Origin of the sequence: Homoserinimonas aerilata (assembly GCF_006716125.1) — a bacterium.
GTDB classification, from domain to species: domain Bacteria; phylum Actinomycetota; class Actinomycetes; order Actinomycetales; family Microbacteriaceae; genus Homoserinimonas; species Homoserinimonas aerilata.
On the sequence record NZ_VFOM01000004.1, the window covers coordinates 1 to 57,671 of the forward strand.

Below are 57,671 nucleotides of genomic sequence, written 5' to 3' on the forward strand. Positions count from 1 at the left end.
TTGACTTGCGGGTGCGACCCTCGGACTGGCCCCACGGGCTGACGGGGTGACGACCACCGGACGTCTTGCCCTCACCACCACCGTGCGGGTGGTCGACCGGGTTCATGGCGACACCACGGACTGTCGGGCGAACGCCCTTCCAGCGCATACGGCCGGCCTTGCCCCAGTTGATGTTCGACTGCTCGGCGTTGCCGACCTCGCCGATCGTGGCGCGGCAGCGAGCATCCACGTTGCGGATCTCGCCGGACGGCATACGCAGCTGGGCGTAGGGGCCATCCTTCGCGACGAGACGCACCGAAGAACCAGCGGAGCGGGCGATCTTGGCGCCGCCGCCCGGCTTGAGCTCGATCGCGTGAATGACGGTACCGACCGGGATGTTGCGCAGCGGCAGGTTGTTGCCCGGCTTGATGTCCGCGCCAGCACCCGACTCGACGATGTCGCCCTGCTTGAGCTTCTCCGGCGCGATGATGTAACGCTTCGTGCCGTCAAGGTAGTGCAGCAGCGCGATACGGGCGGTGCGGTTGGGGTCGTACTCGATGTGAGCGACCTTGGCGTTGACGCCGTCCTTGTCATTGCGACGGAAGTCGATCACGCGGTACTGGCGCTTGTGGCCACCACCGATGTGACGCGTCGTGATGCGACCGGAGTTGTTGCGGCCACCCGTCTTGGGCAGGGGGCGCAGCAGCGACTTCTCGGGAGTCGACCGCGTGATCTCGGCGAAATCTGCCACCGAGGAACCGCGACGACCCGGGGTCGTGGGCTTGTACTTACGAATTGCCATGGGTTATTCCTCTGCTCCCTAGCCGACAGCCGTGAAGATGTCGATGGAACCGGCCTTGAGCGTCACGATGGCGCGCTTGGTGTTCTTGCGCTTACCAGTACCGAACTTGGTACGACGGGTCTTGCCCTGCTTGTTGAGAGTGTTGATCGACGCGACCTGCACGCTGAAGATCTTCTCAATGGCGAGCTTGATCTCGGTCTTGTTCGAACGGGGGTCCACCTCGAAGGTGTACTTGCCCTGATCGATCAGGCTGTAGCTCTTCTCGGAGACGACCGGGGCGATGATGACGTCGCGCGGGTCCTTGTACGTGGCGCTCATGCGGTCACCTTCGCTTCCTTGTCAGATGCTGCGCTCTCGCCCTTGGGGGCGACGAACGCGTCGAACGCACCCTTGGTGAAGACGAGGTCGTCGCTCACGACCACGTCGTAGGCGTTCAGCTGGTCGTGGGTGATCACGTGAATCGTGGAAAGGTTTCGCACGCTCTTGTAGCTCACCTCGTCGTCACGCTGGAGAACGATCAGGATGTTCTTGCTCTCGGCGATGTTGCCGAGCAGCTCGGCAACAGCCTTCGTTGAGGGCACATCTCCCAGGGAGAGCGACTCGACGACATGGATGCGTCCGCCGCGTGCCCGGTCGGAGAGCGTGCCGCGGAGAGCGGCAGCGATCATCTTCTTGGGGGTGCGCTGGGCGTAGTCGCGCGGCACGGGTCCGTGGACGATGCCACCACCCTTGTGCTGCGGCATACGGACCGAACCCTGACGGGCGCGGCCGGTGCCCTTCTGCTTGAACGGCTTGCGGCCCGAGCCTGAAACCTCGCCGCGACCCTTGGTCTTGTGCGTGCCCTGGCGAGCCGCGGCGCGCTGCGCCACGACAACCTGGTGGATCAGGGGGACGTTGGTCTGGACGTCGAAGATCTCGGCGGGAAGGTCGACCGAGCCGACCTTCTTGCCCTTGACGTCGACGACATCGATTGCGGTAGCCATGGAACTAGGCTCCCTTCACTGCGTTGCGAACGAACACGATGCGGCCACGAGCACCGGGAACCGCGCCCTTGACGAGCAGCAGACCCTTCTCGAGGTCGACAGCGTGGACCGTGAGGCCCTGGACGGTGACGCGGTCGCCACCCATACGACCGGCCATGCGCATGCCCTTGAAGACACGGCTGGGGGTCGACGAGGCGCCGATCGAACCCGGCTTGCGGTGGTTGCGGTGCGCACCGTGCGACGCCGAGACACCGGCGAAGTTGTGGCGCTTCATGACACCGGCGAAACCCTTGCCCTTGCTGGTGCCGACGACGTCGACCTTCTTGCCGGCCTCGAAGATGTCAACCGCGATCTCCTGGCCGAGCGAGTAGTCGCCGGCGTCGGAGGTGCGAACCTCGGTGAGGTGACGGCGCGGCGTGACGCCGGCCTTGTCGAAGTGACCGGTCGCAGGCTTGTTCGCCTTGCGCGGGTCGATCTGGCCGTAAGCGATCTGGACGGCACTGTAGCCGTCGACCTCAGGAGTACGAACCTGGGTGACGACGTTGGGGGTGATCTCGATGACGGTGACGGGGATCAGCTTGTTGTTGGCGTCCCAGACCTGAGTCATGCCGAGCTTCTTGCCCAGCAGACCCTTGCGAGTCGTAAGTTTAGACATGGGTTCCCTCAGAACTGTTCAGGCTCGACTAGAGCTTGATCTCGATGTTGACGTCGGCCGGCAGGTCGAGACGCATGAGCGAGTCGACAGCCTTCGGAGTCGGGTCAATGATGTCGATCAGGCGCTTGTGGGTGCGCTTCTCGAAGTGCTCGCGGCTGTCCTTGTACTTGTGAGGAGAGCGGATCACGACGACCACGTTCTTCTCCGTAGGAAGGGGCACCGGACCGACCACCGTCGCGCCCGCACGGGTCACCGTGTCGACGATCTTGCGCGCCGAGCTGTCGATGACCTCGTGGTCGTACGACTTAAGTCGAATGCGGATCTTCTGTCCCGCCATGTCTGACTCTCTCTCTTTAGTACCAAATGCGTTCTCACGCACACGCTGCGGAGCACTTCTGCTGTCGCACCACTGTTTTTATGTCAAACGCCAGGTCTTGTGACCCGACACCGTACCGACCCCCGCGCTCGGGCGCGTCACGCCCTTCCGAGGAAGAGCGGGCACACGTCTGACCGCGTTTTATCGAGTGTCGATTAAGCTTTGTCCTGCTACCCGCGGCCTAGACGCTCACCCGGGCCTGAACCCGAGCGTCAAATCTATGCACTGCCTGGCAGTGATTCCGGCCTCGGTCACGGGGACCAGGCGGAAATGTTGAACTAGACGAGTTTGCCACATTCCTGACGCTGCTGCAACCCGGGCGTGTCGCGCTCGGCGTGTCGCGCAAAAAGGGCGGTTCTGACGCGCTGTGCGCCCCCGTTTGGGGCGTGCGCGCCCGCCCGCTCGAGCAGGGGCGCGCACACGCGGAAAAAGCGGAGGGGCTAGTCGGTGCCGACGCGCTTGTCGGCCTCGGCGCGGGCGTCGCCCACCTGTCCGGCGAACTTGCCGCCCGTCACCTTGTTGACGACATCCTCCGCACCGTCGAGGACCTTGTCGCTGATGTCCTCAGCCTGCTCGCTCTTCAGCGCATCCTTCACCTTGTCGTCGGCGAGGAACTCCTGCGCCTTCTTGGTGATGTCATCGAATCCGGCCATTGTCGACTCCTTAGTCTGGGGAACCATCGGAAGCCCACCCTACGTCGCAGCCGATCGCTCCACCAGAGGTGGCCCCGAGCATCCGGGAACGACGAAGGGGCCGAGCCTTTCGGCTCGACCCCTTCGTGTTGGTGGGTTTGGTTTCGATACGCTCGCTACTCAACCCGCCAGGTTGTTGCTGTTACTACTTGAGAACCTTGACAACCTTGCCGGCGCCAACGGTGCGGCCACCCTCACGGATAGCGAAGCCGAGGCCCTCTTCCATGGCGATGGGCTGAATGAGCTCAACCGTCATCTCGGTGGTGTCACCAGGCATGACCATCTCGGTGCCCTCGGGCAGCGTGATGACGCCGGTGACGTCGGTGGTGCGGAAGTAGAACTGCGGGCGGTAGTTCGCGTAGAACGGGTTGTGGCGGCCACCCTCATCCTTGGAAAGGATGTAGGCGGTTCCCTCGAAGTTCGTGTGAGGGGTGACCGAACCCGGCTGTACGACGACCTGGCCGCGCTCGACATCCTCGCGCTTGGTGCCGCGGAGGAGCAGACCACAGTTCTCGCCGGCCCAAGCCTCGTCGAGCTGCTTGTGGAACATCTCGATACCCGTGACCGTGGTCTTCTGCGTCGGGCGGATGCCGACGATCTCGACCTCGGAGTTGATCTTCAGCGTGCCACGCTCGGCGCGGCCCGTGACGACGGTTCCACGACCGGTGATCGTGAAGACGTCCTCGACCGGCATGAGGAAGGGCTTGTCCTTGTCGCGCACGGGGTCGGGGATGTTGTCGTCAGCGGCCTGCATGAGGTCGAGAACCGACTGAACCCACTTCTCGTCGCCCTCGAGAGCCTTGAGGCCCGAGACGCGAACGACAGGCGCGTTGTCGCCGTCGAACTCCTGGCTGGAGAGCAACTCGCGAACCTCGAGCTCGACGAGCTCCAGGATCTCCTCGTCGTCGACCATGTCGGACTTGTTCAGCGCGACCATCAGGTAGGGGACACCAACCTGGCGGGCGAGCAGAACGTGCTCACGGGTCTGAGCCATCGGGCCGTCGGTCGCCGCAACCACGAGGATCGCGCCGTCCATCTGAGCAGCACCGGTGATCATGTTCTTGATGTAGTCGGCGTGACCAGGGGCGTCGACGTGAGCGTAGTGGCGCTTCGGCGTCTCGTACTCGACGTGAGAGATGTTGATCGTGATACCACGCTGGCGCTCTTCAGGCGCCGAGTCGATCGTCGCGAAGTCACGCTGCACGTTGGTGGCCGACGGGTACTTGTCCGCGAGCACCTTCGAGATGGCTGCGGTAAGCGTGGTCTTGCCGTGGTCAACGTGACCGATGGTTCCGATGTTTACGTGCGGCTTGGTCCGCTCGAACTTGGCCTTAGCCACTGGGTCCTCCTCAGGACTCTGGTGTAGGCATCCGAATCAGTGGATTCCGATCGGATGCGCTACGGGGTGGAGTGTGTATTTATGTTACTCGGGACGGGATGTCCCTGCGAATTCGGGCTAGTCGCCCTTGTTCTTCTGGACGATCTCGTCGGCAACAGCCTTCGGGACCTCCGCATAGCTGTCGAATGTCATCGAGTACACCGCACGGCCAGAGGTCTTGGACCTCAGGTCGCCAACATACCCGAACATTTCTGACAGCGGTACCTTCGCCGAGATGACCTTCACGCCCGTCGCGTCTTCCATGGCCTGGATCTGGCCACGACGGGAGTTGATGTCACCGATGACGTCACCCATGTATTCCTCAGGGGTGCGGACCTCGACGGCCATGAGCGGCTCCAGCAGCACGGGGTTCGCCTTGCGAGCGGCCTCCTTGTATGCCATGGATCCGGCGATCTTGAACGCCATCTCCGAGGAGTCGACGTCATGGTAGGCGCCGTCAAGCAGAATCGCCTTCACACCGACAGTCGGGAAGCCGGCGAGCACGCCCACCTGCATGGCCTCCTTGATTCCGGCGTTCACCGAAGGAATGTACTCGCGCGGGATGCGACCGCCCGAAACCTTGTCCTCGAACTCGTAGGACACCTCCGCGGTGACCTCCATCGGCTCGAGAGCGATCTGCACCTTGGCGAACTGACCGGATCCACCGGTCTGCTTCTTGTGGGTGTAGTCGTACTTCTCGACCACGCGACGGATCGTCTCGCGGTACGCAACCTGGGGCTTGCCCACGTTGGCCTCAACATGGAACTCGCGCTTCATGCGGTCAACGAGGATGTCGAGGTGAAGCTCACCCATTCCCTTGATGACGGTCTGGCCGGTGTCGATGTTCTGCTCGGTGCGGAACGTGGGATCCTCTTCGGCCAGCTTCTGGATGGCTGTTCCCAGCTTCTCCTGGTCGGCCTTGGTCTTCGGCTCGATGGCGACCTCGATGACCGGGTCGGGGAACGTCATCGACTCGAGAACAACCTGGTTGTTCGCGTCGCTGAGGGTGTCGCCCGTGGTGGTGTCCTTGAGGCCGATGACCGCGTAGATGTGCCCAGCGGTGACGCTGTCAACAGGGTTCTCCTTGTTGGCGTACATCTGGAACATCTTGCCGATGCGTTCCTTCTTGCCCTTGGTGGAGTTGATGATCGCTCCACCACTCTCAAGGAACCCCGAGTAGACGCGGATGAACGTGAGACGCCCGAAGAACGGGTGCACGGCAACCTTGAACGCGAGAGCCGCAAAGGGCTCCTTCGAGTCCGGCTTGCGCAGGATGACCTTCTCCTCGTCGCGCGGGTCGCGAGCCTCAGTGGCACCGACGTCGAGCGGGTTGGGGAGATAGTCGATGACTGCGTCGAGCATCGGCTGAACGCCGCGGTTCTTGAACGCCGAGCCACAGAGCACGGGGTAGATCTCGCTGGCCACGGTGAGCTTGCGAATGGCGCCCTTGATCTCGGCGACAGTCAGCTCTTCGCCACCGAAGTACTTCTCCATGAGCGCGTCGTCGGTCTCGGCGACGGTCTCGAGCAGAGCGGTGCGGTACTCCGCAGCCTTCTCCTTGAGATCCTCCGGGATCTCCTCGATGGCGTACTTGGCGCCCATCTCGACGTCACCCTTCGAGTCGCCACGCCACGTGAGCGCGCGCATCTCAACGAGGTCGACAACACCCTCGAAGCCGGACTCCTCACCGATGGGCAGCTGAAGAACCAGCGGCTTGGCGCCGAGGCGCTTCACGATGGTGTCGACCGTGAAGTAGAAGTCGGCGCCCATCTTGTCCATCTTGTTGACGAAGCAGATGCGCGGGACGTTGTACTTGTCGGCCTGACGCCAGACAGTCTCCGACTGGGGCTCAACGCCCTCCTTGCCGTCGAACACCGCAACGGCACCGTCGAGGACGCGGAGCGAACGCTCCACCTCAACGGTGAAGTCGACGTGGCCGGGGGTGTCGATGATGTTGATCTGGTTGTTGTTCCAGAAACACGTGACAGCAGCGGAGGTGATCGTGATGCCACGCTCCTGCTCCTGCTCCATCCAGTCAGTCGTCGAGGCACCATCGTGGGTCTCGCCGATCTTGCGGTTGACGCCCGTGTAGAACAGGATGCGCTCAGTCGTTGTGGTCTTGCCGGCATCGATGTGAGCCATGATGCCGATGTTGCGGACCTTGTTCAGGTCGGTGAGCACTTCCTGTGCCACGGTGGTCCTCCGAAAGTTGGGGATGAATGTGATGTCACAGTGCGGGCGGGCCGGTTAGGACCCGCCCGCACTGCAGGTGCCCACTACCAGCGGTAGTGAGCGAATGCCTTGTTGGCTTCGGCCATCTTGTGAGTGTCTTCACGACGCTTCACAGCGGCACCGAGACCGTTCGACGCGTCGAGGATCTCGTTGGTGAGACGCTCGGTCATCGTCTTCTCGCGACGGCCCTTGGCGTACGTGGTCAGCCAGCGCAGCGCGAGAGTGTTCGCACGGTGCGGCTTGACCTCGACGGGAACCTGGTAGGTGGAGCCACCGACGCGGCGACTCTTGACCTCAAGGGTGGGGCGCACGTTGTCGAGCGCCTTCTTGAGCGTGACAACAGCATCCGCACCGTTCTTGGCGGCGACAGCCTCGAGCGCGTCGTAGACGATGCGCTCTGCGAGGGCCTTCTTGCCGTCGAGCAGGATCTTGTTGACGAGCTGGCTGACGATGGGGGCGCCGTAGACCGGGTCGATCGCTACGGGGCGCTTAGGAGCTGGTCCCTTGCGAGGCATTACTTCTTCTCCATCTTCGCGCCGTAGCGGCTGCGAGCCTGCTTGCGGTTCTTGACGGCCTGTGTGTCGAGCGCGCCGCGAACGATCTTGTAGCGGACACCGGGGAGGTCCTTGACACGACCACCACGGACGAGCACCATCGAGTGCTCCTGGAGGTTGTGACCCTCACCCGGGATGTACGCGGTGACCTCGGTGCCGTTGGAGAGCTTGACACGGGCGACCTTGCGAAGAGCCGAGTTCGGCTTCTTCGGGGTGGTCGTGTAGACACGCGTGCACACGCCGCGCTGCTGGGGGTTGGCCTTAAGGGCGGGCGCCTTGGTCTTGACGACCTTGGGCGAGCGACCCTTGCGGACCAACTGCTGAATAGTTGGCACTGCTTACTCCTTGGATATCCTGCACGGTGACAGTTGTTGCATATGCATCGCATACCTCCCGAAGCCCGGGACGGCATCCGGATGCTGACCCAACGTTGCAGACAGGACTGGCCTGAATTCAGTGGTTGGGTATGCCGTGGGAGCCCGGCGGAACCTGGGATCACGAGGACCCTCAGTCACGCCCGAAACTCGATTCCGGTTGGTGTCAGATCTATTCGAACCCTGCCACCCGCATCCGTCGCCGAGGCGAAGGATTTTGGGCACGAGAGAGCGCACAGAAAAGCGCACACCGAATAAGGATAGTCGCGGGCGTGTCCGCGGTCAAATGTCTACCGGGAGCCGGATCAGTGGCGGGCGCGCGATTCCGCAAGCTCGCGGTCGTAGGCCTCACGCGCCTCGATGTTGCGCTGCTTCACGGTGCGGCCGCGGCGGGCGATCGCCGCGCCGAACCAGATCGAGACCTCGCGCGCGACAAGGGCGGCGATGATCAGCGGGGCACTCACGGCGAGACTGACGAAAGCCAGCGATGCCTCGCTGGGCGTCATCAGGATGACGCTGTTCATCAGCAGGATCACGCCGATCGAAGCGAAATAGGTGACGGCCGCCACGATCAGGCTGCCGAGCACCCAGGCCCACCATCCGGCGCGGTTCACCAGCAGCACCGCGAGTACGAACGCGACCAGGAAAGTGAGGGTCGGCACGATGAAACCGCTGCTGCCGAGGAAGTTGCCGAAGCGGTCTGCGACCGAATCGCCGCCATAGAAGGAGGCCATGACGATGAGAGTGACCAGCGCGAACGCGAGCGCAAAAACGAGCGTGCCGAGCAGAGCGAACAGCACACCGAAACCGCGGTTGCCCTTCTTGCGCGGCGGCGTGGGCGTCTGCACGTAGATCGTCTGGGGCGTCACCGCTGACGGGGCGGGCTCTGCCGGCGGGATGACATCCTGCGCAGAGGTCGGCTCCACCGCGACCGGCTCAGCGACGACCGGCTCGGCGACGACGGATGCCTCGGGCACGGCAGGCGGGGCGGGCGCAAAGGCCGGCCCCGCAGTGACGGCGGCAGGCTCCTCCGGCTCTACCAGCGGCGTCGGCTCGGCGGCCGCAGGCTCAGAAACGTCGGCGACGACCTCGTCGTACACCGGAGTCTCGGTGACCTCGCCCGTCGTGGCGGCGGAATCGACATCCGCCCGCTCAGGGGACACGGGGTTCTCGAGGTTCTCGTCGGACGGGGGAACGTTGCTCATGGGGACTCCTCAGGCGCCGGTGTATCCGAATGCTCGCAGCAACACTAGCAACCACGGGCACACGCACGCATCGGAGAAGTCGAACGGCAAGGTCTCGAGACTGGCGCCGTAGACGGCACCACCTCGACCTGCAGTGCATTCGGCAACAGGTGGCTTCGTCAGCAGGCGAGCCTTTCACCCGACACTTCGCGACTCATCGGACACCTGTGGGTGGGCATCCGTGTCGCGAAGTGTCGGGTGGGTGCCGAGTCGCGACCGTCAGGCCGCGGGAGCTGCCTCCGGGGTCGCCTCCGCAGCCGGAGCGACACCGGTCGAGTCGAGGAGCACGAAGAGCTGGCCGGTGAAGTTGGCGGAGACCGCCTCATCCGGGCCGCGCAGCCCTTCCTCGATGTTCAGCCCGCTCACCAGCACGAAACGCTCACCGGTCTGCAGCATCGAGAGCGCGTCCATCACGCCGGCGTAGCTGCCGGCGAGACCGAACTGCGCGTCGATGATGAGGAAGTTGTCGGCAGACACAGCGGCCAGCGCCTCAGCGAGCCCCGGGATCTGGTCGACCTCGGCCTCGGCCTCGGCGCCATCATCGATGACGACCGCCTCCGGCGTCTCATAGGCGGCGACGTTGGTGAGGGAGATGTCGGTGAAGCGCACACCCGTCGCAGCAGCGATGGCGTCGAGCTGCCGGTAGAAGACAGACGTCTCGGGTGTGCCGGGGATGGCGAGGCGCAGCTCCGCGAGCTCTGCCTCGAGAGTCGACAGATTGGCGTCGATCCCGATAAGACGGTCGAGTTCGGCCTGATGCGCGGCGTTCTGGCCTTCGACGGTTGCGCGCTCATTGTCTGCAGCCGCAACCTCAGCCAGCCGGGGGCCGATGCCGACGAACCAGGTTCCGGCGAGGAGCGCGAGGATGACGATGACCGTCAGCAGTGCCGCAAAGCGTGTGTTGCTCAGCATGATCAGTTACCGCCCTCTGTCGTCTCGGCGACTTCTGATTCCGCCGCAGCATCGGCATCCGGCGCCTTCTCGAACAGTCGCAGCGCGAGCGCCGTGTGGTCGACGTTGATCGTGGCCTGGATCTCGTAGGCGCCTTCGGCGTCCGAGATCGGCGTGATCCAGAATCCGACGATGCTCTCGATGCCTTCTAGGTTGTCCTGCCACTGCGCGACATCCGAGACCGAGGTGAATACGCCTGCCAGGACAATCTGCGTGACCTGGGCCTTGGCGAGCGGTCCATCCACTGCGGGCGGGCCCTGCGTTGTGGAGGTTCCGGCCACGTCGATCTGGGTGATCGATGCGCCTGCCGGGAGGGTCGCCTGCAGCTGGCCGAGGTACTCGCGCCACATGATCTCTGGCGCGGATGCGACGAGCTGGGCCAGTCGTGCCGTTTCGACCGTCGCGGCGACGGAACGCGCCTGGGAGTACTTGCCCTGCTCGGAGATGAGCGTGATGGTGCGGTCCTGCTCACTGCTGAGTCTGGCCTGGCTGGCGATGGCGATCGTGGTGACGCCCGCGTAGCCGAGGAGGCAGACCGCGGCGACCGCGATGACGAGCATGACGAGGCTGCGCAGCGTGCGCCTGGCCTGTTTCTTCTGCTTGATCTCGGGCGGAAGGAAGTCGATGCGCGGTTCGCCGCCGACGACGATCGCGTTGTCCTTGGCGCTCATCACTTGCCTCCCAGTGCGAGGCCGAGGGCCACCGACATGCCTTCAGAACCGATCGTGCTGGATGCCGCGGCGCGGCTCAGACGCAATCCGTTGAACGACTCGTTGGAGGCGACCGTGACCCGGGTGAGTTCGAACAGAGCCGCCGAGAGCCCGGGCAGGCGCGCCGCTCCCCCTGTGAGGATGATGCGACTGATGGGGTCATTCGGGTGCGAGTTGACGAAGTAGTTGAGCGTGTTGCGCAGACCGTTGAGCAGCTGACCCGTCGACTCGTAGATGACCTCGATCGCCGGGCGATGCTCGGGCGCGGCTCCCGCCGTGACGATGCCGAGCGCACGCTTGACCTGCTCTGCCGTCTCGCGCGTCATGTCGAGCCGCTGCACGAGGGCCATGGTGATCTCGTCACCGCCTGCCGGGATGATGCGCACGAACTGCGGCACACCGTTGGTGGCGATGACCACGTTGGTGGTCTGCGCGCCGATGTCGATGAGCGCCACCGTGCCGCGGGAGTTCTCACCGCGCACGTGCACCCGGGTGAGGGCGAAGGGGATCAGATCGACCTCGACGGGGTTGAGGCCCGCGAGCTGCACGGCGTTGACGTTCGCCATGACCGCCTCCTTGATGGCGGCGACGAGCAGGCCGTTGATGACCGGGCCGCTCTCGCCCGTTCCCTCGGAGATCGGGTAGAAGTCGAGCAGCGCATCGGCGACCGGCACGGGCAGCATGTCCTGCACCTGGAACGGCAACGTCTCACGGATGCGGGCGAGCGGCATGCGGGGCACCGTGAGGTCGCGGGCGAGCACTCGCTGGTTGCCCATGCCGAGTGCGACATCCTTGCTCTTGAAGCCGCCCTCGCTCCACAGACGCTTGAGGGTGCTGGCGACCGTGTGTACTTCGAGCACGTCGCCGCTGCGAGCAGCACCATCCAGGAGGGGCACCTCGTGGTACCGCTCGACCGTGGGCTTGGCGCCCGCGGCATCCGTCACTTCTACGGCACGAATCGAATCGTTGCCGATGTCTACGCCGACTATGCGTTTAGCCACGCTTCAGCTCTCCCCCGCCGTGCATGTCACACGACCAATCCAACGAATGACAGGTAACCCTGCCACAGCAACTCCCCCATGAAGATGCCCACCCAGGCGCCCAGAAGCATCCATGGCCCGAATGGAATCCCACTCTTGCGGTTCGCCCTGCGAAGCGCAAGAAGAACGGCCGAAAAGATTCCCCCGAGCACGAAGGCCGCAAAGGCGCCGACGAGCAGCGCACCCCAGCCTAGCCAACCCAGATAGATGCCGAGAACGCCGGCCAGCTTGACGTCGCCGAGGCCCATTCCGCCGGGCCAAGCGAGGGCCATCACGAGGTAGGCGACGAACATGGCGGCCATGGCGATGCCCGCACGGATGAGCGCATCCCAGTCGCCGGCCAGCACCGAGGATGCCGCGAGAAGCGCGCCGCCGATGATGTAACCGGGCAGCACGATCTTGTTCGGCAGCGTGTGGGTGTCGAGATCGATGAGGGCGAGCGCGACCGAGATCGCGGCCAGATAGAGGAACGCGGCAAGCCCGAGAAGGGTTGAGGCGAGAATGCCGGGTGCCATGACGAGAAGGCCCCCATCTGCAGCATCGCCGAGCAGCAGCCAGGCCGCGACCCCGGCGAAGAGCAGGCCCGTGGCCAGCTCGACGAGCGGGTAGCGCGGCGAGATGGGCTCGCCACAGTCACGGCAGCGACCGCGCAGAACAAGCCAGGAGACGACAGGGATGTTGTCCCACCAGCGGATCGGATGACCACACTTCGGGCAGGCGCTGCGCGGGTGGCTCAGCGACTCGCCCCGCGGCAGGCGCCACACGACGACGTTGAGGAACGAACCGATCAGCAGGCCGAGGATGCCGACGATGATGACGACGGGCAGGAACAGGGCATCAGTCACGACCCGGCACCGTAGCAGTCAGCTCGTGGCGCGTCACTCGCCGAGTTCCTTGAAGCCGCCGAAGGTCGCGCTGTTGTAGCTCGCGGGGGCGTTCCACTTCTGCAGTTCGCTGGCGTTGCAGGTAGCGACGGTGATCTTGGCCCAGACGTTGTCATGTCGGTCACTGGGATCGGCACTCAGGCAGCGGCCGTCTCTGTCGATGAACAGGTAGCTGCCCGAATACTCGCCTGTGTCGTAGACCCGATCCCACTTCTGTGCTGCCGAGTTGCTGTTGCAGGTCTTGAACACGGGGTACTTGCCCGCACCCGAGGGCGTCTCCAGGCACCGCTTCTGGTTGTTGTCGTTGTTCACCTTGACGAAGATCTGCTGATCGAGACGGGAGGTCTGTCCCTCGTCCGGCTCCTGGTAGGACCATTTGTGGTTCCAGTTGATACCGGCGGTTCCACCTCGCGGGTCCTGCTTACACGGGTACGCGATCATGTATGTCGAGTTGATCTGTCCGCCCGTGACATCAAGGCAGCGGCCGAACTGCTCATAGTTGACGACCTGGTTCGTGTCATAGGAAGCTGCGCCCGCACCAGCAGCAGGGTCGGGGGCGAACGTCGTGCACCCCCCGCGCTTCACCTGCAGGTAGTAGTAGCTGCCGGCTTTCGAGTCGGCCCGCGACATACACCAATCACTCGTACCATCCGAGATCGGGTTCTTCTGGCCCACCCAGGTATGGGATCCTTCCCAGCTCCACAGCTGGTTGTAGCGGGTGGCGTCCGTGCGGCAGGTCTGGAGCTGCACATCCTGTGAGCTATTGCCACTGGTCGGCCCCGTGATGCACAGACCCGGCTGATCATCCGCCGTCGTGATCGCCAGCTTGATCTGCCAGTCGGTGTCGTAGATCCACTTCTGCAGGTCCTTGTCGTCGGTGCACGCCGAGCCCGACACGAAGCGCACCTTGTCGTTCACCTTGACGACTCCGCCGGCGCCGGACGGCACCGCCTCGATGCACGTCGTCTTGTTGAAGTCGTAGATGTGCCCGCCGGGGATGTTCTCGTTGGTGACCTTGAACTGGTAGACGGCTGCCACGGCGCGGTTGCCCGCGTCGTCGGAGAGGCCCGGGTCGGAAGTCGCCGACCCGCGGGAGACAACGTAGGAAAAGTTCGGCTGTTGACTGATGCCGAGACCGGGAACGCAGTTCAGCTTGTGGGTCTCGAGCCAGGTGTCGTTCTTGCCCGTCGGGTCGTCAAGGTAATAGCGGATCTGAACCTCGTACTGAACCGAGTCATCAGCACCATCGACGTCGCCCTGGATCGTGCAGGGAAGCTTGCCGATATCGCCGTAGACATCGCCGAGGGCGTCAACACTCGACGAGGAGCGCAGCGAGCCGAGCGCCGACTGAAGCCCGGCCTGTGCCGCGTAAACGGTCTTGGTGCCCTTCTGGGCGACATAAGCGGGGCCGATCTGGCCGAGGATGACGCTCAGAAGCACGAGCGAAAGGCCAGAAAGCATGATCATGAAGAGAATCGTGCTCATGAGGGCCATACCCTGCTCGCGTGGCCGAGCAGAGAGGCGGGCGTCGATCATCCGATGGATGGCGATGAATCCGCGGAAACGTCTGTTCACGATCTGCTCCCTGTTGCGCATGCCGGCGCGTCGCTTCGGCCATCACCGTTGGCATCCAAGTTGCCTGGTGAACCCGCGCTGCTGTTGCGCGCGACGAACGTCGTGGACATGGATGCCCCAGCGTCCATGTCGGCATTGCCGGCCTCAAGCGTGAGCACCAGTTGCTGCCGCGCCGAGCCACTCGTGCTTGCCGGAATCATTTTGAATGGGTAGTCGGCGGCGCCGGTGTCGATCGCCGTGGTGAGCTTGGTCGCCCAGGCCGTCGGGGTCGCGCCGGCGACATCCGGCCATGAGCGCGACTCGATACGGCCCTCGTCGGGGAGGAAGCGCCACTGCGTGCACGTCGTCACCTCAGAGGGCGCGCTCTCTGCCGGAGTTCGGAACTCGATATAAGTGGCGCCGCCCGCATCGCCGGGGAAGTTGATCGCGTCCGCGTAGCGAACCTGCCGGTCGAAATTCTGGAAGACGGTGAGCACACCACTGCTGGCTTCGGCGGTCAGCTGAGCGCGCGTGGTGCCCTGCGTCAGGCCGATGACTGCCGCCATGAACATGGCAATGAAGATGCTGAAGATACCCATGGCAACGACGAGCTCCATGAGAGAGAAGCCGGCCTGAGTGCGCCCGAGGCGAGCGCGAAATCGCTGAAGCGGCCTAGTCATGGGTCACCCAGTCGAGATCAGAGTTCAAATCGAGAAGGGTCGAGGCCTTGTACCAACAGTGGCCCGAATCGCAGTCGCCGGCAGTCCAAGTGACGACGACCGTCGCGCGGACCATCGAGGAATAGCCCCCGGGTGCCACCGACGGGGCCGTGGCCTGGCCTGCAAGCTTCTTGCAGTCACCACCAGAGACCGGCTGAAAACAGGTGCCGATGAAGGTCTGCGCAAGGAACTTCGTGCCATTGAAAGTCGAGATGCTTGAGAGCGGCAGCTCGGGCGCGGATGCACCCGTCGTGTCCCAGGTCGGGTAGGTCTGTTCGAGCCCGGAATTCGCGGGCGCTGCAGCCCACTGTGCGGCCACGGCGGCGGCAGTGCGGCCGGCGAAGAGCGTGCTGAGAGAAGTTGTCGCGATCTTCGCCGTTGGCGACCAACCACTCACGATCTCCATCGACTCATTGGCGACGGTGATGGCGAGCTCGCGATTCTTGTGCGTCGACGACGCATTCATGCTGGTCATGTAGAGGCTCAGCGAGAGAGTGGAGAGAAGACCGAGGATGACAACCGCGACGACAACCTCGATGAGGGTCATGCCCCGTTCGTCAGATGTACGACGTAGTGCGGTGCGGATCGAGTCCACAAGTCCCTCCCCCCAGAGTGAATGCATCGGCTGTTCAGTTGAGACTGCGGGGCATCGTCGGGTGACGATGCCCCGCAGTCGCAGGAGTCCTGAGACTAGTCAGTCCACTCCTGGATGCCACCCAATGCACTGTCGTACTCGAGCGTCTTCGTGCCGAGGTCGTCGCTGGTGCCAGAGATGACGTAGCTGTTGCCCGTGATCGTGATCGTGATCGCGTTGTTCGAGGACGCAGTGAACTTGACGTCATCCGGAGCAAGGGTCTCAAGGTCAGCGTCTGCAGCGGCGGGCAGAGCCGAAAGCGAGCCGTTGTTTGAGGTCGCGTACGTCTCGATCGCGAGGGCACCGTTCTTGAGGTCGGACTCGACCGAGGACTTCCATGCGCTCTCCCGCTGGTTCAGGAAGACCGGGATGGCGATCGCGGCAAGAATGCCGATGATGATGACAACGACGAGAAGTTCGATCAGGGTGAAGCCCTTCTCGTTCTCCTCGCGCTTGAGGCGGCTGGCGTCCAGCGCGCGGTTGATAGCAGTGATCATGATGAATCCTGTCTGTGAAGAAATGCGGACAGGCGGCCCCCCAAAAGTCAGACCCCCTGGGAAGAATCTTCCCGCAGACGACCATAGCGGCAAAAGACCCCCGACAGGGGCAATCCTCAACAACACGCCCCCAAAAGTAGTGCCCCCAAAACAGGGGGTGAGCTGGGGTTTTTGGGCGCGCTGGGGTGTGCGGGGGCTGGTCTCGAGACTGTCGCCGCAGACGGCGACACCTCGACCCGCGGAATGTACGGAGACCCTAGAGGGCGACACCTCGACCAGCGGGGTGGGGCGGGCTACTGGATCTGCTCGAAGATGCTGAAGACCGGCATGTAGAGCGCCACGATCATGCCACCGATGACCGCACCGATCACCGCGATCATGAGCGGCTCGATCAGCGCCGTCAGCGCCTCCGCCGTGCTCTGCACCTCTTCGTCATAGAAGTCGGCGATCTTCGCGAGCATCGTCTCCAGGGAGCCCGAATCCTCGCCGACCGCGATCATCTGCGTCACCATCGACGGGAACACCGGCTCCGTGGACAGCGGCGCCGCGATCGACTTGCCCGTACGCACCGAATCCTGCACCTTGCGCAGCGCATCCTCGATCACCCAGTTGCCGGCCGTCTCGCCAACAATGCTCAACGACTGCAGAATGGGCACACCCGCACCCATCATCGTCGAGAAGTTTCGGGTGAAGCGAGCGATCGCGACCTTCTTGAACAGGTCGCCGAACACCGGCATCTTCAGCTTCAACGGGTCGACGACCTTGCGCACCCGCTCGGTGTTCTTGTTGTTGCGCCACCAGATCGAGAACACGATGATCAGAACCACCATCAGCGGCACCGCCCACGCCATGTTCTTCGACATGACCACCAGCACCATCGTGGGTGCCGGCAGATCCCCGCCGAAGCCCGCGAACATACCCTCGAACACCGGAACGATGAAGATGAGCATGCCGATCACCGCGAGGAACGCGATGATCAGAACCGCCACCGGATAGGTCAGCGCCGACTTGATCGTCGCGCGCAGCTTCACATCCGACTCGAAGTTCTCGGCAATCGACTCGAGCGTCGACTCCAGGAATCCGCCCGTCTCACCCGCCCGCACCAAGCTGATCATCAGCGGAGGGAAATGCTTCGTGTGCTTGCCCATCGCCGCCGACAGCGAATAGCCGGCCTCGACATCCGTCTGCACCTTCGACAGGATGCCCGCCAGAGTCTTGTTCTCCGTCTGCTCCGACAGAATCGTCAGAGTGCGGATCAGGGACAGGCCCGACGAGGTCATCGTCGCCATCTGACGCGACATGATCGCCAGATCCTTCAGCCCGACACCCTTCTGCATGCCCGGGATGCTGATATCCATGTTCAGGCCCGTGCCACCCGAAGCCTCATCGATCGAGATCGGCGTCACGCCCATCACCCGAAGCTTCGCGCCCACAGCGCCCTCGCTGGCACCCTCCAGACGACCCTTGACGACCTTGCCCGCGCCGTCACGGCCCTTGTAGGAGAACTCCTTCACACCCGCGGTGGCCATCAGAACTGCCCCGAATACGCGTCAGCGAAGTTGACACCCTCGCTGGACATGTTCGCGCCCACCGCCGCCACCGACGTGTCAGCCCGCGTCACCAGACGCTTCAGAACCTCGAAGTCATGCGCCTTCTCGATCGCCGACTCGAACGAGATCTGGCCGCTGTTCACCAGATCAGCCAGATGCTGGTCGAGCGTGTGCATGCCCAGATCGCGACCCGCCTGCATGGCCGAATGCACCTGATACGTCTTACCCTCACGGATGAGGTTCGCCACAGCGTGCGTCGCCATCAACACCTCCGTCGCCACAACACGGCCACGGCCATTCGAGCGCTTCACCAGCGTCTGACAGACGACGCCCTGCAGGGTTGCCGCCAGCTGCGCACGCACCTGAGCCTGCTGGTGCGGCGGATACACGTCGATGATTCGGTCGATCGTCTGCGGAGCATCCTGAGTGTGAAGCGTCGCAAACACGAGATGGCCGGTCTCAGCCGCCGTCAACGCCACCGAGATCGTCTCCAGGTCACGAAGCTCACCGACCAGAATCACATCCGGGTCCTGACGCAGCACATGCTTGAGCGCCTGCGCGAAGCTGTGCGTGTCATGCCCCACCTCACGCTGGTTCACCAGCGACTTGTGGTTCGTGTGCAAGAACTCGATCGGGTCCTCAACCGTCATGATGTGGTCGGTGCGCGTGCGGTTCACCAGATCGATGAGCGCCGCCAGCGTCGTCGACTTGCCCGAACCCGTCGGACCCGTGATGAGAACGAGGCCACGCGGCAACTTCGCGAAACTCGCGATCGAATCAGGAACGCCCAACGCCGCCAGCGGCTTGATCTCCGTCGGAATCAGACGGAACGCCGCACCGATGTTGTGACGCTGCTGATAGAAGTTCACGCGGAAACGCGCATTCTCCGACAGCGTGTACGCGAAGTCGAACTCGAGCTCCTGCTCGAAGATCTCCTTCTGGCGCTCCGTCAGGATGCTGTACAGCGCCGCCTTGACCTTGTCGGCCGACCACGGCGCGGCACCATCGATGGGCTTCAGTGCACCATCGACACGGATCATCGGAGGAGCACCCGCCGAAACATGAAGGTCAGACCCACTCGTCATGAGCACCCTCTGCAGGGCCTCATCAAGCTCAGGATCGGCGTTGAGATCCGCATCACGCTGCGAACCGAAAATACCGGGGGCGGATGCTGCGGGCTGATCGTGCATCGCGGGTACCTCCGGCGACAGGGACGAAACCGGCGGGACCGCCGGCACAGGGCCCGGCAGCTCGGACACAGGGACCGGGCCGGGAGAAGAGTCGAGAGGGACGTCAGCAGCAGGGGCCTGTGCGGCTGCGGGTGCCACCGGCTGCTGGGCTGCCGGTACTGCAGGAGCCGCGGACGGAACCGGGGCCGGCTGCGGCGGAGCTGCTGCCGCGGGAACGGGGGCAGGAGTCGGGGCGGCAGGCTGCACGGGTGCGGGCTGCGGCGCCTGCTGTGTTGGCTGAGTCTGCTGCGGCGCCTGCTGCACAGGGGCAGGCGCGGCCTGAACCGGAACAGGCTGCTGCTGAACCGGGGCGGCAGGCGCCTGAGCATGCTGCGACTGGGCGGCAGGAACAGGCTGGGCGACCGGAACCTGCTGCACGGGCTGAGCGGCCTGCACGGGCTTCTGAACCGGAGCCGCCTGCGTCGGCGCCGGAAGGCTCTGCAGGTACTCCGTCGACGGGGCGGGAGGCTTCGACTCCGCCTGCGTCGCCGACTCAGTGACCGAAACCTGCACCGGAAGCTGAGCCGGAGCATCCGGAGTCATCGACGACGACGCCGAAGCCGCACGATCCGACAAAGGCGGAGGCGTCGACGGGAACGACCCCACCGGCGGAGCCGACGGGAACGAGACAGCAGGAGGCGCCGACGCGAACGAACCCGCAGGAGCCTGCGACGGGAACGTCTCCGCAACAGAAGGCGCAGGCGCAGGCTCGTCGAACTTCGGCTTCAACGACACCGGCTCAGAAACCGCCTGATAGCTGGAAGGGAGATACCCGGGCGGCTCATAGAGCGGATCCGTGTTCTCCTTCGCCGCACGACGACCGGACGGGGCAGAATCCCCCTGCTCCGTGACGTCGTAAACCGGCTCATTCATGCGATATCCCCTCATTCACTGCATGACAGCTGCGCTGCCCTGAAACTTCCCCCGACGCCCGACACCCCCGTGCCCAGCGTCAACACCGCTCAGTCATTACACCACTGACGCGGCTAGACCACCACCCGAAGGATCTCCTCAACCGAGGTGTACCCCATCAGGGCCTTCGTCCAGCCATCCTGTCGCAGCGTCGCCATACCCTGCGACACCGCAACCTTCGTGATCTCGATCGTCGACGCACGAGCCACCGCCAGGCGCTCGATCTCCTCGCTCACCATCATCACCTCATGCAGGGCGATACGGCCACGGTAACCCGTGTTCGAGCAGTGCGTGCAGCCCACCGGGCGGTACAGCAGCGGCGACGGCTTGCTCGGATCAAGATAGAAGCCCATGTTCGCAAGGCCCTCGATCGTGCTCTGGTACTGCTCCCTGCACCGCTCGCACAGACGACGCGCAAGACGCTGAGCAACAACACTGTCGAGCGCCGAACCCACCAAGAACGGCTCAATGTCCATCTCGATCAGACGAGTGATCGCCGCAGGCGCGCTGTTCGTGTGAAGCGTCGACAACACGAGGTGACCAGTCAGCGACGCCTCAATGGCGATCTGCGCCGTCTCCTGGTCACGGATCTCACCAATGAGAACAACATCCGGGTCAGAACGCAGGATGCTGCGCAGCGCCGCCGCAAACGTCAGGCCCGCCTTCACATTCACCTGCACCTGGTTGATGCCCGCCATGCGGAACTCCACCGGGTCCTCAACCGTGATCACATTGACCTCGGGCTTCGCCACAGCATTCAGCGTCGTGTACAACGTCGTCGACTTACCCGAACCCGTCGGCCCCGTCACCAGGATCATGCCATTCGGCTTCGTGAACGAACGACGGTAATTGTCGAGATTGTTGTCGAGCATGTTCAGATCGCTCAACGTCAGCGTCGTGCTCGAATTGTCGAGAATACGCATGACGACCTTCTCGCCCCACACCGTGGGAAGAGTCGCAACACGCAGATCGATCTGGCGGCCACCGTGATTGACCGACAGGCGACCATCCTGAGGCTTGCGGCGCTCAGCGATATCGATGTCACTCATGATCTTCAGACGCGAGATGACGCCATTCTGGATCGCCTTCGGCGCCCGCTGCATCTCATGCAGCACACCGTCGATACGGTACCGAACACCCATGTCATGCTGGCCCGGCTCGATGTGAATATCAGAAGCCTTGTCCTGGATGCCCTGGCTGATCAGCAGGTTCACGAAGCGAACGATAGGCGCATCGTCCTCGCTCGCCTCCTGCTCGGAGATCGCCAGCTCCTGACCGCTGCTCTCCTCCTCGAGAACAGTCGTCAGCGAGCTGATCTCATTGTCGGCGCGGTGATAGCGGTCAATCGCGGCCAGAAGATCCTTACGCTCCGCAACAACCAGATTCACCTGCATGCGCACCGCAGCGCGCACATCATCGATCGCGAACACATTGCCCGGGTCGACCACAGCCAAAGTGATCGTGTTGCCGATGTTCGCAATCGGCAGAACCTCGTGACGGCGACAGATCGCAGCCTGAACAAGCGACACCGCCATCCGGTCAACCGGGTACTCAGTCAACTCCACAAACGGGAGACCATGCTGGGCGGCGCGAGCAGAAGCATAATCGGTGGGCGTGATCACGCCATCGTTGACAAGCTGGCGCACCATCTCGTCATCGCCCTTCCAGCCATCGACAACATTGTCGAGCGCCTCAATGGGCATCACACCACGGATGATCAGAATCTCAGTAAGAGAAGACAAAATAAGGCCCCCTGCCTTGTACCGCCCCCGGTAACGCCCAGCACTGTCGGGTCGGGAAGTTCAGTGCCGAACTCAAGCCAAATTACCTTAGGAAACGCCACATTGCCATACTCGCTTCACACGAACATCATCGGTGACACGCCGAAAGGGGGAAATGGGGTTGCTCGGCGGCAGGTCTCGAGACTGTCGCCGTAGACGGCGACACCTCGACCAGCGGGCGCACGGGAGTGATTCGGGCAGCCGGCGACACCTCGACCAGCGGCAATGCGGGCGTCTCGACCAGGGGGTTATGCAACGGCAAACGGCCCGCCACCGTGAGGTGACGGGCCGTTTGATGAACGCCTACTAGTTGTAGGTGCCGGGCTGGAAGTCGTCAGAGCTGAAGCTGTCGAAATCGACGAAGCTCAGATCAGACTCGTTGAAGGACGCGTCATCAGCGAAGATGCGGTTCGGGTAACGCTCCGCCTTCGCCTCCTCCGTGGCCTCAACCGACACATTGCGGTAGCGGGGAAGACCCGTACCGGCCGGGATCAGCTTTCCGATGATCACGTTCTCCTTCAGGCCGAGCAGCGGGTCGGACTTGCCGTCCATGGCGGCCTGCGTGAGAACACGCGTGGTCTCCTGGAACGACGCAGCCGACAGCCACGACTCCGTCGCAAGCGACGCCTTCGTGATACCCATGACCTCCTGGCGGGCGGAAGCAGTCTTGCGACCCTCCGTCAGCGCAGCACGGTTCAGCTCGTTGTACCGCGAACGGTCAACCAGCTCACCGGGGAGCAGATCCGTGTCGCCGTGGTCGACCACGGTGACCTTGCGCAGCATCTGGCGAACGATGACCTCGATGTGCTTGTCGTGGATCGGAACACCCTGCGAGCGGTACACGCCCTGGACGCCGTCGACGAGGTGCTGCTGCACCGCGCGGACGCCGCGCACACGCAGCACCTCCTTCGGGTCGATCGCACCAACGTGCAACTGCTGACCGAGCTCGACATGCTGCCCGTCCTCGATGAGGAGAGTCGCACGCTTGAGCACCGGGTACGCGATCGGCTCGTCGCCGCTGTCGGGGGTCAGGATCAGCTTGCGGCTGCGGTCCGTGTCCTCGATCGTGATCTTTCCGGCCGCCTCGGCGATCGGGCTCGCACCCTTGGGGGTACGCGCCTCGAACAGCTCGGTGACGCGGGGAAGGCCCTGCGTGATGTCATCCGCGGATGCCACACCACCGGTGTGGAAGGTACGCATCGTCAGCTGCGTGCCGGGCTCACCGATCGACTGGGCCGCGATGATACCGACGGCCTCACCGATGTCGACGAGCAGGCCGGTGGCCAGCGAACGGCCGTAGCAGACCGCACACACACCAGCGGCGGACTCGCAGGTCAGAACCGAACGGACCTTCGCATGCGTGATGCCCGCATCGATCAGGTCCTGGATGAGAACGTCACCGACATCATCCCCGGCCTTCGCAACAACCTTGCCCTTGGCGTCGACCGCATCCTCAGCGAGGCTGCGAGCGTACAGCGAGTTCTCGACGTTCGCGTCGCGCACCAGAACGCCGTTGGCGTCAGGCGTCGCGACGAGCAGCTCGAGGCCACGGGTCGTGCCACAGTCGTCCTCGCGGATGATGACATCCTGCGAGACGTCCACGAGACGACGCGTGAGGTAGCCCGAGTCGGCCGTACGAAGCGCCGTGTCAGCCAGACCCTTACGGGCACCGTGGGTGGCGATGAAGTACTCCGCCACCGACAGGCCCTCACGGTAGCTCGAGATGATCGGACGCGGGATGATCTCACCCTTCGGGTTCGACACCAGACCACGCATACCGGCGATCTGACGAACCTGCATCCAGTTACCACGAGCACCAGAGGTGACCATGCGGTTGATGTTGTTGTCGGACGGCATGTTCTCCTGCATGGCCGTCGCAACCTCAGCGGTCGCCTTGTTCCAGATCTCGATGAGCTCCTGGCGGCGCTCCGAGTCGGTCGTCAGACCCTTCTCGAACTGGCTCTGAACCTTCGAGGCCTGCTTCTCGTAGCCCGCGATGATCGCACCCTTGGTGGGCGGCGTCAGGATGTCTGACAGCGCCACCGTCACACCGCTTCGGGTCGCCCAGTAGAAACCGGCGTCCTTGATGCGGTCCAGCGTCGCCGCGACCTCAACCTTGGGGTAACGCTCCGCCAGATCGTTGACGATCGACGAAAGCTGACCCTTGTCGGCAACAGCCTCCACCCAGGGGTAGTCAGCCGGAAGCGCCTCATTGAACAGCGCGCGACCCAGCGTGGTCTCATGCAGGAACGTCTCGCCCTGCACGAAGCCCTCAGGCGCCTTGCCCTCAGCAAAGTGCAGACCCGTCAGACGGATGCGCACCTTCGAGTTCAGGTGAAGCGACTTCTGGTCGAACGCGAGGATCGCCTCGGCGACCGACGAGAACGCACGGCCCTCACCCTCGCCACCCTCACGCACAGTGGTGAGGTGGTGCAGACCGATGATCATGTCCTGCGTGGGCAGGGTGACCGGGCGACCGTCAGACGGCTTCAGGATGTTGTTCGACGCGAGCATCAGGATGCGCGCCTCAGCCTGGGCCTCAACCGACAGCGGCAGGTGAACAGCCATCTGGTCACCATCGAAGTCGGCGTTGAACGCGGCACACACCAGCGGGTGAAGCTGGATGGCCTTACCCTCGACGAGCTGAGGCTCGAACGCCTGGATGCCCAGACGGTGAAGGGTGGGCGCGCGGTTCAGCAGCACGGGGCGCTCGCGGATGATCTCCTCGAGCACATCCCACACCTGCGGACGCGAACGCTCGACCATACGCTTCGCGCTCTTGATGTTCTGAGCGTGGCTCAGATCGATCAGGCGCTTGATGACGAACGGCTTGAACAGCTCCAGCGCCATCTGCTTGGGCAGACCACACTGGTGCAGCTTCAGCTGCGGGCCGACGATGATGACCGAACGGCCCGAGTAGTCGACGCGCTTGCCGAGCAGGTTCTGGCGGAAACGACCCTGCTTTCCCTTGAGCATGTCGCTCAGGGACTTCAGGGCGCGGTTGCCGGTACCCGTCACCGGGCGACCACGGCGACCGTTGTCGAACAGAGCGTCGACGGCCTCCTGCAGCATCCGCTTCTCGTTGTTGACGATGATCTCGGGAGCACCGAGGTCAAGCAGACGACGAAGACGGTTGTTGCGGTTGATCACGCGGCGGTACAGGTCGTTCAGGTCAGAGGTCGCGAAGCGGCCACCATCGAGCTGCACCATCGGGCGCAGCTCCGGCGGGATCACCGGGACGACCTCGAGCACCATCGCAGCCGGCGAGTTGCCGGTCTGCAGGAACGAGTTGACAACCTTCAGGCGCTTGATGGCGCGGATCTTCTTCTGACCCTTGCCGTTCGCGATCTGGTCGTGCAGGTTCTCGCTCTCCGTCTGGAGGTCGAAGCTCTGCAGACGCTTCTGGATGGCCTCGGCGCCCATGAACGCCTCGAAGTACATGCCGAAACGGTCCTGCAGCTCGTGGAAGACCGAATCCTCCGGCTTCAGGTCGCCGACCTTCAGCGTGCGGAAATCCTCCCACACGCGCTCCAGCTGGCTGATCTGCTCGTCGAAGGACTTACGAGCCTGCGACATCTCCTTCTCGGCGCCATCCTTCGTGCGACGCTTCACATCAGCCTTGGCACCCTCTTCTTCAAGAGCGGCCAGGTCGGCCTCAAGCTTCGCCAGGCGGTCAGCGATCTTCGAATCGCGCTGCTTCTCAAGCTCGGCGATCTCCAGACGGATCTCGTTCTCGAGACCGGGCATGTCATCGTGACGGCCCTGCTCATCAACCGAGATCACCATGTAAGCGGCGAAGTAGATGACCTTCTCAAGGTCCTTCGGCGCCATGTCGAGCAGGTAGCCGAGGCGGCTCGGAACACCCTTGAAGTACCAGATGTGAGTGACCGGGGCGGCGAGCTCGATGTGGCCCATGCGCTCACGGCGCACCGACGACTTCGTGACCTCAACGCCACAGCGCTCACACACGATGCCCTTGAAGCGCACGCGCTTGTACTTGCCACACGAGCACTCCCAGTCGCGGCTGGGTCCGAAGATCTGCTCACCGAAAAGGCCATCCTTCTCGGGCTTGAGCGTGCGGTAGTTGATCGTCTCCGGCTTCTTCACCTCACCGTGCGACCAGCGACGGATGTCGTCAGCAGTCGCGAGGCCGATACGAAGCTCATCGAACGTGGTAACGTCGAGCAATTTTTCTCCTAATGCCTAAATCTTGTGCGAGTCGAGAGCTACGGATCAGATCTCGTCGATCGACGACGAGTTCTCGAACCGGGTGGAGATGTTGATGCCCAGCTCCTCCGCAGCGCGGAAGACCTCGTCATCAGTGTCCTTGAGGCTCACAGCAGTGCCATCGGCCGAGAGAACCTCGACGTTAAGGCAGAGCGACTGCATCTCCTTGATGAGCACCTTGAAGGACTCAGGGATGCCGGGCTCCTGGATGTTCTCGCCCTTGACGATCGCCTCGTACACCTTCACGCGGCCGAGGATGTCATCCGACTTGATCGTGAGCAGCTCCTGGAGCGCGTAAGCCGCACCGTAGGCCTCGAGGGCCCACACCTCCATCTCGCCGAAACGCTGTCCGCCGAACTGAGCCTTACCACCGAGCGGCTGCTGGGTGATCATCGAGTACGGGCCCGTCGAGCGCGCGTGGATCTTGTCGTCCACCAGGTGGTGGAGCTTCAGGATGTACATGTAGCCGACCGAGACAGGCTCAGGGAACGGCTCGCCGGAGCGGCCGTCGAACAGGCGCGCCTTGCCGGAGCCACCGATGAGGCGGTCACCGTCACGCGTCGGAAGCGTCGACTCGAGGAGACCCTCGATCTCCGTCTCCGCCGCACCGTCGAACACCGGGGTCGCAACCTTCGTGCCGGGCTCGGCGCTGAACGCCTCAGCCGGCAGGGCCTTCGCCCACGCCGGGGTGCCCTCGATCTTCCAACCCTGCTGCGCGATCCAACCGAGGTGGATCTCCAGGATCTGACCGAAGTTCATCCGGCCGGGCACGCCCAGCGGGTTCAGGATGATGTCGACCGGCGTGCCATCCTCAAGGAACGGCATGTCCTCGACAGGCAGGATCTTCGAGATGACACCCTTGTTGCCGTGGCGGCCAGCAAGCTTGTCACCCTCGGTGATCTTGCGCTTCTGGGCGATGTAGACGACAACACGCTGGTTGACGCCCGAGCCGAGCTCGTCGTCACCATCCTGCGCGTCGAACACCTTGACCGCGATGATCGTTCCCTCTTCACCGTGAGGCACCTTGAGGCTCGTGTCACGAACCTCGCGGCTCTTCTCGTTGAAGATGGCGCGCAGCAGGCGCTCCTCGGCACTCAGCTCGGTCTCACCCTTCGGCGTGACCTTGCCGACGAGGATGTCGCCGGGGCGAACCTCGGCACCGATGCGGATGATGCCACGCTCATCGAGATCGGCCATGAGCTCAGGGCTCACATTGGGGAGGTCACGGGTGATCTCCTCCTTGCCGAGCTTCGTGTCGCGGGCGTCGACCTCATACTCCTCGATGTGGATCGACGAAAGCGTGTCGTCCTTGACCAGGTTCTGGCTCAGGATGATCGCGTCCTCGAAGTTGTGACCCTCCCACGACATGAACGCCACAAGGAGGTTCTTGCCGAGCGCGAGCTCACCGTTCTCCGTGGCGGGGCCATCCGCAATGACCTCGCCGACCTCAACGCGGTCACCCGCGCTGACGATGACACGGTGGTTGTAGCTGGTGCCCTGGTTGGAGCGGTCGAACTTGCGCAGGTAGTAATCCTGCGTGCCACCCTCATCGAGCTGCACGGTGACGACATCGGCCGAAACCTCGGCGACGACACCCGCCTTGTCAGCGGTGAGCACGTCACCGGCGTCGATGGCCGCGAAGCCCTCCATACCGGTACCAACGACAGGGCTCTCACTGCGGAGCAGCGGAACAGCCTGACGCTGCATGTTGGCGCCCATGAGCGCGCGGTTCGCATCGTCATGCTCAAGGAAGGGGATGAGCGACGTCGCAACCGACACCATCTGGCGCGGCGAGACATCCATGTACCCGATCTCCTCGACCGGAACCAGGTCGACCTCGCCATCCTTCTTACGAGCGAGGACGCGGGGGTCAGCGAAGTGGCTGTCAGCCGTCAGCGGCGCGTTGGCCTGCGCGACGACATACTCGTCTTCCTCACTCGCGGTGAGGTAGTCGATCGTCTCCGTGACCTTGCCCTTGACGACACGACGGTACGGCGTCTCGATGAAACCGAAGGAGTTGATGCGCGCGAACGACGCGAGCGAACCGATCAGACCGATGTTCGGGCCTTCCGGGGTCTCGATCGGGCACATGCGGCCGTAATGCGACGGGTGAACGTCACGAACCTCGACACCGGCACGCTCACGGCTCAGACCACCCGGGCCAAGCGCCGACAGGCGGCGCTTGTGGGTGAGGCCCGCAAGCGGGTTGTTCTGGTCCATGAACTGGCTGAGCTGAGAAGTACCGAAGAACTCCTTGATCGCGGCCACAACGGGGCGCACATTGATCAGGGTCTGCGGGGTGATCGCCTCGATGTCCTGAGTGGTCATCCGCTCGCGGACAACACGCTCCATACGGCTGAGACCGGTGCGAACCTGGTTCTGGATAAGCTCACCGACAGCGCGGATACGACGGTTGCCGAAGTGGTCGATGTCATCCACATCAAGGCGGATGTCGACCTTCTTGCCATCACGGACGCCCGCGATGGTCTTCTGCTCGTCATGCAGCGCAACCAGGTACTTGATGGTCGCGATGATGTCTTCTTTGGTCAGAACCGAAGAGGACAACGGAGCGTCGATACCGAGCTTGCGGTTGATCTTGTAACGACCGACCTTCGCCAGGTCGTAACGCTTCGAGTTGAAGTAGAAATTGTCGAGCAGCGCACGCGCAGCCTCGGCGGCAACCTGCTCGCCCGGACGCAGCTTGCGGTAGATGTCCTTGAGCGCCTCCTCCTTGGTGAGGATGTTGTCCTTCTCAAGGGTGGCCTCGATCGACGCGAAGCCCTTGAACTCAGCAAGGATCTCCTCGCTCGTCATACCGAGGGCCTTCATGAAGACCGTGACCGACTGCTTGCGCTTGCGGTCGATACGAACGCCGACCTGATCGCGCTTGTCGATCTCGAACTCAAGCCAAGCACCGCGGCTCGGGATGATGCGGGCCGAGTAGATGTCCTTGTCAGACGTCTTCTCCTGCGCGCTGTCGAAGTACACGCCCGGGCTGCGAACCAGCTGCGACACGACGACACGCTCAGTGCCGTTGATGACGAAGGTCCCCTTCGGGGTCATCAGCGGGAAGTCACCCATGAAGACCGTCTGGGTCTTGATCTCACCCGTGAGGTGATTCATGAACTCCGCCTCGACATAGAGAGGAGCGGAGTAGGTCTTGCCCTTCTCCTTGCACTCATCGATCGAGTACTTCTTCTCCTCCAGGAACGGGTTCGTGAAAGAGAGCTGCATCGTCTCGCCGAGGTCCTCGATGGGAGAGATCTCCTCGAAGATCTCCTCAAGGCCGGTCAGCGAAGGGAGATCCTGACGACCCTCAGCCTTCGCGGCGGCGGCCCGCTCCTTCCAGACGTCGTTGCCGACGAGCCAGTCGAAACTCTCCGTCTGAAGAGCCAACAGATCAGGGACAGTCAGATTGTCCGAGATCTTGGCGAAAGAAAGCCGAGAATGGTTACGACCGTTCTTCGGATTTCCCTTCTTTGATGAGTTGGTGTTGGATGCGTTGCGCGCAGCAGCCAAGGAAATAACCTCCGGTGACCTTCTCGGTCAATACAGTCGGGCGTTGCCAATTAACGATCTAGATGGATGCGAAGCACTCGCCAGAACCTACATTTGGGTGATCGGGACCGAAGTCCGGATTCGCACAGGCCGACCGCAATATGAAGGCAGAGCAATTCTGGGAGCGCAAAGGTCAACTATAGTTCGCGCACCACGCCGTGTCCAGTCGAAATCTTGACCTCTTTTGGAAATTCGGCTATAAGCGCGGGGGCGGGGTATACCGGGGCGGTCTCGAGACTGTCACCGCAGACGGCGACACCTCGACCAGCGGGGTGTTGCAGTCACCGAAAACGGCGACACCTCGACCAGCGGCACCGCTGGGCATGGGATGATTCGGGTATGGCCGCACCCGAGCATCCGACGACCGTCCTGCAGCTCAGCGGATACCGCGCCGAGATCATCGAAGAACGATGGATGCCCGGCAGCGTCACCCTCGTCGTCGACGGCACGCCACAGTCCAACGTGAACCTCAACGACCCCTCACAGCTGTTCTTCGAATACGTGCAACGCATCGGCCACATCATCGACCAGCTGCCCGACGGCCCCATCACCGCAGTGCACCTCGGCGCCGGCGCGCTCACCCTCCCCCGCTACGTCGAAGCGACCAGACCCGGCTCCCGCCAACAGGTCGTCGAACTCGAAAGCGACCTCGTCGACTTCGTGCGCGACAACATCCCGTGGCCGAAGAGCGCATCCATCAGAGTGCGGCACGGCGACGCGCGCGCCGTGCTCGAGAAACTGCCCCACGGCCTGCACGGCACCGTAGACCTGCTCATCGTCGACGTGTTCGGCGGAAGTCGCATCCCCGCCCACGTCACCAGCGTCGAGTTCTACCGCAACGCCGTGCAACTGCTCGCACCCGGCGGCGTCATCGCCGTGAACATCGCCGACGGGCCCGGACTCGCCTTCGCCCGCGGCCAGGCATCCACCCTGCTCGCCGCAACCGGCGACGTCGCCGCCCTCGCCGAAGCGCAGATCCTCAAAGGGCGCCGCTTCGGCAACGTCGTACTCGTCGGCTCACAGCAGCCGCTCCCCCTCGAATGGATGCCGCGCCTGCTGGCCGGCGGACCGCATCCGGCCAAGGTCGTCACCGGGCGCGAACTCCGCGACTGGATCGCCGGCGCGCCCATCGCCACCGACGCCACCGCCATCGCGTCGCCGCCACCCTCGAAGAATGTGTTCCGCGTCGGACGCGACTGACGCATCCGGCCAGCGTGTGTTGCCCGCCGCCCGGCCCCTCGCCCGGCGAGCGTGGTGCGCGAGGGGTCGGAAAGTGCCCTATCTGCCCGTCTTTCAGGGCACATATCGACCCCTCACCGAACCTTTGAGTCACAGGCCTTTGAGTCACAGGCTCGGGGCGAGAGGGCAGAGAATGCCCCACCCATCCTCGGGAAGGGCACGAATTGACCTATCGCGGGAGGCATCCGGCGACAAGACTGATGGGGCAAGATCGGCGGGGAGCGCACGCGCGACCGAGAGAGAGACGGAAACCCCGAGCTCCCGCCATTGCCCGAGCCCACCGCGAAGGCAAAGATGAGAGCATGACGATGCGCAGAACCTGGCCGGCGAGCGCCGCAATCATCGCCGGGCTGCTTCTGAGCGGATGCACGGGGTCCGCCGAAACGCCGGCCACCACAACGACACCGACGACACTCCCGCCCTCCCCCAGCGCAACACCCATCGAACAGGTGCAGCCCGCAGGAACCCCGACCGTGCCGGCAAGCGGACTGCGAGCGCCATGGTCAGTCGTGCGACTGCCCGACGGGTCCGCGCTGATCAGCGAACGCGACACCGCCATCATCAAAGAACTGACCGACAGCGGCGAACTGCGCGACGCCGGAACCATCGCCGGGGTCACCCCCGGCGGCGAAGGCGGCCTGCTCGGCATCGAAATGCGCGACGCCGAAGACGGGCTGTGGCTGTACGCCTACTTCACCGCAGCATCCGACAACCGCATCGTACGGATGCAGATCGAAGGCGAAACAGGCGCGCTTGAACTGGTCGGAGCATCCGTCGTCGTAAGCGGAATCGCGAAAGCCAGAAACCACAACGGCGGACGCATCAAATTCGGCCCCGACGGGATGCTCTACGCAACCGTCGGCGACGCCGGCAACCCGGCGCTCGCGCAGGACCCGACATCGCTGAACGGAAAAATCCTGCGGATGGCGCCCGACGGCAGCGTGCCCGACGACAACCCCACCCCCGGATCACTCGTCTACACGCTCGGCCACCGCAACCCTCAAGGCCTCGCATGGGACAGCACCGGGCAACTGTGGGCATCCGAATTCGGACAGAACACCTGGGACGAACTCAACATCATCAAAGCAGGCAACAACTACGGATGGCCCACCGTCGAAGGCGCAGGAGGGGTCGCCGGCTTCACCGACCCCGCGCACCAATGGTCAACCGCAGAAGCCAGCCCCAGCGGGCTCGCCATCATCAACGACACCCTCTTCATGGCGACACTGCGCGGCCAGACCCTCTGGGCGATCTATCCCACCGACGGGCGAGCCGACGCCGTCTCCTGGTACAGGACAGAATACGGGCGCCTCCGCGACGCCATCCCCGGACCCGACGGCAGCCTCTGGGTGCTCACCAACAACACCGACGGCCGCGGAAACCCCGCCCAGGATGACGACAAGCTGATGCAGATACGGCTCACCCCACTGACAGAGGGATAGCCTGAGACGGTAACGGATCGGGGCAGTACGTGAGCATCATCCTGGGCTATGACCCACAGACCCTTCGCGAGAAGGTCGACCTGAAAGCCGCCGGGGCACGCCTCGACGAACTCGGCGAACTGCGCAACGCAGACGCCGTCAACGAGAAAGTGACGCTGCTGCGCCTCACCGGGCGACTCGACGAAGCCTGGGACATGGCCAACGCCGCCCTCCGCCAGGCGCGCTTCTCAGGCGACCGCGAAGAGCTCTGCCTCACACGCATCCGCCGCGCCCAAGTGCAGCACTACCTCGGCAAGCTCGACCAGTCGCTCATCGAGCTGACCTCCTGCGTCGAAGAAGCACGCGCCCACGACTGGTCGGCCACCGAAGCGCTCGCGCTGCTCAACAGGGGCAAAGTCAACTTCGACCTCGGCGAACTGCAGGCGGCGCTGCTCGACTTCCGCACCGCCGTCACCATCCGGGTGCGCATCGGCGCATCCGCCGACGACGTCGACAGCGCCATGATGGCCATCGCGATCGCCGAGTCGTTCCTCGGGTAGAAGGAGTCGGGCCGCGTGCACGGTGCTCGGCGCTCGGCGCTCGGCGCTCGGCGCTCGGCGCTCGGCGCAGGGTGCTCGACAGGAGAATCTTCGCGACACGCGGGTGACAGCATCCGCACCACGGCGCGGCGCGAAAGATCTCCTGTTGAGCGAGTGAGTGAGTGCGTGAGTGGCGGATGACGGGGCAGCAGACCACAGGCGCAGTCACGGTCGCAGGCACAGGCACAAGCACAGGCACAAGCACAAGCACCCACAGGATGTGCGGCACCGTCGGGCGGTCAGAATAAGGTCGAAGCATGGCTGAACTGGCACGAGTGCGCACCTGGGCGAACGCCCTCATCGCGCTGCACCTCGACCCCGCCTGGAGCTTCGACTTCGACCACGCCAAAACGCGCGCAGGCCTCTGCAACCACACGGAGAAACGCATCACCGTGTCGCGCCACCTCGCAAGCCGCTACGAAGACGACGAAATCCACCAGATCCTGCTGCACGAAGTCGCCCACGCCATCGCCGGGGCGAAGGCCGGACACGGGCCGCGCTGGAAGACCGTCGCCGCGGACCTCGGCTACGAAGGCAAACGACTCCACGACGGATCCATCGCGCACGAACTCGCACCATGGGTCGGCACCTGCCCATCAGGCCACACCCACTACCGCTACCGGCAGCCGACGCGAGCACTCTCGTGTGGAAAGTGCTCCAAACGCTTCGATGCACGCAACGCCATCGACTGGAAGAAACGGGCGGTTTAAGAGGGAAGGAGAGTTGTTGAGCGGGGCTGGTTTCGAGACTGTCTCGTTCCTCGGCACCTCAACCAGCAGGTTGGGACGTTTCTAGATACTCCTTCCTTTCCCCCCTCGACCAGGGGTGACCAGCGGGGATCAGCGGCGGAAGTCCTGGAGGAGGGGAACTGCGTCGACGGGGGCGAAATCGAGTTCGACGTCGCCGAGCGTCCGTGCCGAAACCGAAGCGCCGACGAGATGCCGGGTCGCCCTGCGCAGACCCACGAAGGCCGCGGATGCCGCAGCCGCCTCAGGCGAGCAGTGGTCGATCCCGGCAGCCGTGAGCGCATCGATGACGGCACCCGCGGCAAGCAGATCCTCCACAGCGAAACGCAGGGCGCCATCCGCGCCCGGCTCCCCCGCGGCGACGACCGCGATACGGAACCGGTCACCACGCTCAGCCTGCTTCACGATGACCCACTCAGCCACAGCAGCAGCGTTCTGGATGCTGCCGGCGACGACCGCAGCATCCGTCACCGGTGTGGCCTGCGACTCGCCCAGCTGGTCGACCCAGACGACAGCATCCGCACCCGCCTCAATCGCCGCGGCACCAGCATGGCCCCAATCGAATCGCACCTGATAGTAGGACTGGGCTGCGGGGTTGTCGTCGGGAGAGATCACGCAACCACCGTATCGCCGCGGCCGAGCGTCATGATGCAATTGAGTCACCGTTCCACGCGCTACACGCCACCTTCCCTTCCCTTGGAAAGCACATGACCCCACGTCGCCTGCTCGTCGGCACCACCGGCGGCACCTTCGGCATGGCCCGCACCGGCGCCTACCTCTCGGCACCGGGTGAGGGCGACGAGCAACTCGAGCAGGCCCTCGCAGCTGTCATGCTCGACGGGTGGGAGGCCGTCGTCGAGGCCGTGACCCCGGCATCCGACAGCGCGGACGCGACGCCCGACACCTGGTTTGCCATCGCCGACCGGCTGCACCGCGAAAGCCCCGGCATCGACGCCGTGGTGCTCATCCACGGCACTGACACCCTCGCCTACACCGCCGCCGCGCTCTCGGTGCTCTGGCCCCAGGCCGGAATCCCGCTCGTCATCACCGGCTCGCAGATTCCGCTCGGGATGCCGGACTCCGACGCCGACGCCAACCTGAGCCTCGCCGTCACCACCGCCACGGAGCTGGCCGTACGGGGTGAGAGCGGCATCTGGGTCAGCTTCGGCGGGCAGACCCTCCCCGCCTTCGGCGTGACCAAGATCGACGCACAATCACCCCAGGCATTCGCCTCGCCCGTCGCCGAGCGGCTCGGTGACAGCTGGGTGACACCGCCGCCCATCGAGCTGCTGCTGAACGATGCGCGCGCTCGCGCCGGAACACTCGACAGCACAGCGAGTTCCTCCGTCATCGTGGTCGCGGCATTCCCCGGCCTCGACGGCGGCCTGCTCGAACGCATCCTCGAGGTGCGACCGGATGCTCTCGTGCTCGAATGCTACGGGGCCGGTACCTTTCCCCTCAGCGACGAGCGCTCCCTGGCTGCGCTCTCGCGAGCGGGTTCAGCCGGAACGGCCATCGTCTGCACATCCCGCACCAGAAGCGGACGGATCATGCTCGGCGCCTACGAGAGCGGCCACCGACTGGCATCGATCGGTGCCGTCGGAGCTGGAGGTCTACCCACCGAAGCTGCGGTCGCGCTCCTTCACCTGCTCATCCGCTCAGGAACATCCGCCACCGAAATCAGCCGAATCGTCGGCGGCCAGACACGCGCCGACTAGAGCTGCTCGACCTGCTCGACGATGTCGGAGACCACGCCCTTCCAATGCCCGAGCATCATGAAACGCTCGTCACGATCGGCAAGCCCATCGTGGTTGAGAGAGATCGACGTTCCGCCCTCGACCTCCTTCACACCGACCGTGAGCGTCGAATTGTGCGGCCAATCAGCCGGACGCCACGTGAGCTTGACGCGCGAATTCTCCGCATAGCGATGGATGATTCCCCGCACGCCATCCGCCGTCTCATACTCCGCATTCTGCTCGCGAGGCAGCTCAGTCTCGCCGAGCCACAACGGAAGCCCCTCGCCGACCAGAAACTGCCAGACCTGCGGCAGCGGCACCGTGGCCGTCTGACGCACCCCGACATCGAAGGAATCGCCGCGATTGCGCCCGGTCTTGTAGTTGTTCGAAGCCATGCGCCAAGGCTAAGCGACCGCGAGCGCCCACAAACACCCACCGGCTGATAGGCTTGCAGGACATGTGAATCCACCGATGGATTCCCTGCGTCGTTGAACGCTTACTCTTCTCGCCCTGTCACACAGGGCTCGCAGATACTTTCTCCGGCGAACGGATGTGGCCACTGCCACCTTCGCCCAACTCGCTGGTTTCGAGACGAGCGCCCCAGAGGGCGCTCCCTCAATCAGCAATGCTCTGAAAGACACCACCCCCTTGACTGAAACAACCTTCGGCGCGCTCGGCGTGCCCGCACCCCTCGTCGCCGTGCTCGACACGAACGGCAAGACGAGCGCGTTCCCCATTCAGGTGGACACGCTCCCCGACACGCTGGGCGGGCGCGACGTGCTCGGCCGCGGCAAGACCGGCTCCGGCAAGACGCTCGCCTTCTCCATCCCCATGGTCGCGCGCCTTGCTGGCGGCCTCGCCGGCGGCAACCGCCGCACCGGGCGCCCGCTCGGCCTCATCCTCGCCCCCACACGCGAGCTCGCCACCCAGATCACCGCCGTCGTCGAGCCGCTCGCGGCCGCCTACGGCCAGAAGGTCACCACCATCTTCGGCGGCGTCTCACAGCAGCGACAGGTCGCCGCGCTCAAAGCCGGCGTCGACATCGTCGTCGCCTGCCCCGGCCGCCTCGAAGACCTCATGAAGCAGGGCTTCGTCTCGCTCGACGCGATCGAGATCACCGTGCTCGACGAAGCCGACCACATGGCCGACCTCGGCTTCCTGCCCGTCGTCACGCGCATCCTCGACAAGACCCCCAAAGACGGGCAGCGCCTGCTCTTCAGCGCCACGCTCGACAACGGCGTGGACAAGATCGTCAAGCGCTTCCTCCACAACGAGGTGCTGCACTCCGTCGACGAAGCCACCTCGCACGTCGCCGACATGACCCACCACCTCTTCGAGGTCGACGGGGTCGACGCCAAGAAGGCGCTCGTCGAGAAGCTCGCCTCCGGAACCGGCCGCCGCATCCTCTTCATGCGCACCAAGCACCACGCCAAGAAGCTCGCCAAGCAGCTCACCGAATCGGGCATCCCCTCCGTCGACCTGCACGGCAACCTGTCGCAGCCGCAGCGCGACCGCAACCTCGCCGCATTCGGCGACGGCAGCGTCAAAGTGCTCGTCGCAACCGACGTCGCCGCGCGCGGAGTGCACGTCGACAACGTCGAACTGGTCATCCACGTCGACCCGCCCGCCGAGCACAAGGCATACCTGCACCGCAGCGGCCGCACCGCGCGCGCCGGAAGCTCAGGCGACGTCGTCACCATCATGCTGCCCACACAGAAGAAGGACACTCTCGCGCTCCTGCGCAAGGCCGCCATCGATGTGCAGGCACAGCGCGTCACCGCAGACTCGGATGCCGTCACCACGCTCGTCGGCGAAACCGCCGCCTACGTGAAGCCGGCCCCCAAGCAGGAGCAGCAGCGTGGCGGCGGACAGTCACAGGGCGCCAACGCGCAGCGCAAGCGCGCAGCCCGCGGCGACGGCGGCGGGGCAGCCCGACGCGACCGCTCCGGCCGACCCGCCACAGCATCCGGAAGCGACAGCAGCCGCTCAGGTCGCAGCGGCCAGGGCCGCAGCCGCGGCGCCGCACAAGGCGCAGGCTCGCACGCGCCGCGCACCCGCCAGGGCGGTTCCTCGGTGACGTACAGCACGTCATCCGGTGGCTCCACGTCAGGTGCGGCCCCCGCAGGCGGACAGCGCCGCGCCGGACGCCGCGCGCAGGGCTAGAAAAGACAGTTAACGACAGAGGCGACCGGGGCACCGGTCGCCTCTGTCGTTAACTGGCGCCTGACGGCGGCGGATGCGCGTGCGCTGCCTGAAGGCGGGCGGATACACGCGGCCATAAGGGTGTCCTTCGCACCCGATTTCTCCCCGGCCGAAGAGCGACATAGGCTCTGCCCATGAGCACCGCTGAAGTTGCCAACGCACTTATTCGACCCATCCGCGACTCCGACGTCGAAGACCTCGGGCAGGTGCAGGCGGTCTGCTGGCATGAAACCTACGACCAGTTGATCGATGGCGCCGCTTTGCAGAATCTCTCGCCCCGCCGCATGGCAGAGCTCTGGTCGCGCATCGCAAGCCGCGGACCCGAGTACAACCAGTTCGCCGCACTCGTCGACGGCAGAATTGTCGGCTTCGTCGGCTCGGGCCCCGCCCGCGATGAAGACGCCCCGCGCGAACGGGAACTCTACTTTCTCTACCTGCTCGCCGAATATCAGGGCACCGGCATCGGCCAGAAACTCTTCGACGCCGCCTGCGCCGACCGCCCCGGCTACCTGTGGGTAGGCAAAGACAATGCCCGCGCCCACTCGTTCTACAAGCGCAACGGTATGACGCTCGATGGCACAGAAGAAGTCAAACAGCTGCTCGGCGAAGACCTCGTATCGGTGCGTTTCGTGCGGTGAGAGTTGTTGAGCGGGGCTGGTTTCGAGACTGCCTCGTTCCTCGGCACCTCAACCAGCGGTTTCTTCAGGGGAGGACGCCCACCGAGGCGAGGGCCGCGCGCAGCAGAGCGCCGCGGCCGCCGTCCATCTCGTCGCTGACCGTGTAGCTGGCCGCCTCCGCCGGGCTCATCCAGGTGATCTCCAGCGCATCCTGCCGTGGCTCACACGTGCCCGTCACCGGAACGACATACGCCAGCGAGACCGCGTGCTGGCGGTCATCCGTGAACTGGCTGATACCGGGCATCGGAAAATACTCGGCCACCTGGAACGGCACAGGGCTCGCCGGCAGCTGCGGAAACGCCATCGGGCCCAGATCCTTCTCCAGATGGCGGAACAGCGCCTCACGCAAAGTCTCGCCATACATGACACGCCCCGAGACGAGCGTGCGGCCCATCTCGCCCGTCACGGATGCGCGCAACAGCACGCCCACCTCCAACACCACGCCGAGACTGTCGAGCCGAACCGGCACCGCCTCCACATACAAGATGGGGAGCCTGCGACGGATCTCGAGAAGCTCCACATCGGAGAGCCACGCGTTGCCGGGGTCAGGGGTGCCTACAGAGCTCATGCTTCATTGTCGCGCACTCGGAGCATCCGGCCCCACAACACGCATCCGATTTCTCGCTCCCCTTCTCTGTCGCGAGTGGTCGATTCTGGCCCCACCAGCGCGCGCGGAGGGGCCAGAATCGACCACTCGCGGAGGAGGAGAGGAACTCAGCTGATCCATAGGAACGGTGAGTGCTGCGCATAGGGTGCGCCGACAGGCTGGCGCCATGAAACTCTCGAAGTCCGCGCTCATCAACTCGGGGCTCGCGATCGTCGTCATCGGCGGGGCGGTCGCCGCCTACCTGGTGACGAATCCGATCGGCAGCACCGCCACCGCCGACAGCACCCGCCTCACCGGAACCGTGCAGCAGGGCGCCGTGTCGAGCACCATCACCGCGAGCGGTGCCGTCTCCGCCGTCAGCCAGACCGTCGCATCCTTCGCCGTCTCCGGAACGATCGCCACGGTCGACGTCGCCCTCGGCGACACCGTCACGGCAGGCCAGCAGCTCGGCACACTCGACACCACAGAGCTCGCCGGCGCGGTCTCCGACGCCTACACTTCGCTCGCCCGCGCCAAGACGGAACTGTCGAGCGCCACCACCCAGCTCGCGGCGGCGCAGACCGCAGAACTCGCAGCGGCGAGCGCCGACCCCAGCCAGCCGGGAAGCACCAGCACCACGTCGAGTGCGCAGTCGGTCAGCCAGGCCAGCTCCGCCGTGACGAGCGCGCAGGACAAGGTGAGCGACGCGAACGAGGTCGCCGCCGACGCCGAAGCGGACCTCGCCGAGGCCACCCTGCTCGCACCCGTCAGCGGGCTCGTCGTCGCCGTCAACGGCAGCGTCGGCGGTTCCTCCGGCGGCTCGTCGGGAAGCGACAGCGGTGCCGGTACCGACACCGGCACATCCGGTTTCGTCACCATCGCCGACATCAGCCAGTTCACGATGACGGCGAACATCGCCGAAGCCGACATCGCGGATGTCGCGGTCGGCCAGGCGGCATCCGTCACCTTCCCGGCGCTCGACGACACGACCGCAACCGCAACCGTCACGGCCATCGCGCCCACCGCCACGAGCAGCAACAGTGTCGTCACCTACGCCACCACCATCACCCTCGACTCCGTGCCGGACGGCCTGCGCCTCGGCCAGACCGCATCCGTCACCATCACGACCGTGTCGAGCGCGGAGGACGCCCTCTACGTGCCGACCGCCGCCGTCACCACTGCCGCCGACGGCACCTCGACCGTCGACGTCGTCGGCGACGATGACGAGGTCAGCACCGTCACCGTCGAGACGGGCGTCGTGGGAGATCAGGGCACCGAGGTCACCTCCGGGCTCACCGCAGGGCAAAGCGTCGTGCTCGGAACCGTCACCGTCACCGACACCACCGACAGCACGCAGACCGGCGGAAGAAACGACACGACGGGCGGCTTCAACGGCCAGATCCCTTCGGGCGGCTTCAGCGGCGGCTTCCCCGGGGGCGCCCAGTGAGCGGCGTGATCGACGCACCCCAGCCGGTGCTCGAGCTGGAAGGCATCCACCAGGTGTACGGCACAGGCGAGGCTGCGGTGCACGCCCTGCGCGGCATCGACGTGACCGTGCACGCGGGCGACCATGTGGCCATCGTCGGCCCCTCCGGCTCAGGCAAGTCGACGCTCATGAACCTTCTCGGATGCCTCGACGTCGCATCCGGCGGCACCTACCGTCTCTCCGGCGATGACGTCAGCACGCTCGACGAGACGCAGCTCGCGCGGGTGCGCAACCGGCAGATCGGCTTCATCTTCCAGTCGTTCAACCTCGTGCCCCGGATGACCGCCCAGGCGAACGTGGAGCTCCCGCTGATCTACGGTCGCGTGCGGCGGAGCGAACGTCGCAGGCGCGCCCTCGACGCCCTGCGCATGGTCGGACTCGAGAACCGCGCGGGCCACCAGCCGCAGGAGCTCTCCGGCGGGCAGCAGCAGCGCGTCGCAATCGCCCGGGCGCTCGTCACCTCACCCACGCTCGTGCTCGCCGACGAACCCACCGGCAACCTCGACACCGAATCGACGGAGGAGATCCTGTCCATCTTCGACCGGCTCGCCGAGGCAGGGCGCACCATCGTCATCATCACTCATGAACCGGATGTCGCGGCGCGCGCCCAGCGCGTGCTCACCGTCAGCGACGGACTCATCGTCTCCGACGTGAGCCGGCACTTCGCCGGGGCCGCATCATGAGCCTCGGAGAGATGCTCGCCTCCGCCTTCCGCGGCGTCACCGCCAACAAGCTGCGCTCTGCGCTCACCATGCTGGGCGTCATGATCGGCGTCGCATCCGTCATCCTGCTGCTCGCCGTCGGCAACGGCTCCGCGCAGGCCGTGCGCGACGCCATCTCCTCGCTCGGCACGAACACGCTCACCGTGCGCGCCAGCTCCTCCGGCGGCTTCGGCGGGCCGGGTGCGCAGACGAGCGCCGCCACCGCGCAGAAGACACTCACCACCTCCGTCAGCGATGCCCTCTCGACGTCCGGGCTCGGACACGTTCGGGCGGTCGTGCCGCAGGTGAGCACCACGCTCACTGTGTCATCTGCGACCGTGTCGGCCGAATCGGTGAGCGTCATCGGCACGACACCCGACTACTTCGACGTGACCACCGCATCCGTCGCATCCGGAAGCAGCTTCACGGATGCCGACCTCACCACCTCCGCGAAGGTCGCCGTCATCGGCTCAGAGCTGGCGACGACACTGTTCCCCACCGGCTCGGCACTCGGCCAGTCGGTGACCGTCGACGGCACCGCGTTCAGTGTCGTCGGGGTGCTCGCAGCGCAGAGCAGCACCGGCGTGAGCGACGCCAACATGGTCGTCGTCGCGCCGCTCAGCCGCGTGCAGCGCTCCTACACGGGCTTCGACGAGGTGAGCACCCTCACCGTCGAGGCGATCGACTCCGACTCCGTCGCAGCAGCCCAGGGCGAAGTGGAGATCATGCTCGACCAGCTGCTCGGCGTCGGCGAGGACGACACCGCGCCGTACACGGTGACCGACCAGTCGTCGCTGCTCGAGACCCAGCAGGAGAGCGCCGAGAGCTTCACCCTGCTGCTCGGCGCGGTCGCCGCCATCAGCCTGCTCGTCGGCGGGATCGGCGTCACCAACGTCATGCTCGTCACCGTCACCGAACGCACCCGCGAGATCGGAATCCGCAAAGCGCTCGGGGCGACGCGGGGCGCCATCCTGGGGCAGTTCCTGTTCGAGGCGGCCGCGCTGACCCTGCTCGGCGGAGTGCTCGGCGTGGTCGCTGCGCTCATCGGAGCGCAGTTCGAGATCAACGGCACCACACCCGTCGTGCTCGACTACTCCATCCCGCTCGCCCTCGGAGTCTCCGTCGCCATCGGCGTCTTCTTCGGCGTGTACCCGGCGGCCCGCGCCGCGAAACTCCGCCCCATCCAGGCCCTCCGGGCCATCTGACCCACCACACGAAAGGCACCACCATGACCGACACCACCACACCGGCAGCCACCGAAACTGCAGTACTGGATGCCACGGCATCCGCCCCCAAGACCGGCCGCCGCTGGACCCGCCACATCACTCCCGCGCTCGGAGGGCTCGCCCTGCTCGTCATCGGCTTCTTCGGCGGGCTGCTCGTCGGGCAGAACAGCGGCAGCACCGGACCCGGCCAGGGGAACCTTCCCGGCGGAATGTCATCGCTACCGGAAGGCATGAACGGCGGCTCCGGCGGCGGGGTCGGCGGCGGGGTCGGCGGCCCGGGCGGCTTCACCTCGGGCACCATCACCTCCGTCGACGGCGACACCATCACGCTCGAACTCAGCGACGGCAGCACCGTCACCGTGACCGCCGGAAGCGACACCACGATCACCACCACGGAAGAGAGCAGCGTGGGCGAGCTCGCAGAAGGCGACACGCTCACCGTCGTCGGAGAGACGGACGACGACGGAACCATCGCCGCGACCAGCATCAGCGAAGGCGAGCGCGGCTTCGGCGGCTTCTCCGGCGGAGCGACACCGAGCAACTAACAACTCGTGCCTCGCAACTCGCGTCTTGTACCTCGCATCTTGCATCTCGCGAGGGGGCACTTCTCGCCCTCCGCGCGCGGACCTTGGGGCCAGAATCGACCTCTCGCGAACTGACGTGTTTCTCACCCTGCTCTCGCTCGCGCGCGAAGGGTCACTACTCGCCCTCCCCGCGCGGACCTTGGGGCCAGAATCGACCTCTCGCGAACTGACGTGTTTCTCACCCTGCTCTCGCTCGCGCGCGAAGGGTCACTACTCGCCCTCCCCGCGCGGACCTTGGGGCCAGAATCGACCTCTCGCGCGATGTGGCGGGTACGAGATGCGAGGGACGCGCGATGTGGCGGATGCGCGGGCACCGGATGTGCGGGATGCGCGGGAGCCGGATGCGCGGGTACGGGATACGAGGGACGCGCGCGATGTCGCGGATGCGCGGGTACGGGATGCGCGGGCGAGGGATGCGCGACGGGTGCGGGATGTTCGGATGCGCGACGGGCGCGGGATGGGCGGGGTAGTCTCTGCGGGTGAAGAAACTGGGGCTCCTGCTCGTCGTGGTCGTCGCCGTGATCGTTGCGCTGACCCTCGCGAACGGTGGCGGTGCGCAGCTGCTCGGCGGGGGCGGGCCCGGCGCGACACTCAGCACCGGCGACAGCAGCGGTGACACCAGCGGCGGCGCGCCCGTCGGGGGCGAAGCATCCGGAACCGAACCGTACGACATCGTCTCTCCCGACGGCGCCGAGACGATGACCATCGACTACGTGCACGACGGCGACACGCTCTTCGCCGCGAATGCCAACGGGGAACGGCTGAAGGTGCGACTGATCGGGCTCGACACCCCCGAGGTGGGCGAGCACGCCGAATGCTTCGGCGACGAGGCCACCGCGAGGCTGCGTGCGCTGCTGCCCGAGGGCTCAGTCGTATCAGTGGCCCACGACGCCGAGCCGCAGGACCGCTACGGGCGCGAACTGCTGTACCTGTGGGCATCCGACGGCACCTTCGTCAACCTCAGCCTCGTCGCCGACGGCTACGGCGAGGCCCTCAAAGTCGGCGCGAATGACCAGTACTGGCCGCAGCTGCAGGCCGCCGAAGCCGATGCCCGGGCCGCCAGCGCCGGCCTGTGGGCTGCCTGCTGACAAGCACCCGAAATAGCGGATGCCGACTGTTAGGGTTGCCTAAGACGAGCCTGGAGAGACGCCGCGGCTCGCTGAGCGAAAGGGCACATTCCCGGATGAGTTACATCAAGTCGGCCCTACTCGAAGACAAGGGCTACGTCATCCTGAACCGCTACGAGCAGGCGGGCGACCCCCCGGAGTGGAAGAACCTCGAGTACGTCGAGTGGAAGTCGTCCGGCGACACGCGCTTCGCGCCGCTCACGAGTGCGCAGGGCGCGATCGAGGTCGACGGGTTCTGGAACCACACGCCGCCCCGCACCGACAAGGACGGGGTGTGGATCGAGTCGCAACTGGCGCAGGCACCCACCCTCGCCCGCCGAGCGCAGGAACCCGGCGCGAACGTGGGCCGCTGCCGCGTGATCGAACTGCAGCCGAACAGCTACGAGGACACCCTCTACAACCTGCACCAGGATGACAACAACCGACTCAACCCCGACGGCACCGGCTGGATCGTGCGCGGCTTCTTCAACCTGAGCGATGACCCCGACTCGTACCTGGTGCTGCGCGAAGACCGCTTCGACGCCGACACGGAGGTGCGGATTCCGCTGCCCGCCGGCGCGCGCATCATCGTCGACACGCAGCGCTTCTGGCACGCCATCTGGCAGAAGGGCCCCGAGCCGCGCTACTGCCTCATCACCTCGTGGGAGTCGGGCCCGGAACTCGACGCGTACATCGCGGCGAACGGCGGAAGCAACGAGCACGAGAACCCGCCGCTCGAACCCCAGTTCATCTACGACGCACAGGCCGCCGTGCACCGCCGGCTGGCGGAGCGCTCCGCGAATCTGGCGGCGCAGGGCCGCAAGTACACCGACCCGGAGAACACCGAGGACTGAACGCTCACGCTGTCACCGGCCACCGACATCCGTTGTTCACCTTGACCGTGCCGTTTGCTTCTTGACTCTGCTGTCCCTTCTTTGTACTGTGCAGAGAACACTAGTTCACATAGCGAACATGTGATCTGCATTTCACAGCATTGCCACAAAGGAGTGACACCATGAAGAAATCACTGATGATCGGCCTCGCAGCCGCATCCGTACTCGCTCTCGCCGCCTGCAGCAGCGGCACGCCGGATGCCGGAGGAGACGCACCCAGCACAGCTGAGCCCACCGCAATCACCGTCGGCGTCATCCCCATCGTCGACACCGCCCCCATCTGGCTCGGCGTCGAGAAGGGCTTCTTCTCCGACGAAGGCCTCGACGTGACCGTGCAGCCGACCACCGGCGGCGCAGCATCCGTTCCCGGCGTTGTCGCGGGCAGCTACGACTTCGCCTTCGGCAACTACGTCTCCGGAATGGTCGCCAACGACAAGGGCCTCGGCCTCAAGTACGTGACCAACGGCAACTCGACCGCAGGCAACCCCGACTTCGGTGCCGTGATCGTCGCCGCCGACTCCGACATCGAGTCACCGGCCGATCTTGCAGGCAAGACCGTCTCGGTCAACAACCTGTCGAACATCGGTGACACCACCATCCGCACCGTCGTGGACAACGACGGCGGCGACTCCTCGACCATCAACTTCGTCGAGGTGGCGTTCCCGGACGCCGAAGCGGCCGTCACCAACAAGCAGGTCGACGCGGCATGGATCCTCGCACCGTTCCTCGACTCTGCGGTCGCCAACGGCGCTCGCGTGATCACGTACAACTTCTCCGACTTCGACCCGGGACTGGACGTCTCCGGCTACTTCACGACGCTGAAGACGTTCGAGGGGAAGCCCGAACTGGTCAAGGCGTTCCAGACGGCGATGAACAAGTCGCTGGAGTACGCTGACACCCATCCGGACGAGGTCAAGCAGATCGTCACCACGTACACCAAGATGACGATGGACCAGCTTGACGCCATGGTTCTTCCCAAGTTCAACGTCGAATTCAACCGTGAGGCGCTGACGAAGCTGGGCAAGGCTGCAGCGGACTTCGGAACGCTGAGCGCCGAGCCGGACCTCGACACGCTGCTCCCGTAACACACAGCTCCACCCGTTCCACCAAACAGAAGTCGAGTACCCAATGTCGAGTACGAACAGCAGGATGCGAAACCAACGAGTGGCCGGACCGGCACTTGGACTGGCAGGCATCCTGCTGTTCCTGCTCGTCTGGGAGGTGGTCGCCCGGGCAGGCATCGTCGACCAGCGGTTCCTGCCGCCGGCAAGTGAGGTGCTGGTGACGTTCTTCGGCAACCTCATCGAACCCGGCTTCTACCAGGCCGTCGGCGAGACCATGCTCGCCTGGGCGATCGGCCTCGCCATCTCCACCGTCGCCGCCGTCGTGATCGGGCTCATCATCGGCTCCAGTTCATTCCTGAGCAAGGCCACCTACTCGACCATCGAGTTCCTGCGCCCCATCCCCTCCGTCGCGCTCATCCCCTTGGCCGTTCTCCTCTTCGGAGTGCGGATCGAGTCATCCCTCATGCTCATCATCTACGCCTCGTTCTGGCAGGTTCTGCTGCAGGTGCTCTACGGCGTGGCGGATGTCGACCCCGTCGCTGAGAACACGGCCAAGAGCTACGGGCTGGGCCCGCTGGCCCGGGCGCGCTACGTGATCTGGCCCACCGTGCTCCCGTACCTGATGACGGGCCTTCGCCTCGCATCCGCTGTCGCCCTGATCCTCGCGATCACAGCAGAACTCATCATCGTCAGCCGCGGGTTGGGATACCAGATCGCGCTGAGCCAGAGCGGTGGCGCCATCTCCGAGATGTACGCGCTCGTATTGGCAACCGGACTGATCGGCGTCATCATCAACCTCGCCATGCGCTTCATAGAAAGAAAGACATTGAGCTGGCATTCCTCGATCCGAAGCGAGGTTGTCGCATGAGCCTCCTCAAGCGCGCCGGATACTTCTTCGGCCTGCCCGTCCTCCTCATCATCATGTGGTGGGCGCTGACCCTCGGCGGCACCAACTTCTTCGTGCCCACCCCCGAGGCGCTCGCCAAGACATTCTGGGAGGTGTGGGCGGGCGAACGCTTCGTCACCGACTTCCTGCCCAGCATCATGCGACTGTTCGTCGGCCTCGTGGCGACGATCGTGCTCGGAATCGGCCTCGGCATCCTGATCGGATCCATCCGCTGGCTGCGCAGCCTCACCGAACCGATTCTCGAGTTCTTCCGGGCGATCCCGCCACCCGTGCTCGTTCCGCTCTTCATGCTGCTGATCGGCATCAACGACCAGATGAAGATCCTGGTCATCATCTCGGGCGCGATCTGGCCGGTTCTGCTGAACACGGTCGAGGGCGTTCGTGCCGTCGACGAGGTGCTGAACGACACCAGCCGCACCTACGGCATCCATGGTTTCTCGCGGCTGCGCTATCTGGTGCTTCCGGCGGCCAGTCCGCAGATCATGGCCGGCGTGCGCCAGAGCCTCTCGATCGGTCTGATCCTGATGGTCATCTCGGAGATGTTCGGGTCGTCATCCGGTCTCGGATTCACCATCGTGCTGTTCCAGCGCACCTTCGCCATCCCGGAGATGTGGAGCGGCATCGCCGTGCTCGGGCTGATCGGAATCGCCCTCTCACTGATCTCCAAAGGCATCGAGCGCAAGGTACTTCGCTGGTACCACGGACTGAAAGAAGTACAGCGTGACAGTTAACAACGCGGAGACAACGAAACCAGGGACCACCATGACCACACCCATGCTGTCGATCAAGAACCTCAAGAAGGTCTACCAGGTGGCGGATGGCGAGATCGAAGCCGTTCGCGACATCAACCTGGACATTGCCGAAGGCGAACTCATCTGCATCGTCGGCCCCTCAGGCGCCGGCAAGACCACGCTGCTGAAGTGCATCGCAGGGCTGCTCACCCCGACCTCCGGGAGCGTCGAGCTGGCCGGCGTCCCCGTCTCCGGGCCGCCGAAGGCGATGGCCGTCGTCTTCCAGGAATACGGCCGCAGCCTGTTCCCGTGGATGACGGTGCGCGCCAACGTCGAGCTGCCGCTGAAGAACGCCGGCGTGCCGAAGGCGGAGCGCGAAAAGCTCGTGAATGAGGCGCTCGTCGCCGTCGAGCTGGAGCACGTACCCGAGAGCTACCCGTGGCAGCTCTCCGGAGGCATGCAGCAGCGCGTCGCGATCGCCCGCGCCGTCGCGTACCGCCCGAAGGTGCTGCTGATGGACGAGCCGTTCGCGGCCGTCGACGCCCAGACCCGCGCCGACCTGGAAGACCTCGTGCGCGACATCTGGCACAAGCTCGGCGTCACCATCCTCTTCATCACGCACGACATCGACGAATCGGTGTACCTGGCGCAGCGCGTCATCATGCTGTCGAACTCGCCCACCGTCGTGCAGGACGATCTGACCATCGACCTGCCCGACGAGCGCGACCAGCTGGAGACGCGCTCGAGCAAGCGCTTCGCCGAGCTGCGTACGCACGTCTACGAGCAGATCCAGCTGGCGAAGGCGTCGAAGCCGACCGGTGCCGTCGCCACGCAGAAGACGACAAAGCGATAGAGGCCCCGAAATCATGAAGGTCAGCGAAGCGGTCGGCCGGGCACTCGTGCAGTGGGGGGTCGACCAGGTTTTCGGTGTTGCCGGTAGCGGCAACTTCGAGGTCACGACCGCCATGGTCGACGCCGGTGCGAAATACGTCTCCGCACGCCACGAGGGCGGTGCGGCCAGCATGGCGGATGGCTACGCACGCCTGGCGCGCAAGGTCACCGTCGCGAGCGTGCACCAGGGGCCCGGGCTCACCAACGCCCTGACCGGCCTGGCGGAGGCCGTGAAGGCGCACACCCCGCTGATCATGGTCGCGGGCGAGACGCCGGCCACCATGAAGACCTCCAACTTCTGGATCGACCAGGCCAGCTCCGCCGAGGCGCTGGGCGCAGTCGCGTTCCGTCTGGAGTCTCCGGCAACCGCGCTGGCGGATGCCGCGCGCGCGTTCACACTGGCCAGAACCGGCCAGCCGGTTCTGCTCGGCCTGCCGCTCGACGTGCAGGCCGGCGAGATCGACTGGAACGGAACCGCACCCGAGCTGCCGACGCCGGCCTCACCGCCGGCTCCCTCCGCAGACGCGGTCGCCGAGCTCGTCTCGCGACTGAGCGCGGCCCAGCGCCCACTCGTCGTCGGCGGACGCGGGGCCTTCGGGGCCCATGACGAACTCGTCAGGCTGGCCGAAGCATCCGGAGCCCTCCTCGCGACCTCCGCGATGGCCCGCGGACTCTTCAACGACGACCCATGGAACGTCGACGTCATGGGCGGCTTCGCCAACGAGTCGATGTCGGAGCTCATCCAGGGCGCCGACCTGATCGTCGCCTTCGGGGCATCCCTCAACCGGTGGACGTCACGCAACGGCGAGCTCATCGGCGACACCCCGGTCATTCAGGTCGATGCGAACCGGGCGGCCTTCTCCCTGCACAGGCCGGTGACGACATCCGTCATCGGCGACGCCGCGCTGGTGGCAGTTGCGGTCGCGGCCGCTCTCCCCGCCCGAGGCGACGCCGGCTACCGCACGCCGGAGACCGCCGAGAAGCTGGCGACCGGGCGGCTCTGGCGCGATCAGCCGTTCGAGGCTCGCACCGCCGACGACCGCATCGACCCACGCTCACTCGCGGTCGCGCTCGACGAACTGCTGCCGAACGAGCGGGTGGTGACAGCGGATGCCGGCAGCCACACCGAATACACGGCCATGTACCTGCAGGTTCCGGATGATCGGGGCTACTGCCTGCCGCTCGGGTTCCAGTGCATCGGGCTCGCGCTTGCGTCATCCATCGGTGCCGCAGTGGCCCAGCCCGATCGCCTGCCGGTCGCCGGCATCGGAGACGGCGGGTTCATGATGAGCCTGGTCGAACTCGACACCGCCGTGCGCCTCGGGCTCCCCCTCGTGGTGGTCGTCTACAACGACAGCGCGTACGGTGCCGAGGTGCACCACTTCGGGCACAGCGGGCAGCCGCTCGACATCGTCGAGTTCCCCGACACCGACATCGCCGCAATCGCCCGCGGATTCGGCTGCGATGGCATCACGGTGCGGTCGCTCGACGACCTCAGCGGACTGCGCGACTGGCTCGACGGAGACCGGACCCGGCCGATCGTCATCGACGCGAAGACCATCTCGTTCCCGTCATGGGTCGACGCCCACGCGTTCGTGGGCGAGCCGAAATAGCACTGACGCCCTGAACGCCGGTCTCGGGTACGGCAATCGGATGCTCGTGGGGGGCATGAGCATCCGATTGCCGTACCCGAGAATGGCCGTGAAGGTCGCCGCTTCTGAGGCGTTTGCGGCGATCTGAGCCCGCCACCGCATGCTCGAACCGCCGAAAACGCCTCGCACACCCGGGCCCCTCGTCGGGACGAGCACGACCGGCGAGCAGGATGCGCCACGTCGCCACTCGCAGACGGCAACTAGACGAGCGCGTGCTCCAGGATGCTCGAGCTCAGGCTGGACCCGTTCATGTCGAGATACAGCTGCCCCTCGGTCACCGACAGGGTGACCGTGTTGCGCCGCTCGAGCGCGGCAACCGCACCATCGACGAAACCGGGCTCGAAGCTGCGCAGCCTGATCGCATCCGCGCGGTGAATCTGCTTGCCCAGGAGCGGCGCGAGCACCTTCGCCGGGTCACGATGCGTGTACACGGCGACCCTCTCGGCCAGCTTGCTGCCGTAGTGGAGGCGCGCAGCATCCGGGGCACCCACCTCGATCCACGCCAACAGCCTGCCCGTCAGATCGCGCACAACAACGGCCGGCTCCTCAGTCGACGAGATGCCCTCGCTGAACGCGATTCCCTCCTCGAATTCGAGGCAGTACGCGAGCAGACGCGTCACCATGTACGCGTCAGTCTCCGACGGATGCCGGGCCACGCGGAGCGTCAACTCCTCGTACACGCCGCGATCCATGTCGGAGAGTTGCACCGTGAACGTGTGGATCATTGCGCCGACAGCCATAGTGCACGAGCCTAATGTGCTGCACGACCGTCGCCATGCTCAGCGTGCATCGCGGGTCGAGGTCAGACGCCGATACGGATGACCCGCTTGCCCCTGCCACCACCGGCTTCGGCCGCACGATGCGCGTCAGCAATCCTCTCGAGTGGGTAGATCTCTTCGATCACCGGCATGATCCCCTCGGCCTGCACGATCTCGGTCAACTGCGCAAGCACGCCTCGTGGCGGCTGGCCGAAGAACGCCCGAATTCGCCTCGGGCCATAGATCGCCGAGAACGCCACCGCCGCAATGCTCCCGAGCGAGCCAACGGCGATGGTGACCATGCGCCCGTTCGGCGAAAGGTGCCTGCGCAACTGCAGCAGCTCGGAGCCGACGGTGTCGATGATCGCATCGAAGTCCCCGAGATCGACGACCGGTGTCGTCGCACGGTTCAGGGCGACATCCGCACCGAGATCCAGCACGAACCGCATATTCCGTTCGCTGGCAAGAGCCGTCACGTGGGCGCCCAGAGAGTGTGCGTACTGCACCGCCGCACTGCCGACCCCGCCGGCAGCACCCCTGATCAGAACGCGGCTGGTCGCGACAACCCGCGCCTTGTCTCCCACCGCGGTGACGGCGGTCACTCCAACTGCCGGGAGCGCCGCCGAATCGATGAGGTCGATGTTCGCGGGGATGCTCGAAAGGAGTCGCGCATCGATGACCATGAACTCGGCCGCGGCGCCGCTTGCTCGAGTGAAGAGTCCCGCCTTGACTCCCCACACTCGGTCACCGGGCACGAAGGCTGTGACGTTGGCCCCCACCTCGGCGACCACCCCCGCAATGTCGATGCCGAGGCCTTGCGGAAAGCGGTGCCCCGACAGCATCCTCATCTCGCCCCGTCGCACCGCAATGTCGACAGGGTTGACGCTGGTGGCCGAAACACGCACGAGCACTTGGCCCGCTGTGGGCGCTGGCGTGTCGACGTCAACGATCTTCAACATGCTCGCATCCCCGTATTCGAAGAACTGAACAGCGCGCATGATGCCCCCTCGCCTAATCGGAACGATCGTTCCGGATAAAGACGCTACCATTAAATGGTACGAGTGTTCCAGTTACTCCAGAAGGAAAGCCACATGACTTCGACAACACCGGTCGGGCTTCGGGCCGATGCCCGCGACAACCGCGATCGAATCATCACCGCATCCGCGGAGGCATTTGCCGTAATCGGAACCGGAATCTCGATGACCGAAGTGGCAAAGCGAGCAGGGGTCGGCGTGGCGACCCTCTTCCGGCACTTCGCCACAAAGGAGAAACTCGTCGACGCCGTTTTCGCCGCGAGCGTCACCTGGTGGCTCGAACGCCTGAACGAGGCCCTCGCCGAGCGAGACAGCTGGTCAGCGCTGAGCCGCATGATCACAGATGTCGCCGCCGAGCAGGCCAGGCACCCCGCCTGCGCAGACATGATCGTCACATCCTTTCTTCACGGCGACGGCTTCGCGGCCGAGCGCGCAACAGTCGAAGACGGCTTCACCGACCTCATCCGGCGATCACAAGCAGACGGGCGTGCGGCAGCCGACCTCGAATGGATCGACATCGCACTCCTGCTTGAGGCCAACGCTGCCGTCATCATGGGCGCCGCAGACGACGCATCCGCGGCCTCGCATCGACTGACAACCCGACTTCTTCGGGCCTTTGCCCTCGCTGCCCCCGCCGGCTACTCCACCTGAGGTACAGCATCCGCCCGGCTTTACTCCGTGCAGCGGATGCCGTGGCGCGCGCCAGTGACGACGATGAGATGACCGAACAAACCGGCCATCCCCCGCACGTCACAGCCGAAGGAGCTCCATGCCTGTCCCCGTTCTCGCCGCACGCGAGGTCACCAAAACCTATGGTCGCGGGCCCACCCGCTTCGACGCGCTGAAGGGGGTCTCCCTCGATGTGGCGGAGGGCGAATCCCTCGCGATCGTCGGCAAGAGCGGGTCGGGCAAGTCCACCCTCATGCACCTTCTGGCGCTGCTGGATGCGCCGACGTCGGGGGCGATCGAGCTCAGCGGTCGCGACGCGAGCACCCTGCGCGGGTCATCGCTGAACAAGACCCGCAACTCCACATTCGGCTTCGTGTTCCAGCAGTTCTTTCTCACCCCGGGCGCCAGCGTTCTCGACAACGTGACGCTCCCGCTGCGCATCGCGGGCGTGCGCCCGGCCGAGCGCCGCCGCCGTGGCCTCGCCGCACTCGAACAACTCGAACTGGCCGACAAGGCCAAGAACAAGGCCAATGACCTCTCCGGAGGGCAGAAGCAGAGGGTCGTCATCGCGCGCGCCCTGGTCAACAACCCCAGCGTGATCTTCGCCGACGAACCCACCGGCAACCTCGACACCGCCACAGGGGAGGTCGTCGAGAACATCCTCTTCGACCTCAACCGCAGCCAGGGAATCACCCTCATCGTCGTCACCCACGACGAGGACCTCGCCGCACGATGCAGCCGCCGCATCTACGTGCGCGACGGTCTCGTCGTCGACAGCCTCACCACCCCGTCAGGAGCAGCAGCATGAGCATTCTCGAACTACTCCGCTCCGCGGTCAGCAACAGCCTGCGCAGCAAGACCCGCACCACCCTCACCGTCATCGCGATCTTCATCGGTGCGTTCACGCTGACCCTCACCAGCGGAATCGGCACCGGCATCAACCAGTACATCGACACCACCGTCTCGGCGATCGGGGCGGATGACGTGATGACGGTCACCAAGAACGCGGAGACCACAGAGACGCTCACCGATGGCCCGCGGGAGTACGACCCCGACACGACGACCACCCAGGCGTCCTCAGGAGGCCCTCCCGGCACCGGCACGGTCATCAAGGTCATCACGCCGGATGATCTCGACACGATCGCCGCGGTTCCGGGCGTCGTTGACGTGACGCCGACGATCTCCATCAGCGGCGACTATGTCGCGGTCGGAGACGGCACCAGATATGAGGCGCAGATCGGGTCGTTCGTTGCCGGCGTACGTCTCGACCTCGCATCCGGGCAGGAACCTGACAACGGATCGTCCGACCTGCAGGTCGCGATTCCGGTCTCCTTCGTCGAACCGCTCGGCTTCGCCGACAACGACGACGCGATCGGGCAGACCCTCACAATCGCCGTCACTGACGCTGAGGGAACCCAGTCGACGGTCGACGCGAGCATCGTCGGCGTCTCCAACACGACGCTCGCCGGAACAGAGGCGGTCACCCCGAACGACGCCCTCACGACAGCGCTGCACGAGCAGCAGTCCGTCGGCCTCAGCACGGAGCAGACGACGAGCTACTCGAGCGCGACCGTGCACTTCGACCCCGCCTCGACCGACGAACAGATCAGCGCGCTGAAGACAGACCTCGACGACGCAGGATTCACCGGCACCACCGTCGACGACCAGATCGGCTCCTTCAAAACCGTGATCGACGGCATCGTGCTCGTGCTCAACGGCTTCGCGATCATCGCACTGCTCGCCGCAGGCTTCGGCATCGTCAACACACTCCTGATGTCAGTTCAGGAGCGCACCCGCGAGATCGGGCTCATGAAGGCGATGGGCATGTCCGGCGGCAAGGTGTTCGGGCTCTTCAGCCTCGAGGCCGTGTTCATCGGGTTCCTCGGCAGCGCCATCGGGGTCGGAGTCGGCATGCTCGCCGGCACCCTCGTCAGCAACGCGCTATCAGCCAGCGTGCTCTCTGGGCTACCCGGCCTGACGCTCGTCGCGTTCGACCCGGTCTCGATCGGCTCGATCGTGCTCGCCGTGATGGGCATCGCGTTCCTGGCCGGCACCATCCCCGCACTCCGAGCAGCCCGCCAGGACCCCATCGAGTCGCTGCGCTACGAGTGATATCGCGCGGCCGCACGCCGTGGCATCCGCTCTCACACACCCGGGTGCTGCGCCTCGTGAGGTGTTTTCGGCGGTGCGAGCCCACCGTCGCAGGCTCGCATCGCCGAAAACGCCTCGTTACGAGGGCTGGGCGAGAGCGGATGCGACGCAGCCGGGCTCCGCACGCAAAAATCCCCCGAGATCGCTGGATCTCAGGGGATTTCAGTGGCGGAACCGGTGGGATTTGAACCCACGGTGGCTTTCACCACACAACTTTTCGAGAGTTGCACCTTCGGCCGCTCGGACACGGTTCCGGGAAAGAGTTTAGTACATAAGATTCTGGGGTGGATGCCACCCAGCTCGCGGCCATCATCGCCGCCGTCACCGTCGTGGTCGCGGCACTCGCCGCCGCCATCATCGTGAACCTGCGCAGGCGACGCCGCGGGGCCGACCACATCGCGCACATCCTGCACCTCAACACGGCCTGGTGGAACACGCTCGCGGAGCGCGACGGCGAACTGCTGTACATCGCTCTCGGCGACTCGGCGGCGCAGGCGATCGGCGCCAGCAAACCCCACCGCGGCTATGTGGGAACGATCGCCACGCGCATCCGCAAAGCAACCGGCCGGAGCCTGCGCGTCGTGAACCTGAGCGTCTCCGGCGCACGGCTGCGCGAAGCCATCGCCGTGCAACTGCCCCGGCTCGAAAAACTGCTCGCCGACGGCGCGCGGCCCGACTTCGTGACCGTCGCGCTCGGCGCCAACGACATTGCCAGCTTCGACGAGAAGCGGTTCACGCGCGAGATCCGGCAGGTGCTCGACGCGGTGCCGCCGCACACCATCGTCGGAGACGTGCCCAGCTTCTACTTCGGAGACGCCGAGAAGCGCGTCAAACGGGCCAACAGCATCCTGCACCGCGAAGCCGCACAACGTGGCCTCGTGGTCGCGCCCGTGCACGCGGCCACCCGTCGGCAGGGCGCCGCCCGCATGGCGCTCAACCAGGTGTCGGTCGACTATTTTCACCCCAATGACCGCGGCTACCGGGTGTGGGCATCCGCATTCCTCCCCCACATCGACGCTCAGCTGGCGAAATCCACAGGCCCAGGCCCTAGCCCGAAATGAATGACGGATGCTTCGCCTAGGCTTCTGACATGGCCCGCGTATCCTCCAACTACCGCTGCACAGAGTGCGGGTGGAGCACCCTCAAATGGGCGGGCCGCTGCGGCGAATGCCAGGCGTGGGGCACCGTCGTCGAAGCCACCGAACAGACCGGCATCACCCGCAAGTTCGCGCCCGTCGCCATCCACGACGACAGGGTCGCCCGCCCCATCACCGAGATCTCGTCCGACAGCGTCAGCCACTGGCCCAGCGGCATCCGCGAATTTGACCGGGTGCTCGGCGGCGGCATCGTGCCCGGCGCCACCATCCTGCTCAGCGGGGAGCCCGGCGTCGGCAAGTCCACGCTGCTGCTCGAAGTCGCCGCGCGCGCGGCAGGGCTCGGCCAGCGCGTGCTCTACGTGACCGCAGAAGAATCGGCCGGGCAGGTGCGCATGCGCTCCGAACGCACCGGCGCGCTGCAGCCCACCCTCTTCCTCGCCGCAGAGACCGACCTCGCCACCATCATCGGGCAGATCGACCGCATCGACCCGCACCTGCTCATCGTCGACAGCGTGCAGACCGTGTCGTCATCGGCCAACGACGGCCTCGCCGGCCAGCCCGGCCAGGTGCGGGAGGTCGCATCCGCGCTCATCCGCACAGCAAAAGACCGCGGCCTCGCCACGCTCCTCGTCGGCCACGTCACCAAAGACGGCACCATCGCCGGGCCCCGGATGCTCGAACACCTCGTCGACGTCGTCTGCCAGTTCGAGGGCGACCGGCAGACGTCGCTGCGCTTCATCCGCGCCCACAAGAACCGCTTCGGACCCACAGACGAAGTCGGATGCTTCGAAATGACCGGCGACGGAATCGCCGAAGTAGCCGACCCCAGCGGGCTCTTCATGAGCCGCAACAGCACCAGCGTCAGCGGAACCTGCGTCACCATCGCCACCGAAGGCCGCCGCGCGCTGCCCGTCGAAGTGCAGGCGCTCATCGTCAAAACCAGCGCACCGCAACCCCGACGCGTCACCAACGGGGTCGACTCCTCGCGCGTCGCCATGCTGCTCGCCGTGCTCGAGCGGCGCGCCAAACTGCCCCTCAGCAGCCACGACGTGTACGTCTCCACCGTCGGAGGCATCCGCCTCACCGAACCCGGCGCCGACCTCGCCATCGCGCTCGCCATCGCCAGCGCCTACAGCGACAAAGCGTTCCCCAGCACGCTCGCCGCCATCGGCGAAATCAGCCTCGCCGGAGAAATCCGGCCCGTCAGCCAAGCGAAACAGCGCGAAGCCGAAGGGCGAAGACTCGGATTCACCACCATCGTCGGCGCCGAAGCAATGCACCTGCGCGAAGCCATGCGCACCGCCTTCGCCACCGCCGAAGTCGAGCAGGCCGACGTGCCGCAGTTCTAGGTGAGGCGAGTAGCACGGGGGTGGGGCTTCGAGACGGTCGCCGTAGACGGCGCCCCCTCAGCCCGCGGAGTTGCTCGATTGTTCGGCGCCCCCTCAGCCCGCGGGGATGCTCGGGTCAGTTGAGGATGAACTGGCGGGTCTGCGCAGACGCCAGCTCGCCGATCTTCACACTCAGGTGGTAGCTCGCGCCGCCCGCAGGAACCGCGCTGCGCTCCGCCTCACACGTCGACGTCGACGAGCGGGTGCGATCCCACGCAATCGCGGGCGTCGACTTCGGATCATTCGGCTCCAACAGGATCGGAGCATCCACCGGGTTCACCTGGCAGTCCGTCGACGACCAGTACGTCTCCTCGCCACTCGTGATCGTCAAAACCTGCTGCGTCGAACCGGCATTGAGCATGCACGCCACAGCACCGACATTGGTGACCGTCATGCTGATCTGCGGCTGCTCGCCGCCGCCATACACATCCTTGTCGGTGACCGCCTCAAGCTTCAGGCTCGACGTCTTGCAGTCATCCCCCTCCGACTGCACCTGCTCAGAAGGCTGCGTGCTGGGAGTCGTCGACGCATCCGGCGACTGCGAGTTCGACGCATCCGTCTTCGGGGTGTCATCACCCGAACCAGGCCGCACAATGATCAGCACCACAACGA

53 protein-coding genes and 1 tRNA gene (1 of these 54 running past the window's edge) are annotated in these 57,671 nt (G+C 65.1%); 23 read left to right on the forward strand and 31 right to left on the reverse strand.

Annotation, left to right across the window (positions count from 1 at the left end; genetic code table 11):
* From rplB to rpoB, 24 genes are all read right to left on the reverse strand, one after another.
* On the reverse strand, positions 1-781 hold a 781-nt coding region (rplB, locus tag FB562_RS12290; protein ID WP_141881608.1), incomplete at its 3' end, for a 50S ribosomal protein L2.
* An 18-nt stretch (positions 782-799) separates the two neighbouring features.
* On the reverse strand, positions 800-1,099 hold the full coding sequence (gene rplW, locus FB562_RS12295) for a 50S ribosomal protein L23 (RefSeq protein ID WP_141880990.1): 300 nt from the start codon (positions 1,097-1,099) through the stop codon (positions 800-802).
* On the reverse strand, positions 1,096-1,764 hold the full coding sequence (rplD, locus tag FB562_RS12300; RefSeq protein ID WP_141880991.1) for a 50S ribosomal protein L4: 669 nt from the start codon (positions 1,762-1,764) through the stop codon (positions 1,096-1,098). Before rplD ends, rplW begins: the two co-directional genes overlap by 4 nt.
* A 4-nt stretch (positions 1,765-1,768) precedes the next feature.
* Positions 1,769-2,419, reverse strand: a complete 651-nt coding sequence (gene rplC, locus FB562_RS12305; RefSeq protein ID WP_141880992.1) for a 50S ribosomal protein L3 — start codon at positions 2,417-2,419, stop codon at positions 1,769-1,771.
* Between the two features lie 28 nt (positions 2,420-2,447).
* Entirely contained in the window at positions 2,448-2,756 is a 309-nt protein-coding gene (gene rpsJ / locus FB562_RS12310) for a 30S ribosomal protein S10 (protein ID WP_021010896.1), read from the reverse strand.
* A gap of 479 nt (positions 2,757-3,235) precedes the next feature.
* Positions 3,236-3,448 carry an Rv0909 family putative TA system antitoxin gene (locus tag FB562_RS12315; protein ID WP_141880993.1) on the reverse strand — a complete coding sequence of 71 codons (213 nt, stop codon included), beginning with the start codon at positions 3,446-3,448 and terminating at the stop codon, positions 3,236-3,238.
* Between the two features lie 184 nt (positions 3,449-3,632).
* Positions 3,633-4,826: an elongation factor Tu gene (gene tuf, locus FB562_RS12320; protein WP_141880994.1), complete on the reverse strand. Its 1,194-nt coding sequence runs from the start codon at positions 4,824-4,826 to the stop codon at positions 3,633-3,635.
* Positions 4,827-4,943: 117 nt separating this feature from the next.
* Positions 4,944-7,058: an elongation factor G gene (gene fusA, locus FB562_RS12325; RefSeq protein WP_141880995.1), complete on the reverse strand. Its 2,115-nt coding sequence runs from the start codon at positions 7,056-7,058 to the stop codon at positions 4,944-4,946.
* An 83-nt stretch (positions 7,059-7,141) separates the two neighbouring features.
* Positions 7,142-7,612 carry a 30S ribosomal protein S7 gene (gene rpsG, locus FB562_RS12330; RefSeq protein ID WP_141881609.1) on the reverse strand — a complete coding sequence of 157 codons (471 nt, stop codon included), beginning with the start codon at positions 7,610-7,612 and terminating at the stop codon, positions 7,142-7,144.
* Complete coding sequence (rpsL, locus tag FB562_RS12335) at positions 7,612-7,986, reverse strand: 30S ribosomal protein S12 (protein ID WP_027692591.1); 375 nt, start codon at positions 7,984-7,986, stop codon at positions 7,612-7,614. Before rpsL ends, rpsG begins: the two co-directional genes overlap by 1 nt.
* A gap of 344 nt (positions 7,987-8,330) precedes the next feature.
* A complete protein-coding gene (locus tag FB562_RS12340; protein WP_141881610.1) occupies positions 8,331-9,230 on the reverse strand; it encodes a hypothetical protein in 900 nt (299 codons plus the stop codon).
* Between the two features lie 258 nt (positions 9,231-9,488).
* The gene (locus tag FB562_RS12345) at positions 9,489-10,181 is read right to left on the reverse strand and encodes a hypothetical protein (protein ID WP_141881611.1); all 693 of its coding nucleotides are present in this window, start codon (positions 10,179-10,181) and stop codon (positions 9,489-9,491) included.
* Positions 10,182-10,183: 2 nt separating this feature from the next.
* Positions 10,184-10,891 (reverse strand): hypothetical protein, encoded by a 708-nt coding sequence (locus tag FB562_RS12350; protein WP_141881612.1) that lies wholly within the window; start codon positions 10,889-10,891, stop codon positions 10,184-10,186.
* Entirely contained in the window at positions 10,891-11,931 is a 1,041-nt protein-coding gene (pilM, locus tag FB562_RS12355) for a type IV pilus assembly protein PilM (protein ID WP_141881613.1), read from the reverse strand. The genes FB562_RS12350 and pilM overlap by 1 nt, the downstream gene beginning before the upstream one ends.
* A 26-nt stretch (positions 11,932-11,957) precedes the next feature.
* Positions 11,958-12,815 carry a prepilin peptidase gene (locus FB562_RS12360; RefSeq protein WP_246081489.1) on the reverse strand — a complete coding sequence of 286 codons (858 nt, stop codon included), beginning with the start codon at positions 12,813-12,815 and terminating at the stop codon, positions 11,958-11,960.
* Between the two features lie 33 nt (positions 12,816-12,848).
* On the reverse strand, positions 12,849-14,429 hold the full coding sequence (locus FB562_RS12365) for a ricin-type beta-trefoil lectin domain protein (protein WP_185740573.1): 1,581 nt from the start codon (positions 14,427-14,429) through the stop codon (positions 12,849-12,851).
* The gene (locus FB562_RS12370; RefSeq protein WP_141881615.1) at positions 14,426-15,088 is read right to left on the reverse strand and encodes a PulJ/GspJ family protein; all 663 of its coding nucleotides are present in this window, start codon (positions 15,086-15,088) and stop codon (positions 14,426-14,428) included. The genes FB562_RS12365 and FB562_RS12370 overlap by 4 nt, the downstream gene beginning before the upstream one ends.
* Complete coding sequence (locus FB562_RS12375; protein ID WP_141881616.1) at positions 15,081-15,749, reverse strand: type IV pilus modification PilV family protein; 669 nt, start codon at positions 15,747-15,749, stop codon at positions 15,081-15,083. Before FB562_RS12375 ends, FB562_RS12370 begins: the two co-directional genes overlap by 8 nt.
* A gap of 68 nt (positions 15,750-15,817) precedes the next feature.
* Positions 15,818-16,258, reverse strand: coding sequence for a type IV pilin protein (locus tag FB562_RS13895; protein WP_141881617.1), 441 nt, complete (start codon positions 16,256-16,258; stop codon positions 15,818-15,820).
* Positions 16,259-16,551: 293 nt separating this feature from the next.
* Positions 16,552-17,787, reverse strand: a complete 1,236-nt coding sequence (locus FB562_RS12385) for a type II secretion system F family protein (RefSeq protein ID WP_141881618.1) — start codon at positions 17,785-17,787, stop codon at positions 16,552-16,554.
* The gene (locus FB562_RS13900) at positions 17,787-19,910 is read right to left on the reverse strand and encodes a type IV pilus twitching motility protein PilT (protein ID WP_281284329.1); all 2,124 of its coding nucleotides are present in this window, start codon (positions 19,908-19,910) and stop codon (positions 17,787-17,789) included. Before FB562_RS13900 ends, FB562_RS12385 begins: the two co-directional genes overlap by 1 nt.
* A gap of 113 nt (positions 19,911-20,023) precedes the next feature.
* Positions 20,024-21,691, reverse strand: a complete 1,668-nt coding sequence (locus tag FB562_RS12395; RefSeq protein ID WP_141881619.1) for a GspE/PulE family protein — start codon at positions 21,689-21,691, stop codon at positions 20,024-20,026.
* A 345-nt stretch (positions 21,692-22,036) separates the two neighbouring features.
* A complete protein-coding gene (locus FB562_RS12400) occupies positions 22,037-25,918 on the reverse strand; it encodes a DNA-directed RNA polymerase subunit beta' (protein WP_141881620.1) in 3,882 nt (1,293 codons plus the stop codon).
* A 45-nt stretch (positions 25,919-25,963) separates the two neighbouring features.
* A complete protein-coding gene (gene rpoB, locus FB562_RS12405) occupies positions 25,964-29,476 on the reverse strand; it encodes a DNA-directed RNA polymerase subunit beta (protein WP_141881621.1) in 3,513 nt (1,170 codons plus the stop codon).
* A 378-nt stretch (positions 29,477-29,854) separates the two neighbouring features.
* On the opposite strand from rpoB, the gene FB562_RS12410 reads away from it, so the two are divergent.
* The 4 genes from FB562_RS12410 to FB562_RS12425 all read left to right on the forward strand — a co-directional run bounded on the left by FB562_RS12410 (position 29,855) and on the right by FB562_RS12425 (position 33,484).
* Positions 29,855-30,715 carry a spermidine synthase gene (locus tag FB562_RS12410; RefSeq protein ID WP_141881623.1) on the forward strand — a complete coding sequence of 287 codons (861 nt, stop codon included), beginning with the start codon at positions 29,855-29,857 and terminating at the stop codon, positions 30,713-30,715.
* Between the two features lie 341 nt (positions 30,716-31,056).
* Entirely contained in the window at positions 31,057-32,196 is a 1,140-nt protein-coding gene (locus FB562_RS12415; protein WP_141881624.1) for a PQQ-dependent sugar dehydrogenase, read from the forward strand.
* Positions 32,197-32,225: 29 nt separating this feature from the next.
* Positions 32,226-32,735, forward strand: coding sequence for a hypothetical protein (locus FB562_RS12420; protein WP_246081490.1), 510 nt, complete (start codon positions 32,226-32,228; stop codon positions 32,733-32,735).
* 296 nt (positions 32,736-33,031) lie between these two features.
* A complete protein-coding gene (locus tag FB562_RS12425) occupies positions 33,032-33,484 on the forward strand; it encodes a SprT-like domain-containing protein (protein WP_141881625.1) in 453 nt (150 codons plus the stop codon).
* A gap of 129 nt (positions 33,485-33,613) precedes the next feature.
* Here the strand turns inward: FB562_RS12425 and FB562_RS12430 are convergent, their stop codons facing one another.
* Positions 33,614-34,135 (reverse strand): 2-phosphosulfolactate phosphatase, encoded by a 522-nt coding sequence (locus FB562_RS12430; protein WP_246081491.1) that lies wholly within the window; start codon positions 34,133-34,135, stop codon positions 33,614-33,616.
* 92 nt (positions 34,136-34,227) lie between these two features.
* On the opposite strand from FB562_RS12430, the gene FB562_RS12435 reads away from it, so the two are divergent.
* Complete coding sequence (locus FB562_RS12435; protein ID WP_141881626.1) at positions 34,228-35,238, forward strand: asparaginase; 1,011 nt, start codon at positions 34,228-34,230, stop codon at positions 35,236-35,238.
* Here the strand turns inward: FB562_RS12435 and FB562_RS12440 are convergent.
* Positions 35,235-35,651 carry an SRPBCC domain-containing protein gene (locus FB562_RS12440; protein WP_141881627.1) on the reverse strand — a complete coding sequence of 139 codons (417 nt, stop codon included), beginning with the start codon at positions 35,649-35,651 and terminating at the stop codon, positions 35,235-35,237. The genes FB562_RS12435 and FB562_RS12440 overlap by 4 nt on opposite strands.
* Positions 35,652-35,904: 253 nt before the next feature.
* Here FB562_RS12440 and FB562_RS12445 point away from each other — a divergent pair, with 253 nt between their 5' ends.
* Together FB562_RS12445 and FB562_RS12450 are read left to right on the forward strand one after the other, a co-directional pair.
* The gene (locus tag FB562_RS12445) at positions 35,905-37,419 is read left to right on the forward strand and encodes a DEAD/DEAH box helicase (protein ID WP_141881628.1); all 1,515 of its coding nucleotides are present in this window, start codon (positions 35,905-35,907) and stop codon (positions 37,417-37,419) included.
* A 173-nt stretch (positions 37,420-37,592) separates the two neighbouring features.
* Entirely contained in the window at positions 37,593-38,096 is a 504-nt protein-coding gene (locus tag FB562_RS12450; protein WP_141881629.1) for a GNAT family N-acetyltransferase, read from the forward strand.
* Positions 38,097-38,160: 64 nt separating this feature from the next.
* Here FB562_RS12450 and FB562_RS12455 read toward each other — a convergent pair whose 3' ends face one another.
* Positions 38,161-38,703, reverse strand: a complete 543-nt coding sequence (locus FB562_RS12455) for an NUDIX hydrolase family protein (RefSeq protein WP_141881630.1) — start codon at positions 38,701-38,703, stop codon at positions 38,161-38,163.
* Between the two features lie 205 nt (positions 38,704-38,908).
* On the opposite strand from FB562_RS12455, the gene FB562_RS12460 reads away from it, so the two are divergent.
* The 11 genes from FB562_RS12460 to FB562_RS12510 all read left to right on the forward strand — a co-directional run bounded on the left by FB562_RS12460 (position 38,909) and on the right by FB562_RS12510 (position 49,923).
* Positions 38,909-40,168 (forward strand): efflux RND transporter periplasmic adaptor subunit, encoded by a 1,260-nt coding sequence (locus FB562_RS12460; protein ID WP_141881632.1) that lies wholly within the window; start codon positions 38,909-38,911, stop codon positions 40,166-40,168.
* Positions 40,165-40,890, forward strand: a complete 726-nt coding sequence (locus tag FB562_RS12465; RefSeq protein WP_141881633.1) for an ABC transporter ATP-binding protein — start codon at positions 40,165-40,167, stop codon at positions 40,888-40,890. Before FB562_RS12460 ends, FB562_RS12465 begins: the two co-directional genes overlap by 4 nt.
* Positions 40,887-42,113 carry an ABC transporter permease gene (locus FB562_RS12470; RefSeq protein ID WP_141881634.1) on the forward strand — a complete coding sequence of 409 codons (1,227 nt, stop codon included), beginning with the start codon at positions 40,887-40,889 and terminating at the stop codon, positions 42,111-42,113. Before FB562_RS12465 ends, FB562_RS12470 begins: the two co-directional genes overlap by 4 nt.
* 23 nt (positions 42,114-42,136) lie before the next feature.
* Complete coding sequence (locus tag FB562_RS12475) at positions 42,137-42,679, forward strand: DUF5666 domain-containing protein (protein ID WP_141881635.1); 543 nt, start codon at positions 42,137-42,139, stop codon at positions 42,677-42,679.
* Between the two features lie 518 nt (positions 42,680-43,197).
* On the forward strand, positions 43,198-43,806 hold the full coding sequence (locus tag FB562_RS12480; RefSeq protein ID WP_141881636.1) for a thermonuclease family protein: 609 nt from the start codon (positions 43,198-43,200) through the stop codon (positions 43,804-43,806).
* 95 nt (positions 43,807-43,901) lie between these two features.
* Positions 43,902-44,678 carry a hypothetical protein gene (locus tag FB562_RS12485; protein WP_141881637.1) on the forward strand — a complete coding sequence of 259 codons (777 nt, stop codon included), beginning with the start codon at positions 43,902-43,904 and terminating at the stop codon, positions 44,676-44,678.
* A gap of 161 nt (positions 44,679-44,839) precedes the next feature.
* Complete coding sequence (locus tag FB562_RS12490) at positions 44,840-45,802, forward strand: ABC transporter substrate-binding protein (protein WP_141881638.1); 963 nt, start codon at positions 44,840-44,842, stop codon at positions 45,800-45,802.
* 64 nt (positions 45,803-45,866) lie between these two features.
* Positions 45,867-46,649: an ABC transporter permease gene (locus FB562_RS12495; RefSeq protein ID WP_246081492.1), complete on the forward strand. Its 783-nt coding sequence runs from the start codon at positions 45,867-45,869 to the stop codon at positions 46,647-46,649.
* Positions 46,646-47,419: an ABC transporter permease gene (locus FB562_RS12500; protein ID WP_141881640.1), complete on the forward strand. Its 774-nt coding sequence runs from the start codon at positions 46,646-46,648 to the stop codon at positions 47,417-47,419. Before FB562_RS12495 ends, FB562_RS12500 begins: the two co-directional genes overlap by 4 nt.
* Before the next feature lie 31 nt (positions 47,420-47,450).
* Complete coding sequence (locus FB562_RS12505; protein WP_246081493.1) at positions 47,451-48,272, forward strand: ABC transporter ATP-binding protein; 822 nt, start codon at positions 47,451-47,453, stop codon at positions 48,270-48,272.
* 13 nt (positions 48,273-48,285) lie between these two features.
* Positions 48,286-49,923 (forward strand): thiamine pyrophosphate-binding protein, encoded by a 1,638-nt coding sequence (locus FB562_RS12510; protein ID WP_141881641.1) that lies wholly within the window; start codon positions 48,286-48,288, stop codon positions 49,921-49,923.
* A 239-nt stretch (positions 49,924-50,162) separates the two neighbouring features.
* On the opposite strand, the gene FB562_RS12515 is transcribed toward FB562_RS12510, so the two are convergent.
* Positions 50,163-50,702, reverse strand: coding sequence for a YaeQ family protein (locus tag FB562_RS12515; RefSeq protein WP_141881642.1), 540 nt, complete (start codon positions 50,700-50,702; stop codon positions 50,163-50,165).
* Positions 50,703-50,764: 62 nt separating this feature from the next.
* Entirely contained in the window at positions 50,765-51,718 is a 954-nt protein-coding gene (locus FB562_RS12520) for an NADP-dependent oxidoreductase (protein ID WP_185740575.1), read from the reverse strand.
* A 93-nt stretch (positions 51,719-51,811) separates the two neighbouring features.
* Between FB562_RS12520 and FB562_RS12525 the strand changes: the two genes are divergently transcribed.
* The 3 genes from FB562_RS12525 (at position 51,812) to FB562_RS12535 (ending at position 54,535) form a co-directional block, all read left to right on the forward strand.
* Positions 51,812-52,405, forward strand: coding sequence for a TetR/AcrR family transcriptional regulator (locus tag FB562_RS12525; RefSeq protein WP_185740576.1), 594 nt, complete (start codon positions 51,812-51,814; stop codon positions 52,403-52,405).
* 118 nt (positions 52,406-52,523) lie between these two features.
* Positions 52,524-53,231: an ABC transporter ATP-binding protein gene (locus FB562_RS12530; RefSeq protein ID WP_141881645.1), complete on the forward strand. Its 708-nt coding sequence runs from the start codon at positions 52,524-52,526 to the stop codon at positions 53,229-53,231.
* Positions 53,228-54,535 carry an ABC transporter permease gene (locus tag FB562_RS12535; protein ID WP_141881646.1) on the forward strand — a complete coding sequence of 436 codons (1,308 nt, stop codon included), beginning with the start codon at positions 53,228-53,230 and terminating at the stop codon, positions 54,533-54,535. The genes FB562_RS12530 and FB562_RS12535 overlap by 4 nt, the downstream gene beginning before the upstream one ends.
* Positions 54,536-54,740: 205 nt before the next feature.
* On the opposite strand, the gene FB562_RS12540 is transcribed toward FB562_RS12535, so the two are convergent.
* A tRNA-Ser gene (locus FB562_RS12540) sits at positions 54,741-54,828 on the reverse strand.
* A 30-nt stretch (positions 54,829-54,858) separates the two neighbouring features.
* Here FB562_RS12540 and FB562_RS12545 point away from each other — a divergent pair.
* A complete protein-coding gene (locus FB562_RS12545; protein ID WP_141881647.1) occupies positions 54,859-55,635 on the forward strand; it encodes an SGNH/GDSL hydrolase family protein in 777 nt (258 codons plus the stop codon).
* A 29-nt stretch (positions 55,636-55,664) separates the two neighbouring features.
* Positions 55,665-57,020 carry a DNA repair protein RadA gene (gene radA / locus FB562_RS12550; RefSeq protein WP_141881648.1) on the forward strand — a complete coding sequence of 452 codons (1,356 nt, stop codon included), beginning with the start codon at positions 55,665-55,667 and terminating at the stop codon, positions 57,018-57,020.
* Between the two features lie 115 nt (positions 57,021-57,135).
* Here the strand turns inward: radA and FB562_RS12555 are convergent, their stop codons facing one another.
* Positions 57,136-57,671, reverse strand: partial view of a hypothetical protein gene (locus FB562_RS12555; protein WP_141881649.1) — the 3' portion only. Its footprint extends 94 nt past the window's final position; the window shows 536 of its 630 coding nt (coding positions 95-630); the start codon falls outside the window, past its right edge; its stop codon occupies positions 57,136-57,138.

Excerpts from the sequence above, each read along its gene's own strand:
- rplW (WP_141880990.1), bottom strand. The coding sequence starts at position 1,099 with ATGAGCGCCACGTACAAGGACCCGCGCGACGTCATCATCGCCCCGGTC.
- rplD (WP_141880991.1), bottom strand. The coding sequence starts at position 1,764 with ATGGCTACCGCAATCGATGTCGTCGACGTCAAGGGCAAGAAGGTCGGC.
- rplC (WP_141880992.1), bottom strand. The coding sequence starts at position 2,419 with ATGTCTAAACTTACGACTCGCAAGGGTCTGCTGGGCAAGAAGCTCGGC.
- rpsJ (WP_021010896.1), bottom strand. The coding sequence starts at position 2,756 with ATGGCGGGACAGAAGATCCGCATTCGACTTAAGTCGTACGACCACGAG.
- FB562_RS12315 (WP_141880993.1), bottom strand. The coding sequence starts at position 3,448 with ATGGCCGGATTCGATGACATCACCAAGAAGGCGCAGGAGTTCCTCGCC.
- rpsG (WP_141881609.1), bottom strand. The coding sequence starts at position 7,612 with ATGCCTCGCAAGGGACCAGCTCCTAAGCGCCCCGTAGCGATCGACCCG.
- FB562_RS12340 (WP_141881610.1), bottom strand. The coding sequence starts at position 9,230 with ATGAGCAACGTTCCCCCGTCCGACGAGAACCTCGAGAACCCCGTGTCC.
- FB562_RS12345 (WP_141881611.1), bottom strand. The coding sequence starts at position 10,181 with ATGCTGAGCAACACACGCTTTGCGGCACTGCTGACGGTCATCGTCATC.
- FB562_RS12350 (WP_141881612.1), bottom strand. The coding sequence starts at position 10,891 with ATGAGCGCCAAGGACAACGCGATCGTCGTCGGCGGCGAACCGCGCATC.
- FB562_RS12370 (WP_141881615.1), bottom strand. The coding sequence starts at position 15,088 with ATGACTAGGCCGCTTCAGCGATTTCGCGCTCGCCTCGGGCGCACTCAG.
- FB562_RS12375 (WP_141881616.1), bottom strand. The coding sequence starts at position 15,749 with ATGCATTCACTCTGGGGGGAGGGACTTGTGGACTCGATCCGCACCGCA.
- FB562_RS13895 (WP_141881617.1), bottom strand. The coding sequence starts at position 16,258 with ATGATCACTGCTATCAACCGCGCGCTGGACGCCAGCCGCCTCAAGCGC.
- FB562_RS12385 (WP_141881618.1), bottom strand. The coding sequence starts at position 17,787 with ATGGCCACCGCGGGTGTGAAGGAGTTCTCCTACAAGGGCCGTGACGGC.
- FB562_RS13900 (WP_281284329.1), bottom strand. The coding sequence starts at position 19,910 with ATGAATGAGCCGGTTTACGACGTCACGGAGCAGGGGGATTCTGCCCCG.
- FB562_RS12410 (WP_141881623.1), top strand. The coding sequence starts at position 29,855 with ATGGCCGCACCCGAGCATCCGACGACCGTCCTGCAGCTCAGCGGATAC.
- FB562_RS12415 (WP_141881624.1), top strand. The coding sequence starts at position 31,057 with ATGACGATGCGCAGAACCTGGCCGGCGAGCGCCGCAATCATCGCCGGG.
- FB562_RS12425 (WP_141881625.1), top strand. The coding sequence starts at position 33,032 with ATGGCTGAACTGGCACGAGTGCGCACCTGGGCGAACGCCCTCATCGCG.
- FB562_RS12435 (WP_141881626.1), top strand. The coding sequence starts at position 34,228 with ATGACCCCACGTCGCCTGCTCGTCGGCACCACCGGCGGCACCTTCGGC.
- FB562_RS12440 (WP_141881627.1), bottom strand. The coding sequence starts at position 35,651 with ATGGCTTCGAACAACTACAAGACCGGGCGCAATCGCGGCGATTCCTTC.
- FB562_RS12450 (WP_141881629.1), top strand. The coding sequence starts at position 37,593 with ATGAGCACCGCTGAAGTTGCCAACGCACTTATTCGACCCATCCGCGAC.
- FB562_RS12455 (WP_141881630.1), bottom strand. The coding sequence starts at position 38,703 with ATGAGCTCTGTAGGCACCCCTGACCCCGGCAACGCGTGGCTCTCCGAT.
- FB562_RS12460 (WP_141881632.1), top strand. The coding sequence starts at position 38,909 with ATGAAACTCTCGAAGTCCGCGCTCATCAACTCGGGGCTCGCGATCGTC.
- FB562_RS12470 (WP_141881634.1), top strand. The coding sequence starts at position 40,887 with ATGAGCCTCGGAGAGATGCTCGCCTCCGCCTTCCGCGGCGTCACCGCC.
- FB562_RS12475 (WP_141881635.1), top strand. The coding sequence starts at position 42,137 with ATGACCGACACCACCACACCGGCAGCCACCGAAACTGCAGTACTGGAT.
- FB562_RS12485 (WP_141881637.1), top strand. The coding sequence starts at position 43,902 with ATGAGTTACATCAAGTCGGCCCTACTCGAAGACAAGGGCTACGTCATC.
- FB562_RS12490 (WP_141881638.1), top strand. The coding sequence starts at position 44,840 with ATGAAGAAATCACTGATGATCGGCCTCGCAGCCGCATCCGTACTCGCT.
- FB562_RS12495 (WP_246081492.1), top strand. The coding sequence starts at position 45,867 with ATGCGAAACCAACGAGTGGCCGGACCGGCACTTGGACTGGCAGGCATC.
- FB562_RS12500 (WP_141881640.1), top strand. The coding sequence starts at position 46,646 with ATGAGCCTCCTCAAGCGCGCCGGATACTTCTTCGGCCTGCCCGTCCTC.
- FB562_RS12505 (WP_246081493.1), top strand. The coding sequence starts at position 47,451 with ATGACCACACCCATGCTGTCGATCAAGAACCTCAAGAAGGTCTACCAG.
- FB562_RS12510 (WP_141881641.1), top strand. The coding sequence starts at position 48,286 with ATGAAGGTCAGCGAAGCGGTCGGCCGGGCACTCGTGCAGTGGGGGGTC.
- FB562_RS12515 (WP_141881642.1), bottom strand. The coding sequence starts at position 50,702 with ATGGCTGTCGGCGCAATGATCCACACGTTCACGGTGCAACTCTCCGAC.
- FB562_RS12520 (WP_185740575.1), bottom strand. The coding sequence starts at position 51,718 with ATGCGCGCTGTTCAGTTCTTCGAATACGGGGATGCGAGCATGTTGAAG.
- FB562_RS12525 (WP_185740576.1), top strand. The coding sequence starts at position 51,812 with ATGACTTCGACAACACCGGTCGGGCTTCGGGCCGATGCCCGCGACAAC.
- FB562_RS12530 (WP_141881645.1), top strand. The coding sequence starts at position 52,524 with ATGCCTGTCCCCGTTCTCGCCGCACGCGAGGTCACCAAAACCTATGGT.
- FB562_RS12535 (WP_141881646.1), top strand. The coding sequence starts at position 53,228 with ATGAGCATTCTCGAACTACTCCGCTCCGCGGTCAGCAACAGCCTGCGC.
- radA (WP_141881648.1), top strand. The coding sequence starts at position 55,665 with ATGGCCCGCGTATCCTCCAACTACCGCTGCACAGAGTGCGGGTGGAGC.